This is a genomic window from Geomicrobium sp. JSM 1781026 (assembly GCF_041949955.1).
Taxonomy (GTDB): domain Bacteria; phylum Bacillota; class Bacilli; order Bacillales; family Marinococcaceae; genus Geomicrobium_A.
In genome coordinates, this window is the sequence record NZ_JBHFQF010000010.1 from 115,343 (window position 1) to 159,632 (window position 44,290).

Below are 44,290 nucleotides of genomic sequence, written 5' to 3' on the forward strand. Positions count from 1 at the left end.
TGCTATTGTTTCTTGTCTCTGGCTGTGCGTCTGTTGCCGAGTCAGACGATGAACCAAAATTAATGAGAATTGGGAATGCAACGCCGGATGATCGTTCCTTGAGTCAAGCGATGTTTGCTTTTGCAGATCAAGTAGAAGAAGAAACGAACGGATCGATAAAAGTGGATGTGTTCACGAACAGTCAGCTTGGTGGAGACCGGGAGTTGCTTGAAGGCATGCAATTAAATACGGTCCAAGGGGCGACCATATCAACCGGTCCAATTGCCCAATTCTCCGAGTCATTTCATGTTTTTGATTTGCCATTTTTGTTTGCAGAGGAAGAAAGCGCTTACCGAGTGTTGGATAGTGAAATCGGTGAAAATGTACTCGCTGAATTAGAACAAGAGAACATTATTGGCCTCAATTTTTGGGAGAACGGGTTTCGGATGCTTAGTAACAACGTTCGAGAAGTTGAGACGCTTGAAGACATTCGCGGGTTAGATATCCGGACGTTAGAAAACCGCATTCATATGCAAATATGGACGGAGCTCGGGGCCAACCCGGTACCGATTAATTATGGTGAACTGTATATTGCTATGGAACAAGGGACGGTAAACGGACAGGAAAATCCGGTTGGAAACGTCGTAAATAGCCACTTCTATGAAGTGCAGAATTTTTTAACGGAAACGAATCACATCTATAACGCAAGCCCGTTTATGGTGAGCAAGCCGTTTTGGGATTCGCTAACAGGTGAGGAACGAAATATTATCGCCAATGCTTCTGAAGAAATCATGCATGAGCAGCGAGAGGCAAATCGGCAAGAAGCAGCGGACGGTATAGCGTTTGTTAAAGATCAAGGAATGACGGTTACGGAATTAAGTGATGACGAATTTGAACGGTTAAGAGATGCTGTCGATCCAGTGTATGAACGTTTTCGTGAAACTTATGGAGGCGAAGTACTAGACGCCATAATGGACGCAGCTGAGCAACTAGAGGAGGGCGCATAAAGTGAATGTGATTCGTTGGCTCGACCGCTATTTTGAAGAAATCCTAATGGTCATCATATTTACAGTGATGGTCGCTTCTATATCTGCACAAGTGTTCATGCGTTTCGTGTTTGAGTCCTCGTTTGGTTGGTCAGAAGAATTGGCTCGTTATTGTTTTATTTGGATGATCTTTCTCGGAGTAAGTTATGCCGTGAAAAAGCAACGGCACATTCGGGTAGATGCCCTTCTCCTCGTCTTAAAAGAACGAACGGGTGTGTATTTGAACATATTTACGAATGTCATCTTTTTAGGATTTGCTCTCTTTCTTCTCGTATATGGAGGAAGAATTGTTTCAATAATTTTTGATTTTGGACAGTTGTCTCCGGCTTTAGAGGTAGAAATGGGTTGGGTGTATTTAGCTGTTCCTGTTGGAATGGCTTTGACCGCAGTTCGCATCGTGCAACAGCTTACCGCTCAAATTAAGTACCTCCTTGGTAAAGGTGAGCAAGATGCCGATTCCAACGGCTCATTCTCAGCGAATGAAGAGGATGCGATGAAAGGAGGCAGCCATTCATGACCGCTGTTGTCTTATTTGTTAGCTTTTTCGTGCTTATTTTACTTAGTGTACCGATTGGGGTAGCGCTCGGTGTGTCTTCGCTATTTGCTCTCCTGTTCGCAGGAACGATGCCGCTCGACTTTTTAGCTCAGAATATGGTCACATCGGTAGACTCCTTTCCGATTATGGCTGTGCCCTTCTTTATTCTTGCTGGTGAAATTATGGGCAAGGGAGGTTTATCAAAACGATTATTTGCAGTTGCAGAATCCGTTGTCGGAAATCGTACCGGTGGGTTTGCCATGGCAACGATTATTACATGTTTGCTCTTTTCTGCAATTTCTGGCTCTGGACCGGCGACAGTCGCCGCGATCGGGGGGATGATGATCCCCGCCATGGTTCAGATGGGATATGACAAACGCTTTACGACCGCACTCGTTGCAGCGGCAGGTGCACTCGGTGTCATCTTACCGCCGAGTATTCCAATGATTGTTTATGGGGTCACTGCAGGTGCTTCGGTCGGTGACTTGTTTATTGCCGGTATTATTCCTGGAATTCTCGTCACCATCTCACTCATGCTGTATGCCTACATTTATGCCAAGCGTAAAGGATACAAAGGAAATGGTGAGCCATTTTCATTTAAAAAATTTGGAGCTGCTTTATGGGATGCGAAGTGGGCATTACTCGTCCCGATTATTATACTCGGAGGGATTTATAGCGGTTATTTCACACCGACAGAGGCGGCGGCTGTCGCGGTCATTTACGGGCTGATTGCAGGGGTCGTTCTCTACAGAGAACTAAAAATAAAAGATTTGTATGCCATTTTGCGAAATTCAGCGCTTACGACGGCGTCAATCTTATTCATTATCGGTGCAGCTACAGTATTTGGAACGATTATGACGATCGAACATATTCCGAGTCAGATTGCTAACGCGATGCTGTCGATAACAGAAAACCCAATCCTACTCATTCTCATTATTACGGTTTTGCTCTTAATTGTTGGCTGTTTTATGGATACGACCGCTGCAATTATCATTTTTACACCATTGTTGTTACCGGTTGGAATGGAACTTGGTTATGATCCGATTCACTTCGGAATGATTATCATTTTAAACTTAGCTATCGGATTTATTACGCCGCCAATTGGCGTGAACCTCTTCGTAGCTTCAGGCATTTCGGGTGTGTCGATCGTCTCACTGTCTAAAGCAGTTCTGCCGTTTATCGGCGTCATATTACTCACGTTATTTATCGTAATTTTCGTTCCGGAAATATCACTCTTCTTACTCGGAAGTGACTAAAGGAGGTCGATGGAATGAGAGAAGCACAAATCATCACGATCCAACTTGATGAAAACCAGACAATCTTTGAATTGAGTCATTGTTTGTCACGGTACAAATCCGAAGTGTTTGTTAAGAAACGCGTCGGTGGCGCCCTTTACGATGTAAACCTGAAAAGTGTGCTTGGGCTAATTAACTTGCAGTTGAAAAACGATGACGTTGTCACAGTTTACGCCGTAGGTCATGACAGCAGAGAGGCGGTCGAGGCGGCCGTAGATTTTTTATCATAAGAGGGGAGTGGCTCAAATGAGCTATCAATATTCACTTGCACATCTTACTGCATTGGATTTAGCACCACCTGAGTTGACGTATACAGCGGCACGGGCAGGTTACGACTTCGTTAGTATTCGTCCGATTTATATGGGGCTGCCAAATGAACCGAATTATGATCTAGCAAATAAAAAGGAAATGTTTAGAGATACGAGAAAAGCTTTGCAGGAGACAGGTCTTGGGCTTCTTGATATCGAACTTGCCAAAATTAGCGACGGTACAAATCCAAAAGATTATGAACCCGCTTTTCATGTGGCGGCTGAACTTGGAGCCAAGCATGTATTGAGTAGCATTTGGACAGATGATTCGGCTTTTGCGAAGGAGAGTTTTGCACAGCTGTGTGATTTAGCAAAACCTTACGGGTTGACGGTGGAGCTTGAGTTCGTACCGATTGCTTCTGTATCAACGTTACAAGGAGCTGTCGATGTACTCGAAGCGACAGAGCGAGAGAATGCAGGGCTTATGATCGATGCCCATCATTTCCATCGATCCAAAGACCGAGTTGAAGACCTAGACCGGGTGCCAAAAGAATGGTTCCGATATTTTCATCTATGCGATGCGATTGGTGACATCCCAACAGATCGGGATGAGATGACGAGAATTGTACGTGAAGAGCGACTGTATATTGGTGAGGGTGGCACGAACGTCGGGCAAGTTCTTGAACGGATTCCAAAGATTCCAATGTCACTAGAAATGCCACACCGTAAACGAACCGAAGAGCTCGGGCATGAGGAGTTCGTTCGAAGATGTTTGCAGTCAGCAAAAACATTCATGGCGTCAATTGAAGCGGCAACAGCTCATCATAAATAAAGCGTTTTCAAATTGACACGCCGACCGTCCCGTTTTACAATAAAAGTACCATCAAATGAAATTGTGTTCTATCAAACGGAACTATTGTAAAGGGGCGGTTCTCAATTGGAAAAGAAAGATTCGTTACGTACAGTGCAACGTGCGCTGGATATACTTGATTGTTTTTCAATGCAAAAACAAGAACTTACGCTCACTGAAATTTCTAAAATGATTGATTTGGCTAAATCAACGACGACACGGATGTTATCCACGCTTGAAGCGAACGGTCTCATCGTTAAAAACGAAAGCACGATGAAATACAAGTTGGGTCATAAATTGTATTACATGGGCTCGGTTGCTGCGAAATCATTTGATATTAAAGAAGTTGCTAAACCGGTCATGTCGAAACTACGTGAAGAAACGTCAGAAACGGTAAACCTCTATACGATTGTGAACGATAAGCGAATTTGTATTGAGCAGTTCGAAGGACTTCGCCCGCTGCGCCATCTCGTATCATTAGGCCAGCCATTGCCTCTTTTTGCAGGTGCTGGGGGAAAGGTGCTGCTTGCGCACCAAAGTGAGTCGTTCCAAGCACGCATTTTTAAGCAGATGAACGATCCAGACCGAATTCCAGGGTTGCGTGCAGACCTCGCTCAGATTAAAGAACAAGGATACGCCGTGACGCATGAAGAACGGGAGCAAGGGCTATCGGCAATATCTGCGCCGATCTTTAATCAGGCAGGTGAAGTGCATTATTGCATCTCCATCAGTGGTCTATCGCAACGCTTCACCGATGAAAATGTAACGAAATACTTATCAAGCTTAAAAGAACTTGTAGATCAATTGCTAAGCTAAGAAAGTGGGGATTTGGATGAGTCGTAGCGCATTAGAAGCCTATCGAAACGGTGGCGCATGGTGGGAAACAGAGATTAGTGATATTAAAAAAAATGAAATTATCATTCGTGGCGAACGAGTGGAAGACCTCATCGGAAATGTATCGTATACGCAGATGCTGTATTTCTTACTTTGCGGCCGTCATTTAAGTGATGCACAAGCCAAGCTGTTTGAAAGTGTGCTCGTTGCAGGTTCAGATCATGGACCCCGCGCCCCGTCGATTGCAGCGGCCCGAATGGCAGCGACGTGTGGCGTTTCGTTTAATTCTGCGGTTGCAACGGGTATGAATATGCTTGGAGATGTACATGGGGGCGCAGTGGAAGAGGCGATGGCCATTCTTTATAAAACTGAAGACAACCTCAAACATACTGAAACGGCTGTAGATGATGAATTGACGGAAATCTTCTCACGCAAAGGAAAGTTGCCTGGGTTTGGTCATCAGTTGCACGACGATGATCCACGCGTGAGTCGCCTTTACGAGCTAGCCGGAGAGCTCATTGAGACAGGTGAAATTACAGGAACGTATTTACACATTCTCGCAAACTATCGGGACCGTCTCTCTGAACGTAAAAATCGAAAGATGACAATCAATGTGGATGGCATTTCAGCCGCCATTCAATGTGAACTCGGTGTTCCAGCAGAAGCCGCAAAAGGGATTTTTGCGCTCTCTCGTGGCATGGGGATTGTGGCGCATGCGTACGAAGAGATGATGAGCGGAGTACGCATTAAAGGGCCTTGCCCGAATGAAGAGCACCTTGTTCGTTATACAGGAATTCAAAAGCAGGATGGGGGAGAACGCGCATGAGAAAGTCAAGACCATTCATTGCCGGACAATGGATTGATAAAGAACAAGACGGAATAAACGTCGTAAGCCCATACAGTGGAGAAGTGATTGGACAACAGTGGGAAGCAGATCCAAAAGACGTTGAGAGAGCGCTCTCACAAGCGTTTGCAGGCAAAAAGGTCGTTGCCGGTTTATCTGCTGCAGAACGTGCCCGTATCCTTAAACGATCAGCAGAGCTTTTAACTGAGCGAAAAGAAGAATATGCAAAGCTTATTTCCTTAGAAGTAGGTAAAGCATTAAAAAATACGCGTGATGAAGTGTCCCGCTCAATTGAAACGCTAGAACAATCAGCTGAAGAAGCGAAGCGTTTAATCGGGGAAACCATTCCGGGAAGCGCATCAGAGCGTGGGAAACACTCCATGGCACTAACGTTCCGGGTACCAGCAGGTGTCATTGCTGCGATTACACCGTTTAATGCACCGCTCAACCTCGTTTGTCACAAAGTCGGTCCTGCATTTGCAGCTGGGAACGTCACACTATTAAAACCAGCTCCGCAAACACCGTTGATTGCAGCGGCTTTTGTTGAACTGATGATGGATGCAGGGATGCCGAAAGAAGCGCTTCATATGGTGCTTGGTGGTCGTGAAGTGGGTGAGCAGATCGTTGAGGATGAACGAACGAACATTATTTCTTTTACAGGAGGCGTACCCGCAGGACGTCAAATATCAAAAATTTCAGGGATGAAGAAAGTATTGCTTGAACTCGGTGGAAACTCAGCAACGATTGTTCATCACGATGCAGATATAAATCGTGCTGCATCCCTTGCTGTAAAAACAGGATTTAGCAACTCCGGTCAAAGTTGTATTTCCGTTCAGCGCGTGTATGTACATGAAGATGTGATCGAACGCTTTGTTGAACAGGTGAAGGATAACGTAAGCGAGCTAAAGCAAGGAGACCCACTTGACGAATCAACAGACGTAGGTTGTGTTGTGGATGCGAAAACAGGAGAGAGAATTGCTTCATGGATCGAAGAAGCGGTTTCTGAAGGTGCGGAATTAATTGCAGGAGGTGGCGTCGAAGGCGCAGCTGTCCAGCCGTCTGTGTTATATCGCCCGAAATCGACCAGTCGTGTCGTTTGTCATGAAGTGTTTGGTCCACTCATTAGCATTTTGCCTTATACAGACATGGATGACGTCATTGATGAAGTGAACGATTCGGAGTTTGGTCTACAAGCAGGGATCTTTTCAAATTCAATGGATGTCATCCGAAAAGCTGCAATCGAGTTAGAAATGGGCGGCGTTGTCGTGAACGGAACATCAAACTACCGTCTAGACCATTGGCCATACGGTGGAATCAAAAACAGTGGATTAGGTCGTGAAGGTGCACGTTTCGCCGTTGAAGAGATGTCTGAAATGAAAATGATCGTTTTACAAGACTTCATGTAAAAAGGAGATGAATGTGTAATGAAAAAACAAGTACAGCTCCAAGATTTTCGCAATATTGATCAGCAACGACCGCTCATTTGCACACCGCTTACGGGGGCGGATCGCAATGCGCTTATGACGCAGCTTGAAGTGATTGTGAAAAAGAACCCTGACATTATCGAATGGCGCGTTGACTTCTTCGAAAAGCTTGATGACGTTGAGGCGCTTCGATCAACAGCTGAAGAAATTCGCAATCGATCAGCCCACATTCCAATCCTATTTACCCGCCGATCAATGAGAGAAGGCGGCGAGTCCATCACGATGACAGAAGATGAGGTCTTTGATATGTACGAAGCGATCATTAAGAGCGGAACCATTGACCTCATTGATGTTGAATTAAGTTCAGAACAACAACATATTGACCGAGTAAAGGCACTCGCACAAGAACAGGGCGTGCAACTGCTCATGTCGTACCACAATTTTGATGAAACTCCGAGCGAGCATTTCATCTATGAGAAATTGCAACAAGCAGACGAGCAAGGGGCAGATGTTGGAAAAGTCGCGGTTATGCCGCAATCGGTTGCCGATGTGCTCACGTTACTACAAGCAACAAACAAAGCGTCAGAACACTTATCCATTCCAGTTGTGACGATGTCGATGGGTCGCCTTGGTGCTTTGTCACGTATGATGGGCGGTGCGTGTGGATCGGCGATGACGTTTGCCGTCGGAAGTGAAAGCTCTGCGCCGGGTCAAATGCCAATCGAACAGTTGGAAACCGTGCTTGAAGTGATTGATGATGTAATGGGGGAGTGACGACGTGAGTGAATTGTATATAGCTGAACCGAATTCTTTAGAGCTTAGGGAATCGGCGCCTCTGCACGCGGTAGAGGCAAATGAATTGAAAATTCGAGTCATCTATGGAGGGATTTGTGGGTCTGATCTCTCTGTGTATCGTGGAAAGATTCAGCACGCCACGTATCCAGTTCGACCGGGTCATGAGCTTGTCGGTATTGTTGAGCAAGCAGGCAGTCATGTGTCGATATCCGAAGGAACACGTGTCGTCGTTACGCCTAATACGTTTTGTGGACAATGTGAGTATTGCTTAAACGAACAGGAAAACATTTGCCCGCACAAAAAATCAATTGGCATTAACGCAAGTGGCGGTTTTGCTCATGAATTTATTATAGATTCGAGGTATGTGATTCCGATTCCTGACGACGTTTCAAATGAGCGAGCCGTCCTCATTGAGCCGTTAGCGGTGATCGTTCACGGATTAAAGAAGCTGAACATAAAGAAGGGCGACCGTGTGCTTGTCGTCGGTTGTGGAACGGAAGGCTTGTTAACGGTTGCTCTCGCTGATTACTTAGGGGCTGATGTAACAGCAGTCGACATTAATCATGAAAAACTAGACATGCTAAAGCCTTTTCCACACATTCGAGCGACACACCCAGATGCGATTGAAGAAGACGCATTTGATTACGTAGTAGAAGCTGCAGGTACACCACAGTCGGTACAATCTTGTTTTCGTTGGTTAAAACCAGGGGGTTCTGTGCTTTTAATCGGCATTACGAACGAATCAGAGTTGCCGATTGGACAGATCGTTCGAAAAGAACAGACCATTTATGGAAGCATTATTTACCGTTTTCCAAAAGACTTTGCCGAGAGCATTGAATACTTGTCAGATGAGCGGTTTGATCCGACAGTCTTTATCTCAAAGATTCTACCGTTAGCAGATTTTGAAAAAGCCTATGAACTTGCCCTTTCAGGGAGTTTTGCGAAGATCCTTATTGATTTTCAAAACAAGGAGGAACAATCATGAAGAAACTCATTTCAACCCAGTTGGTCAACTATTTAGAAAACCGGAATGTTGATCATATCTTTGGTTTATGTGGCCATACGAATATTGCCGTTTTATCCGAGCTTGATAAGAGTTCCATTAAATTTATTAATGTGCGTCATGAACAAATTGCGTCTCATGCAGCAGACGGGTATGCCCGTGCGAAGAAAGAAACCGCTGTTGTCCTTAGTCACCTCGGACCTGGTTTAACGAATGCAGCAACAGGTGTAGCCAATGCTGCACTCGACTCGATTCCAATGGTTGTCATTGCCGGAGACGTTCCGAGTCATTATTACGGCAAGCACCCCCACCAAGAAGTGAACCTTCACGCAGATGGCGCTCAATTTGAAATCTATCGTCCATTCGTGAAACGTGCATGGCGCGTAGATCGCCCGGACTTGTTCCCAGAGATTCTGCAAAAAGCGTTTCAACTTGCAGAAAGTGGTCGTCCAGGACCTGTACTCGTCTCTGTTCCAATGGACATTTTCTCTAAAGAAGTAGACACGAGTCTATTTGAAAAGTTAAAGCACCATACACGTGTGATTGATAAACCATCATTAGATGAGGAGACTGCCGAGCGTATGGTTCATGCTCTTGCAGACGCAAAACGTCCCGTCATTTATGCAGGTGGAGGCGTCGTCCTTGCGGATGCTACCGAAGAACTGCAAACGTTTGTTGACCACATGAACATTCCGGTCGCACATTCTTTAATGGGCAAAGGCGTACTGCCTGATGATCATCCGCTAACGCTTGGGATGACTGGATTTTGGGGGACGAAATTCATTAATGATCAGACGAAGAATGCCGACTATCTCTTCGGATTAGGAACGAGTTTCAAAGAAGCAGATAGCAGTTCTTGGTATCCAGGTGTCACGTTTGATATCCCAGCAACAAAACTCATTCAAATTGACATTGATCCAAATGAAATCGGACGAAACTACCCAGTGGAAATCGGTGCAACCGCAGACTTGAAACGCGCACTCATCGCCTTGATTCGCGTGGCTAAACGTCTCTACCCGAACGGCATCGACCGAAATGAAAAACTCAAAGAAGACATTCAAACGTACCGCAAAGAGCTCAGAAGCAGCATTAGTGAAAACGTGAACAGCGATGCGTTCCCGATGAAGCCGGAGCGAATTCTAGCTGATGTTCGTGAAGTTCTCCCACGAGATGCGTACATTACGACAGATGTTGGTTGGAATAAAAACGGTGTTGGGCAGCAGTTCCCAATCTACACGCCAGGATCAATTCTTACCCCTGGAGGGTATGCGACGATGGGATTTGGATCGAGCGCGGCTCTTGGTGCGAAGCTTGCACAGCCGGAAAAGACAGTCGTATCTCTTATTGGTGATGGTGGCTTTGGTCAGAATCCAGCAGTGTTAGCCACAGCGGTTGAAGAGAATATCCCTGTCGTTTGGATCGTAATGAACAACAGTGCATACGGAACGATCGCAGGTCTTGAGATGGCTCACTACGATACGACGTACGGAACACTTTTCAAAAAGGGTGGAGAAACGTATACGCCGAACTTCGCAGCCATCGCCGAAGGTTTTGGTGTGAAAGGGATTAAAGTACAAAGTGCAGAGGAATTCAAAGGGGCTGTGAAAGAAGCGATCGACGCGAATGAGCCGGTTGTCATTGATGTAGCGATGCGTAATGAGCCTGTCCCGACAGACGGTCAGTGGAACATAAACGACATCTATTCACCAAACAGCACGAAATCTCACGTTAGCATACCGTAACGGTTGTGAGTCCAAACGAAAGGGGCAGTTTAGACATGGCAAAAACACCTTTAGAAGGCGTTACCATCTTAGATGTTTCGACAATGATCGCAGCACCTTACGGAACAGTACTTCTTGGAGATTTTGGTGCAGATGTAATTAAAGTAGAGATTCCCGGACGTGGGGACACGTCAAGAAGCGTTGGACCGTTCTCCGAAGACGGAGAGCCGCTTCGGTGGCCAGGTCTTTCTAGAAATAAACGCTCGCTTACGTTAGACCTTCATCAAGAAGAGGGCGTTGAAATTCTAAAGAAACTCGCTCGAAAATCGGATATTCTTGTTGAGAATTTTCGTCCAGGAACCCTTGAGAAATGGGGCGTCGGATATGATGTTCTAAAGGAAGAAAACCCGAACCTCATTATGATCCGTGTATCTGGTTATGGACAGACCGGTCCGTATAAAGAGAAAGCAGGATTTGGTACTCCTGCAACCGCGTTTAGTGGCTATACGTATTTGCAAGGGTTTACGGACCGTCATCCGGTCAGTCCGCCGTTCTCATTAACGGATTATATTTGCGGGATCTATGTGGCATTTGCAGCTGTAACGGCGCTTTACAACCGGGATACATCGGAAGAAGGCAGTGGGCAAATGGTTGACATTGCCCTGTATGAAACGGTCTTTCGTATGATGGAGTTTCTCGTCGCAGAATATGATCAATTGCAAAAAGTACGTGAGCGTGCGCCAGGACTTCATGGACATTCATCACCATCTGGAACGTTTAAGACGAAGGACGGTCATTGGGTCGTACTCGTAACGAGTACGGACACGACGTTCAATCGGTTGGCTAATGCAATGGGACGAGAAGATATGCTTGAAGATCCACGTTACTATACAAACGCCAAACGACTGGAAAACAACGACGACACGAACCAGATTGTTGAAGACTGGATCAAAACGAAAGACCGTAAGGAGCTGCTCGACCACCTCGATGAATACGGTGTACCGGTAAGCCCGGTGATGAGTATCGAAGACATCTTCAATGATGAGCAATATCGAGCCCGTGAAAACATTGTGGAAGTGAAACATCCACGCCTTGGGCAAATCAAAGTGCCAGGTATTGTTCCGAAGTTTGAAAAAACACCGGGCAGTATTCGAACTGTCGCCCCAGATTTAGGCGAAAACAATAGTGAAATTCTATCAGGTATCGGTTTTTCAGAAGATGAGATTGTGCAGTTGAAATCAAAAAACGTGATATAATGAATAAAAGAGGGTCTTCAAAGGCTCTCTTTTGTCGGTTAATTTGAATCAAAGTAGGTGGGAGCGATCTTTTACTTATACGGAATCATCGTCATCTTGTATCTGATTCAAGAAGTGTACACCGTGCCTGGCATTCAGACGGTGATTGGCATACTCGCCTTACTTATTATTGTTCTTAATATTCAAAAAGCCAGCCGACTTTACAAATGGGCTGGTCTTTCTTTCTTTTTGTTAGGCATTATTTTCTATTGGGTGTATGTTCCTAGCGATGTTCAGTTTTTTGATTTGTTCGGATCGATGGTTAGTTTATTGGCGCTCCTGTTCATTTTGCCGTTTATGAGTACGATCATTTCTGTAGGGAAATACGACCGAGCACTCAGTCAAATGATCTCCATGCCCCCAAAACCAGATACCGTTCGCCTCTACCGCAGAACATCGTTAATGTCGTATCTACTCACGCTGTTTCTTAACGTAGCGACCGTTCCTGTCGTCGTTGCGACGGTGAAAAGTAAGCTGGAAAAATTGAGCAATGTCGTCGTCGAACGGTTTTTTGCACATAGTATATTGCGGGCATATGCGCTGCTTCTCTTGTGGAGTCCAACCGAAATACTCGTTGCCTCAACCGTAGATATGACAGGGCAAAGTTATTTAACGCTGTTGCCGACGCTGTTTACGATTAGCCTTATTTTTGTTGCGATTGATTGGTGGATTCATAATCGAAAGCTTAGAGGCGTTGAATTACAAACAACCATCGAAACTCCAGAAGATAGTCGCTCGTTATATAAGAAACTGCTTCATCTCGGAGTTGCGATTACGTGCTTTATCATTACACTGCTCACATTGAATAGCCTCATACCGCAAACATTTTTATTCACCGTTACGATACTTATTATCCCGTTTACGTTCATCTGGTCTGCCTTCATAAAAAAACCGAAGCGATTCCGAGTGATGAGTTGGCGATATTTACGCGGAAACACAACACAGCTTCACGGTCTGTTTTTCTTGTTTTTATCAGCAGGGTTTTTCGTCGAAGTGTTTCCGTATACCGTCCTATTTGATTACATGAATGTAGGGTTTGATTATGTGTATTCGCAAGGTTCGTTATTGTTCTTTTATTTACTGACGGCATTATGTATATTTGGCCTGGCGCTCGTCGGCTTCCATCCCCTCATCTCCATCGCCATTATTTCGCCGTTTTTAACCGAAGCGATCGCAGCGCATCCTTACGGTGTGAGCGTGTTGCTCATCGGGGTTGGTTTAAGTACCGTCATGATTGGACCGTTTAATGTGACGCCAACCGTCCTTGCCATGCAATTACAAGCGAATCCGTACAACATTATCCGAAAAAACTTAGCATTTGCATTCGGTTACTTGTTGTTTATCGTTTTGACCGCATTCGTATTTAGTCTAATTTTGTAGTCTATCGGCCCACTTATTTTTAACGATCGAAACGAGGAGTAGTTGAGGAGATGAACGAATGAAGACAACCATTTATTTCATTCGCCACGCCCACTCGCCGTTCGTTTTTGGCGGGGAGCGTGAGCGGCCCCTATCCGATCAAGGCATTGCAGAAGCAAAGCGGTTAAGACCGGTGCTTAGCCAGATTCGTTTTGATCACGTTTTTTCAAGTCCATACAAACGAGCGATACAAACGATCGAATACGCCCTTCCTCATGCGAGTATTTCAATACACGAATCGTTAAAAGAAAGGCCGATTAAAGGGAATTACAAGTTGGCAACCGATGAACGATTGATCGCTCTAGAACGATCGTTCAAAGATATAGATTTTTGCTTAGAGGGCGGAGAAACGGTGAGAGAGGCACAGGTTCGAGCTTTGCCCGTCATTTTCAACATGATAGCACAGAAGGACTGGTCAAACGTGGCCGTAGGAACTCACGGAAACATCATGACTTCGATTATGAACTACTTCGATCCAGTTGCTTTTGGTTATCGCTATTGGGTCCACACGTCTAAGCCAGACATCATCAAACTAGCATTTCGAGGGTATCATCTTGATGCGGTAGAAAGGCTGCATCATACGTAACTTTTGAAAAGCAGAAGGATGAATAGTAGAATGTTATGAAAATGATGGGGGTAATGTTTTGAAAGTCATTCGCGATCGGAAAAAATCATTTGATTTGGATGCATTTCTACAAAAGCCACAGTTTGCCCATTTAGCAACGGTCACACAAAATGGAGCCCCGAGAGAATCACCGGTTTGGTTTTATTGGGACGGGGCGGCTATTTGGGTGATTGGAAATCCAGCTTCGGACAGTTTTTTGGCGCGTATCACAGATGAACCGCGATGTGCAATAGGGTTTGTCGAAATGGAAAAACGAACAGGAAAAGTATGGCATGCAGGTTTCCGCGGACATGCGACGGTAGAACCGTTTGACCGAGCGGTTGCAAGACAAATTCTTAAGCGCTATCTTGGGGACAACGAAGAAGAGTGGGACCCGAGGTTTCAGAACTTAGACAGTGCAAATCGTCTCCTTCATTTTGTGCCCGAAACCGTTGTCGTTCGTGATCAATCTTTCGAACCTAGCCTTTCGTAAGAGGGGATTATATTGAAAATAGCAGGCATATCATTGATGAGTGCTGCTGTACTGACGCTTATACTTATTCAGATCTGGACAGAAAATGACGGGCTCTCATCGTGGAGTTTATTGCTCGCCGTCGTGTTTATTGCCGGATTCATCATAAGCTTTCTAAGCATAAGTGCTTTAAAGAAGTGGGCAGAAAAGAATTAGAAAGCGTATCCACATTCTGGTGTGTGGATACGCTTTTATTCGTATTTGAATGCGTGTTTTTGTTAAGCTGTTTCGTTTTTTCTGAAAATCTTTCGCTTCAGCAATTTGTAGTAAGGAGTTTGCGCGAATAACGTAAACAAAATGAACAAGGTGAGTACAAGACTAATTGGATTTGTAAAAAAACCGGCAATAAAGTCAGACATCGTGCCGTTCGCGGACATATACGCCCGGCGGAACGAAGTATCGAGTAACGGCCCGAGTATGATGCCAAGCACAAGAGGTGCTACAGAGAAGTTGTTTACTTTCATAAAGAAGCCGATCACACCAAACCCTAGCATCCAATACACGTCGGTTAAGCTGTAGTTCATTGCATACGACCCAATGACGGTAATGACGGCAATAATGGGCAGTAGTATTTGACGTGGAACCGTCACGATGCGTATGAAAATTGATACGACCATGAGGCCAAACACGAGCAAGAACACGTTTGCTAGAACAGATGAACCGACCATTACCCAGAATAAATCACCACTTTGTGTCATGAGCATCGGGCCAGGTTGCAGTCCATGAATAAACAATGCACCAATGAAGATTGCCGTCACCGCGTCCCCAGGGATACCGAGGGTGAGCATGGGGATCATTGCGCCCCCAATCGCGGAGCTATTTCCAGCTTCAGGTGCAATGACACCAGCGTGAGCACCTTCACCAAACGGTCGATTCGGGTTCTTTGTCGAGCGTTTCGCGTGGTCATAAGATAATAAAGCTGCAATCTCACCGCCAGCACCTGGAAGGGCGCCGGTGAGAACACCGAGAATCGAGACACGCATAGATAAAGGGAGAAACTTAAAGATAAACCGTAAAGGTGGAATAACCATTTTCTTAATTTCAAGTGGTTTTCCTTGACGCTTCAACTCTCTCATCTGGTAGAGGATCTCAGACATCCCGAATAGTCCTAGGAGCGCGATAATAAAATCGACTCCGTTCATGAGCTGTAATGAACCGAACGTAAACCGGGAGCCGCCACCGATCGGATCCATTCCGATCAGGCCGATGACAATACCAGCACCTGCAGAGAACAACCCTTTTGCTAAAGTGCCGTTACTCAAATTACCAACGAGCAAAAGACCGAGTAATGCGAGTAAGAAATAATCACGATTCGCAAATTGAACCGCAAATGATGCAACAATCGGTGCCGCGGTTGCGAGCACGATGACACCGACAAGCCCACCTACGAAAGAGAAAATGGTCGTTAGGAATAAGGCAAGGCCCGCTTCCCCTTTCTGCGACATTGGATAGCCGTCTAATGCGGTTGCAACTGAAGCAGGGGACCCTGGAATATTAACGAGAATCGCTGCTCTTGAACCTCCATAAACCCCCCCGTAATATACCCCAAGCATAAGCGCAAGTGCGGGAAGCAAGTCCCAAGAATAAGTAAGAGAAAGAAGTAAAGCAACCGCCATCGTCACCGAAAGCCCAGGAATTGCACCGATAAAAATCCCTGCTAGCGTACCAGCGGCAACGAGGAGGAGAAGTTCCCAATCAAGAAAAGGAATGAGAAATTGTTGGATAATTTCCATAATGCTAGCTCCTTAAGGGAAGACAATGTTAAATAGTTGCGAAAACAAGAAATAGATAATCGTCACTGTGACTACAGAAACAATGATGTTCGTATACCATTTAATCCCTTTTAATAGATAAATGCTTATGATTAAAAACAAAGTCGTACTAATGAAGAACGGTATTAACGATAAAGACAATACGTAAAGAACGATAAAGATAAAATAAGAGAAGATGAGGAGATAATCCCCTTTTGAAAAGGCATTATCAGACGCCTCTGCAGTTGCTTGTTCTTGTTTGTTTTTGCGTAAATCACTGATTATTGTCCAGGCTCCACAGAGCGCTAGAATGATTGCGATAACCCCAGGGAGAAAACCTCCTCCGGCGGGGTTTAGCATTTCTTCTCCTTGAACTAAAAGCGATTGATATAAGATAACAAAACTTACCATCAGCATGATCGCGCCGGGAAGGGTTCGTTTTAATGTAAGCATGTGTACTCGCGTCCTCACTTTGAGATAGGTGTAGAGTGAATCGAAAGTGAGGGTGCACATCTTTGCACCCTCACCGTTTTTACTTAATCAATGTCTTCTACCCTTGGAATATCAAATTCTTCTGGTGAATTCTCGGTGGCGCCTGCGTCATACAATAACCAAGCAGAGACCGCCTGAGTTTGGCGCATCCAATCGACCGCTTCATCACCACTAATGTTAATCGGCTCCGCTCCGAGTGAAGCGAGCAGCTCTTGGAAAGACTCTTCTTCAACGGCTTCATTAAAGGCGGAAACAAGCGTCTCCTTTACATCATCTGGCGTCTCTGGGTGAACAAACGCCCCGTAAAATGGACCCCACGGTAAATACTTATCGAATTCCGGATAAATATCACTCAGAGCAGGAGCGTCCCAAGCCTCAACTTCTTCGTTATGAACAATCGATAACATCCGAATATCACCAGCTTCAACATACTCCTGTGCCCCTGCAACACCAACAACAGTTGCATCAATTTGATCCCCTAGCATTGCTGTAAACAGTGGACCATCCCCGTCGTAAGGAACTTGGTTAAATTCAGTACCAAGCTCTGCAGAAAGCATCGAAGCAACGACATGTGGCAACCCACCTTCACCGCTTGTCCCTAGGGTGAGATCGCCAGGGTTGTCTTGGGCGTGTTCTACGAGGTCTTCCAACGTTTCAAATGGAGAGTCATCCTTCACGACAACTCCCGCAAGACCTTGCCCAATGATATTCACTGGATAGAAGTCTTCAATGTAATCCCTTTCAGAAATACCGAGCACATTGTAAATTAACGGATTTTCTGCACCAAACAAAACGTTATAGCCGTCTGCGGGTTGATCATACACATACTGTGTCGCAATGGCTCCTGTTGCGCCTTCTCGGTTTTGCATTACAAATGAAGCATCTAGTGCATCTTCTGCTTGAATGGCCAAGCTACGAGCGACATTATCTGTTGCGCCACCTTCACCCCATTGAATGATCCCATTAATATCTCGCGTAGGATAATTGCTTTCCCCTGATGTTTCTGATGATTCACATGCACCGAGAACGACAATTGTCATCATTCCCGCCAGTAGTCCAAATTTCTTCATGAATAAGTCCCCCTTTATGTGTAAAAGCGCTTACAAAACGTGGAAAGTTCCACTTGATGGAATTTAATAGTGTAGAATGGAACTAATGATTAAAAGAATTGTAGCACTGTTTCGACAACCTGTCACGTACTTTTTTGTAAACATACGCAAAAGCGGAGGACAGGGCGTAGGTAAGCGTCGTTACAGACTTCAAGGGTTCTGGATAGAATAGAAGAGTACTGGAGGTGAGATGAATGGTTAAAAATTATTGTGGGTGCTCGAGACGCCGCTGTCCAAAACCTCAACGTCCACAGCAAAAGCAATGTTGTGGAAGAATCGTGATCAACAACAACTTGATTAACGGACCTGGAGTTGTAAACCGAGGTCAAGGTCTATAATCGTTTACAAAAGATATTTCTGCTGGTGCAGCCGCATGATCATCATCACAACAATTCCTTCATAAAATAGATACGAAAAAAGAACCGGTCATTGACCGGTTTTTATGCGTGGCGATGAATGAATCTACCTATGTTGAGTTCTAAATCTTCTTTATTTTCACCGTTGGTCGTTGCTGTCCACTGCAGGCGGATGCTTGCACTCCAGAGCACAAGGGCGACATCGGTGGCGAACCCCTGCCACCGTGTCTACTATGCAGTCCAGACTATAAGGGCAACATCGGTGGCCAAAAGACGCCCACCGTGTTTTCTTGACTACTGAGGACCGGATGGGCGGGCCTCCTCGGTCTAACGACGAAAGCGATGAGAATTTGGAAATGGTTGGGCTGACTAGTCTGAACGAGTGGTGCAGAACGTGCTACAATTTTTCGCTGACTTGACGCCTCTACGTAGGAAACCTCGGAGTGGCTCCTGCTTATGGGAGGATTTTTTCCATTTAGGAAGTCGATTTAACTAAAATCATACCATTGTTTGTTCTATGGTGAGATATTCAATTTCTATGGTAGGATTTGCAACACCCGGGTGCGGAAAAGAAGAGAAATCTTACCATAGGAGCCTATATGGTAAGATTTTAGCCCTACACCTTGCTTGGTGCCCAGCATGGAGAAATTGGAAGGCGTATATTCGTACTTTTGCTTGTTGAAAAGTTAAAATCTCTTATCAACGGTTTTATGATGCGATTGGGTACGTTCATAACGGCCAAGTTGCTTGAACCCCCGCGTAGAACGGGAGAACTAGTTCCAAAGTTCACTGATTGGAATCAGATTTACTCATATATGATCGTCTTGCGTCGTTCTGATTCCAATCGCTGGGCATCTGATTCCAAACATCCGTTAATGGAATCAGATTCAGCACTTTAAAGAGAATGGACGGCAGTCTATATAAGTTGAACTAAAGAATTTCTTTAAGAACCAATGGGAAGCTTGGTAAAGTGTGAGCTGTGTTCGAGTTGGGACCGACCTTGTTCTCAAGTTGGAGAAAGTCGTAGGAAAAGCGGTGTATTCTCATAAATTAGGGAACAGAATGAGTGAACTCGGTAACAGATTACTGGGTCACAGATTACTGGGTCACTTGTACATCCCCGCCCTGAAGTACCCACAAGACGTCGACGCGAGCCGCGCCGAACCGAGTGCGGTTTCGTTTCGGCCCCGGAGGGGCCGACGTGTCGTTGGCACTTCAACCTGGAATCTGCGCGCACGTTTGATGAAATAGGCGCTAAAATCGGTCAAAAGCGCAAAATGGCACGCAGCACCGCGTTACCCCTCCAACAGTGCAAATGAAGAAAATGTTACGTTCATTCCATACAGTTCCAAAGTTATGTTCACATTCGTCCTCACAACGCCATGAAGATTGAGTCGCCTGACCTGCCCGCCAAAAACACTACACAGGAATAAACATTCATACAAAAAAGGGAGTACAGATCGGTTTTGATCTGTACTCTCTTTTTATTTTAGAGGCTTTTGAGACAGCCTCATGTCAGTCGTTAGGTGGCCTTATATTTAGAGTTCATCGAAGCCGTTATCGGCGTCGACTTTCTCGTAGCTACGGTTTCTCGCTTCAAAGAAATCGGTTTTTGTTTCATCAAAGTTGTCAACGAATGCTTTGATCCACGGCATGCCGTTTTCTAAAGCATCTTCATAAATTGGATCAATACCAAGGGTTTTAAGCATTTTGTTTGCACGATATTTAATGTACGTGTGCATTTCATCGATATCGATGCCAACAAGCCCATCTAACACTTCATTCGACCATTCAATTTCAGATTCAACCGCATACTTGAACTCTTGCTCAATGAATGAAGTCAATTCTTCGGTGTTTAAGTGTGGGTTCTCCCCAAGCACTGCACGAAGAAGTTCAGACATGAACTTACCGTGAACAAGCTCATCACGGTTAATAAAACTGATGATTTGTGCGGTTGCGTTCATCTTCTGTTGGCGAGCTAAGTTGTAGAAGTAAGCAAAACCCGTATAGAAGAAGATGCCTTCCAGAATGATGGAATAGATAATGACTCGAACGAGTTTGTCCTCTGTAGGCTCTTGCAAGAAATCATCATATGCGGCCATTACCCGTTCGTTACGTGCAATGATCGTCGGGTTTACACGCGCATCATCAAAGATCTGCTTTTGCTCTTCGTAGCTAAAGAGGGAAGAAAGTGCATACGAATAACTTTCGTTATGGACGACCTCTTGCTGAGCAATGACGGCAGCAATTGCATGAACGCTATCATCACTTACATACTCACTTACGCTGTGAATGAGTCGCGCTTGTGGTGTATCTAATGTTGCCAATAGCCCGATCGTCAGCTTATATGCCCGAAGCTCCTCATCAGACAATTCAACAATTGATTTACTGTCTGGACTCATGTTCACTTCTTGAGGAATCCAGAAGTTCGACATGAGCTCACGGTACGTCCGATAAAAAGATGGGTACGCAATGTCATTCCAATTTAAGATTCCGCTAGAGAGACCATTGATAATCCCTGTTGATTTCACCGGGTTTGCCGGTTCCATTATTGCTACTTTCTGCATCATATTATTCACTACCCATCGCCTCCAGCCATTTCTCAATAGTCACAAGATCATTTCTTGCCGGCATCTGTTCAATTTTAAGGACAGGGTAAGCACTCTCGTATACACGCGCGATCTCACGTGCAGCGAAACAATACCTGTCTCCCCATTGTGTGTCTCCGGTACCGAACGCAGCAACGTCAGCATGAGCCAAATCATATTCCTCGAGCAATTCCTCAACCAGTTCAGGAGGCTCATGTGTGTCGTCTGTGTACGTGCCAATCAAGATCTTTTGTTTGTCTTGAATGAGTGCGAGACCTTCCTCTTTTTTGAGGTTTAAGAAGGTTCGGAGCGGCTGAATTGTAACAGCCGCTCCTTTGTCTTCTAACATTTCCGCGATGATGGCAGCCAGTCGGCTCGTGTTGCCACTCAGTGATTCATACAGCACGAGTGTGCGCATGCTAGCTTGCACACCATTCGCATTCTTGAATATCAATTTTACTGCTTCGCACATAATACGTCGTTTTAAGTCCTGCATTCCACGCCGCTAAGTGAAGCTCAAGCAGTGTTTTTGCCTTAATGGAAGCCGGTACGTAAAGGTTAAATGATTGCGATTGATCGACGTGTTTTTGTCGTGCTGCATTGTGTTTGATGCTGGCGAATTGATCTTGTTGAAAGGCTGTTTTCTCATAGTATTTATAATTCTCGCCAGTAATATCAGGAGCAGTGACGGTAATTCTATAGTTTTTCTTCTCTTCCACATAACTTGGACCAAACGTAGGGTCAATGCCTGCGGTACTTCCGGCAATGGTTGCGGTACTACTGTTTGGCGCAACCGCCATTAGATAACCGTTACGGATTCCTGTTTGTTGCACTTGATTGGCGAGCTTTTGCCAGCGCTCGATGCTCGAATACGCTTGGTCGTCATTTTGCTCAAGGTAGCCGTGGCGCTCGAAGTAACGACCGTTTGACCATTCCGAACCGGCATAAGCAGGATAACTGCCTTTTTCTTCAGCGAGGTCTGCACTTGCTTGAATCGTTCTAAATGCGATCTCTTCGTATAGTTCGTCGGCAAGCTTAGCGGCTTCCGGGCTTTCCCAATCCATTTCATTTTGTACGAGCAGGTGGTGCCACCCGAAAGTACCAAGTCCAATCGCACGATACTTCTTGTTCGTAATTTGAGCTTGAAGGACCGGCAGATTGTTAATGTCAATCACGTTATCAAGCATCCGAACTTGGATTGGAATTAAACGTGGCAACACTTCTGAGCGAACCGCACGTCCAAGGTTGATTGAAGAAAGGTTGCAGACGACAAAATCGCCTGGTTTCTTTCTGATGACGATCTCGCCGTTGTCTTCAATTTGTTCAACAACAACGGTCTCAGACATGTTCTGCATAATTTCTGTACATAGATTTGAACTGTATACAATGCCTTCGTGCTTGTTTGCGTTCATACGGTTTACTTCGTCTCGGTAAAACATGTACGGAGTACCTGTTTCAAGCTGGGATTGCATAATTCGTTTCATCACGTCGATTGCTTTTACTTTTCGACGGCTCGTTAATTCTGTCGATTGGACACACATTTCATAACGCTCGCGGAATGTACCGCGGCCTTTTTCCTCATCGTAGCTGTCTTCTAACGACCAGCCAAACACTTTGCGTACTTCATGAGGATCGAACAAGTACCAGTCACCACGTGCTTCTACCGTCTCCATGAAAATATCTGGCAAGTTCACGCCTGTGAAAATATCATGGGCACGTTTGCGCTCATCTCCGTTGTTCAAACGCAGATCAAGAAATTCAAAAATATCGGCATGCCACACATCTAGATAGACTGCAACAGCCCCTGCGCGTGTCCCGAGCTGGTCGACACTCACAGCAGTATTGTTAATTTGACGAATCCAAGGCACAACGCCAGAGGATGTATTTTTATAGCCACGGATATCGGAGTTTGCAGCACGTACTTTACCGATGTAGACGCCCACTCCGCCTCCGTATTTGCTCACGTTTGCAATATCGGTGTTGCTGTCGTAGATGCCTTGTAAGCTGTCGTCGATCGTATCAATAAAGCAGCTCGATAGTTGTCCTGCTTTTTTGCCGGCGTTTGCAAGTGTTGGTGTGGCGACAGTCATGTATAGGTTAGAAAGTGCCCAGTACGCTTCTTTGACAAGCGAAAGACGATTCGCGCGGTCTTCTTGAGACATGAGCGTCATTGCAATCGTAAGCCAGCGTTCTTGAGGAAGCTCGTACACTTCTTTGCCGTCGTAACCTTTCGCCAAGTAGCGATCACTCAACGTGCGTAACCCAGCATAAGTAAAGAAGTGGTCACGATCAGGTTCGATAAACTTAGCCGCTTCTTCGATCTCTTCTTGCGTGTAATCACGCAAAATCGTTACGTCATAAATGCCGAGCTGACCGAGACGTTTTTGTAGGCCGTAAAAACTTCCGTATCGTTGTTTAGCGTCATAGCTACGATTGTATGCCGCTTTCTTGTATAAATCGCGTAGGAAAATCTTCGTAGCGGAATACGTCCATTCTGGAACATCGATATCATTGTTCTCGGCAGCGGTTAAAAGCAAAAGTTGAGTGATGTCTGCTGCTGAATACTCTGGCTTTGCTTCGATGGATTTTGCGACTTTCTCTTTATATTGGTCCACGTATTTTTGGATCCGAATGTCGGTCGTTACTTCATCAATAAATGCAAACAAGCGCTCTTTATCAAAGGGCATTTTGCGAGCGCCGTCATGTTTTGTAATCGTCGTCACTGTGGCCACTTCCAATCTTCTTGTGTTCGTTCTTTTATTTTACCACAATCTGTTGTGTTAGTGATAGATGCTTACCACTATAAATTGTGGTTTGTCGATATTTGAAAATAACATTCCAACGTTCTTGTTCAGTTGATTAAAACGGTGGTATTCGTATGTAAACCTAGTTTACCAAACATACGTTCTCCATACAATGTTGGCAGATGTAATGACGAGTCGTTATCTAAAAATAAGATTTGGCATAAAAAAAGAAAATTCGACATCAATCATTCGCCATCAACCTCCGACCGTTATTATAAGCGAAGAGCGTGTGGATTGTAAGAGGAGATTTTATGAAAAAATAACGACAGATACTTCAAAAAACGGCCCAATACGTACAGCTGTTGCGTTTGGGTGCTACCGTGCATTTTTTTAAAATAACTTGAGCTGTAATTGATGGAAAACAAAAGCAAAGACGGAGAGAATTTTTTGGTCTCTCCGCCTATAGCTAGCGCTTCAATAGGATGATTATGCTTCAATCTCGTATGTGTCAAGCAACTCGTCGAGATATTGTTCAAACTCAGCGAGCACTTCATCGGCTTGCATATAAAGCTCGTCGCGTTCATCAAAGAGTTGTTCGGCATCTTCGCCACTCTCTACAACAGAACTAAACGCGTCCTCGTCTACTTCGACCGCTTGCAAATTGTAAGAGGTTTCCTCAATGAGCAAGTCATTTAGCTGTTCGATTTCATCCGAATCGAACTGTTGGTCAGTGAGGTGGTCTTGCATCAATTCAAACTGGGGGATGAGATCTTCTCGAATAATCTCAAGCACTTCTTCATCCTCGCCATTTGCACCACGCTCATCGTACTCATCATAGATAAGTTCTACTTCCTCGTACATGACTAAAAATTCATCGTAAGGTCCGTTTAAATAGGAGAGCAATTCTTCTTGCGTTTCATCGGAGCTGTTGCAACCTGTTAAGAGAAGTGTTGCCGCCAATGCCCAAACCCATCGCTTCATTGTGTTTCCTCCTGTATGTATGTCACCGCGCTAAACGAGTTGAGATTTATTTTACAACAGATGGGTAAGAAGGGAAAGATAAACGCTTCTGACCATTCGTCAGATGTGAGACCGACAATTGGTGCGATTTTAATATAAGCAGTAGAATAGGGATATACATAGATAGAGGAGTGTTTAATTATGGATCATCAACAACATTTAGAGACAGCCATAGCTTTAGCATGTGAGAACGTAGAAAGCGGAGGCGGTCCATTTGGCGCGATTGTCGTAAAAGACGGACAAATCATCGGTCGTGGTGGGAACCGCGTAACGCCGAACAATGACCCTACCGCTCATGCAGAAATTACAGCCATTCGGGATGCGTGTAACACATTAGGGACATTTCAACTTGAAGGTTGTGTGCTTTATACAAGTTGCGAGCCGTGCCCGATGTGTTTGGGAGCGATCTATTGGGCCCGTCCAGAAGCGGTATTCTATGCGATGAATAAAGACGACGCTGCCACCATTGGATTTGACGATGCGTTTATTTATGATGAGATTTCTAAATCATACACAGAACGGACCATCCCTTTTCACCGGTTAGTGGCCGACGATAAACGCCCATTCCAGCAGTGGGAAACAAAAACAGACCGGGTAAACTATTAAGAAACAAAAAGCTCCTCCAATACTAGACAAAACTCGCTGTTATTAGAGGCGGGGATTTTAAAGTGAAACGAGAATGTAACTCTACGGAGATTGCACCTGTGTTTGAGTTTGGATACACTTTACTATAGGAAAGGGGAGCTCCTAATGAGTGAGGAGAGCATTCCGGTTCATGTTTCAATGCAAACACAAGTAGAACAAGCAGGAGAGCAGAAACGAATTGCTGTGAGTGGTTACGGAGAAGTGGTGCAAAAAACGGAAAGCACATACGTTACATTTACAGAAGAACTCGAAGACATTGGTGACGTGAAAACCATTATAAAGATTCAATCAGGCGGTTTGACAGTGTTACGAAACGGTGCCGTATCCATGCGGCAAGTGTACACAAAAGGCGAAGAGACGGAAGGTTCTTATGAAACTCCATACGCCAAATTCCAGACACTAGCGAAAACAGAGGACGTAAAGGTACAATGGTATGAGAATAGCGATCTGCTAGGCAAGTTAACATTTGTGTATGACTTGGAGCTGCAAGGCCAGCTTGCCGGCCACTACGAAGTGGAGATCAAGATCAAGGAGGAAAAGCAGTAAACGATGAATAGATTGGACCAAGCAAAGGAACAAATGAAAGAGGCATTGCAAGAAGCGGCCGTGACAGCAGGCCTCGTTAGTCCGGAACAGATGCCTACCGTCATACTTGAAACACCGAAAGACAAGAGCCATGGTGATTTTGCGACGAACTTGGCGATGCAGCTAACAAAAATTGCGAAGCGGAACCCGCGTGAAATCGCAACGGCAATTGTTGAGAACTTGGACCGAGAAAAGGCATTCGTAAAAGAGTGTCAAATCGCTGGACCGGGGTTTATTAACTTGTTTTTAGATCTTCGCTTCCTGCGCGACGTGCTCCCTGATGTGCTTCAAGCAGGCTCGAAATATGGGCAGTCAAATACGGGGAATGGTCGGTCCGTGTTACTCGAGTTCGTCTCTGCTAACCCGACAGGCACGCTACATCTCGGGCATGCGAGAGGGGCGGCAATCGGCGACTCGTTGAGCAATATCTTGGCAATGGCAGGATACAACGTGGAGCGAGAGTACTACATTAACGATGCCGGGAATCAAATTGACAACCTTGCAAAATCCGTTGAAGTTCGGTATTTACAAGCAAATGGTTTGGATGCAGAAATTCCAGAAGACGGTTATCAAGGCGCAGATATTGTTCACATTGGCGAGCGCATTAAAGATGAACATGGGAACCGGTTTGTGGACATGGAAGAAGCTGAGCGTCTACGAACGTTCCGTGAGCTAGGACTCTCACAACTTCTTGAGAAACTAAAAGCGGACCTTGCTGACTTCCGGGTTCAATTTAATACGTGGTTTTCAGAAACGTCATTGTATACGTCTGGTAAAGTCGTTGAGACGCTAGAAACGCTCAGAGAGAACGATGAAGTGTATGAGCAAGACGGTGCGACGTGGTTTCGGTCTTCTGCATACGGAGATGATAAGGACCGTGTACTCGTAAAGCAAGACGGCTCGTACACGTATTTGCTTCCAGACATTGCTTATCATAAAGATAAGCTCGATCGCGGGTTTGATCAGCTCGTCGACTTATTTGGGGCCGACCATCACGGATATATTCCGAGAATGGAAGCGGCAATTCAAGCGCTTGGCTATCCGAAAGAAAAGCTGACCTTCCAAATTGGTCAGAACGTAAACCTCATGCGAAGTGGTGAGCGTGTCAAGATGAGCAAGCGTACGGGCAATGCGGTTACGATGCGTGAACTTTGGGAGGAAGTAGGCTTGGATGCGACCCGTTACTTCTTTGCGATGCGAAGCGGTGATACGCATTTGGATTTTGATATGGATTTAGCTGAGCAAGAATCCAATGAGAACCCGGTCTATTACGTACAATACGCGCATGCGAGAATTAGCAGTTTGTTTAAACAAGCAGAAGACAAAGGTGTGGCTTATGTTGGAGACGAGGGTGTTCAGCTACAGCTCATCGATTCGGATAAGGCGTATGAGTTGTTAAAGAAAATCGGTGAATTTCCGGGTGTTGTTGCAGGCGCAGCGGACAATTATGCACAGCACCGAATTCCGAACTACTTGCATGAGCTTGCGTCTACATTCCATAGCTACTACAATGCAGAGAGAATTGTTGATGCGGATCATCCGGAGTTGACACACGTTCGCCTTGCACTCGTCAAGGCAGCACAAATTGTATTAAGAAATGGCATGACACTCATCGGAGTACATGCACCAGAAAAGATGTAACAACGATGCAGCGGGCAAGGAACCTTGGTCGCTGTTTTTTGTACCATCATTAATCAGAATATTCCTATGAGACAGACGAATAGAGGTGGATAAATTGGAACTAGAAACACGCCAACAATCAATGAAAGACCGCATCGTCTCAAAATTGAAAGTCATCGGTCCAGGAGCCATTATCACTGCGTCATTTATTGGACCTGGTACGGTGACGACAGCGACACGAGCTGGGGCATCGTTTGGGTTTACATTACTTTGGACCGTTCTTTTCTCCATTGTCGCCACGATGTTTTTACAAGAAATGGCGGCAAGATTAGGAATTGTTTCAAAGAAAGGTCTTGGGGAAGCATTGCATGACCAGTTTCAGCGACCGCTCTTGAAGTATGGAACGATTGGCCTCGTCTCAATCTCTATTGGCGTCGGTTGTGCCGCTTATATGGCTGGAGACTTAACCGGTGGCGCATTGGGGGTTAGCATGCTCACCGGCGTTGATGCAAATGTGATCGCACCGATCCTTGGAATCATCATTTTGCTGATCGGTCTTTTTGGCTCATACAAAATAGTCGAAAAACTACTTATCGTATTGGTTGCGGTGATGAGTGTGACGTTTATTACGACGATGATTGTCGTCGACACTCCGCTCGGTGAATTGTTCCAAGGAGCCTTCATACCTACTGTACCGTCAGGGTCAATCATTATCGTTGTTGCATTAATCGGAACAACAGTCGTTCCGTACAATTTGTTTTTGCACGCTTCAAGTGTACAAGAACGTTGGCGAGATGCGAGAGATTTAAAATCCGCCCGTTTAGATATCATACTTTCCATCGGTTTAGGCGGTTTAATTACGTCAGCAATACTTATTACTGCAGGGGCTGTTATTCGTGGGGTAGAAGTGGAGAGTGTAAATGAATTAGGGATGGCGCTAGAGCCTTTGTTAGGGCCGTGGGCCGTCATATTCATTAGTATCGGCATGCTTGCCGCAGGGTTTTCATCAGCGGTCGCCGCCCCAATTGGCGCCGCATACACGATCAGCGGGGTAATGAAATGGGGCTCGGGATTTGATAAGAAAGCGTTCAAGATCGTGTTTGGAGTTGTGATCGGGATTGGTATTATTACATCAGCGACCGGCTTTGAGCCTCTATCAATTCTGTTGTTCGCACAAGCATTAAATGGCATTATTTTACCGGTCATTGCGATCTTCTTGCTCGTCGTTCTAAACAACAAAAAGCTGCTCGGAGAGTACGTCAACTCGGTGAAGTTAAACATTATTGGCGGGCTTATCGTGCTCATTTGTACAGGGCTTGGCGTATATAGTTTAGTGACAGCAATTATGGATTTTATCGGCTGAATTCGGGCACCGTAACACGTAAGTGAGGTGCTTGTAATGTATTTATTTTCGACTGAAGATGGAACGATGCTGCACTATGATCGAATAGGGGAGGGTGAACCGGTCTATTTCTTTCATCCCCCGGCACTTGGGGCCGCGGTGTTTACAGAGCAAACACCGTTAGCCGAGTGGTATAAGCTTGTCGCATTAAATGCGCGAGGGCACGCCTTGAGCGAGAGTGGGAGAGAACCGCTCTCGCTCAAACTGTGGGCAGAAGACGCCCGAGCGCTCGCAGATTATGAACAAGACGAGCGGGTCGTGCTCGTTGGTTATTCTTGCGGGGGGCTGGCGGCATTGGAATTCGCATTAAGATTTCCAAAGCGTGTTAGGGGCCTCGTGTTGATCGGTGGGTTCCCTGTCGTTGATACGCTTTTATTGGAGCGAGAGTTTAGGCTAGGCGTTTATGCGGCTGAACACACTTGGCAATCTCTTATGTCTAAAGTGCTTTCACGTTCTCATACGAAGCATAAAGAAGCTCGTGAACGCATGAGAAGAACCGTGCAAAGCGTACAGTCTGACGTTTTGGCGAGTTGGTATCGGGCTGGCGTTGAAGCAGATTATACGAACGCACTCGGGCAATTGACGGCGCCAACGTTGCTCGTGTACGGCATTCACGACCGCTACGTACAAGGATATCAATCCACTTTCTATGAACAGGTGAAAAAGGCGAGAATTGACACCGTTTATATTGACGGGGTTGGGCATCAAGTGCCGACGAGAAGGTCAAAAGAGTTCAACGCTGTATTAAGGTCATTCCTCATGAACAATCCGTGAATGATCCATGTGTACTTCAGAAAAAATAAAATGCGTGACCGTTGTTGCCCACGTGGACATGCGGTTGATCCAAGCTTCTGCATCTTTAAAGCTTGGAAAGTGAAGTTTTAGCATGTAGCACGCACGACCAGCAATTCGGTAACAAAATTCAACGTTCGCTTGTTTTTTAATCATTTCTTGAAACGCGTCGTAATTACGGTTCAATAGTGTGGCTTCCACAATGCATTGAACGGGCTTACCGAGCGCTTCGAAATCCACGTTGACGGTATAATTTTTAATTACACCAAACGATTCGAGCTGTTTCATACGCTCTCGAACAGAAGGTGCAGAAAGTGACACGCATTCACTCAATTCTTTCAAGGATATTCGACTGTTTATACGCAATTGTTTGATGATTTCAGCGTCGTGTTGATCGATTTTCATAATGAACGTTTTCTCCTATATAATCTTTAAAATCAAAAGTTTTTCTGTTGAATTATTTTATTATCGAAAGATTCGTCCCGAACATTCGTTCATGATGTTATGTAGGAGGCGATCATATGACTAGAATACCGTACGCAACAAAAGGTGACACCCCATTTCAACAAGTTCTTGGTACGTGTGAACGTGTGATGTGGAAATGGGTCGACTTAGAAGAAGATCTTATTCATTATGGGCGGTTGTCCGTATCACTGAAAGAACAAGTTCGCCGCACCCTCGCCGAAGTCAATTCCTGTGAATACTGTAAAAGAAAAGGCAAGCCAGATGAGTTGCATATCAATGAACGACAAGTTGTGGCAACAGGCTTCGCAGTTGTTTTTCAACAATTGAATGGGGAAATCCCTGATGCTGTTTTCGCACGGTTACAAGAGACGTTTACAAATGAAGAGGTCGTGGAACTGATTGCGTGGATCACATTTGCAAACGCCTCTCAGCAATTTGGTGCAGCAGTAAAGTTAGGGAGCGAAACGTAAGTTACGCATCTTCGAATATCTTCTCACCCCGGTGCAATCGCCAAGCGATATCCGCAAAGCGCGGCAGCTCCCTCGGCGTCGGGGAATGGGCAGCCACGTAACGGACGAGCGCGACGAGCAACGTGTCCTTTGCCCGTTTCGCAAAGTCATTGTCAAAGGAATTCCAGTTGTCGTATTCAGCAGTAGCGGCCTCATACATTTGCAACGTATGAAATCCAGCGTCCTCACGCAACATTGCTTCGCCAATTGTGGCGAATAATGGTCCGGTATCGGCATGTTTGTCGGAATAACTAAGCGCCCACTGTGCGGCGACTTCTACCGGCTGTTGCGTATCAAAAAGAGCTAAGAAATGATGCAACTCGTCATCGTCAAGTTCGGCTGCAACGGGACGTTTGGCAGCAGGGATGTTCAAGAAAGAATCCAGTGATAAGCTCACGACGGTATGCATCATAGCACGAATGAGGCTCGGATCATGTGACCTTTGTAGTGATGCATGGACGGCGTGGGCGTGCGAGAACGTATGCAATACCGTATTCCAGTCGTCAAAATCATTCTGCGTACTAAAATGGACAATTCTTGTAGCTGCTGCGAGGGTAATGACGCGTGCGATATTCTCAAGGGGCACACCTTGCATGATTACCTGCTTTACGGCTTGGATTGAACTGCCATCTTGAGATTCCAATAAAGCGGTAAGGAGCGCTCCGTCATCATGTGCAGTGGACGGGTCGACACCAGCGGTTTCAATGTCCTTCAGCGCTTCTTCCACGAGCGTGTAGTAATCTACGGGCGCGCGCCAGCGAGATTTCTCTTCGCTCCGTTCAGCGGTCGTGACGATCATCGGCAATGACGCTAAAATATCGGAATGATACGCGTCATCACATAGCTCAATCGCCTCAAACGCTTTGTTCGTAAAATCAAGTACATGCCCATCATTCATATAATAATGTTCGGTGACAGCGCGCATGACGAGCTGTGACAACGCTTCTTTGGAGTACGTGTGCATTGCCGAAAGTAGAATTCGCTCTGCCCCTTGTGCGTCTCGAACATTCGTGCAATCGGTATACCAGTCAACCCATCGTTCTTCCCTATCTGCCCGTGTCGTGAGTGGTGTCAACTTTCGTTTCGGGGCCCGATTTGCCCCGTCACTTGCAACCATAACGAGCGCTTGGTAGAGCGCTTGAACTTGTACACGCAACTGGAGTTTAGGGAGAACATTGACCATCGCCACGAGTGTCGTTACGCCGCGATCAAAACCGGCGTTTTTTGAAGTGGTACCAAAGCGAATGCCGGCGTGCAAAATGTCACGAACATGTTTTGTGTCGATCGTGAGTAAACCGACAACGCCTTTGCCAATGAGTAGGCTAAGGTTTTGTTCCAAACCTTTTTGTAGTTGGTTCATATGATAGGTAGCTCTGTCTCCTGTTGCTCGAGCCATATTTACATAAATTTGCTCATCTTGAATGTCGGTTTCATATTTGATGAGATCATCTGCCCAAGGGTCGAGCGTTCCCCCGCTAGAAAGATCAAACCGTGCGTGATGCCATTGACACGTCAATATGCCATTTTTAAGGCTACCCATATGGAGCGGAAAGCCCATATGCGGGCAGCGGTTATCTATTGCGTATACATGCCCTTCATGAAGAAGAACAACAATGCCACCTTTTATCAGTTTCACTTTTTCCTTTTTTAACTCTTCCATCGAACAAGCTTTTTGCCAGCTCATCGTCGATCCCCTCCTCGGTTGTGTAATTCCATTATCCGGGGAATCGCAGTTACACTCACCGAGCATAAGGCTAGATTATCGATACGAAAAAGGGTTGAGCGAGTAATCAGACATTCGTCGTAGTTGAGTCTACGCCTGAATATCGTTGAACCACTGATTTTTCAGTGCGAGAATCGCCGCTTGCGTACGGTCGTTGACATGAAGTTTTGAAAAGATGTTCGTAAGGTGAGTTTTCACCGTTTTTTCGCTAATAAAAAGGGCAGTAGCAATCTCTTTATTGCTTTTTCCTAATGTCACTTGTCGAAGCGTTTCCGCTTCTCTTGCCGTGAGAAGAGCAAATGCACTGGGTCCATCATCCGTCGCGACGTGTGTCATAAGTTGGCTTGCAACTTGAGGGTGCAACGCATGTTCACGCTCGCCGCTCGCCACGTGCACAATCGTCTCGTACAAATAGTCAGGGTCGATATCCTTCAATTGATAGCCGTCTGCCCCTGCACGGATTGCAGGAATTACGTGTTCCTTCTCTCCTGAGCTCGTCAACATGATGATCTTCGTGTCCGGCAAGTCTTTCTTTAATTGTTCAGTCGTAACGATGCCATTTTGTCCTGGCATGATCACATCCATAACAATCACGTCGGGCCTTACGTCCATCGCAAGTGCATACGCCTCTTTGCCGTCATTCGCCATACCTACAACATGAATATCTGCTTTCGTTTCAAGGAAAAACCGCAGTCCTTTTAAGACGACATTATGGTCATCTACAAGTAGTACCGTCGTTGGCAACGCAAGCTGCCTCCTTTCTTAAGCAAATCGTAATTTTTGTCCCTGCTCTGTGCGGGCTCGTAACCGAGAAGTCAGCACCGATTTGCTCAGCTCTTTCCTGCATGCTCTTCATGCCGAGACGGCCTGGTAATGAGGCTGCGCCGCCAACACCAAGATCCGTAATCTCAAAAACAACATCCTCATCAACGGTGTCAAGAACAATGGTTAACTGATCCGTTTCTGCATGCTTAAATACATTGTAGATCGCTTCCTGGCCGATTTTTATGAATGACTCGTTCACTGTTTCTGTTAAAGATAACGTTCGGCATTGTATGAAAGGGCGTAGACCGAGTCGCAACGCATGTTTTTCCAGCGTATCGGCAAGCGCATCTTCACGATGTTCTGGGCGGAGTTGCCATATAAGACTTTGCATCTCTTGCAAAGCTTCTTGTGAGAGAGTGCCAACGTCTTTAGCAGCATCAGTAATCGCAGGAAGGTCTTTACATAGAGCTTCAATGCCTTTAGATGTTAACGATAAGGCAAAAAGTTTCTGTTTAACCGAGTCGTGCAAGTCTCTAGCGAGCCGGGTCCGCTCATTCGTAATAAGCAGATCGCTTTGTTTATGATAAAGACGAATTCGTTCAACGGTAGCGCCAATTTGGTAGGCAATGGACTCCAATAAAAGCAACTCTTCTTTTTCAAAGTCTCTCATTCCTGGTGTGGCCAAATTTAACAAACCGACTTTGCTACCTCGAACCGTTAGTGGAACACTCGCATGATGCGTGAGACCGTTCGTATCTGCATGTTTGTCGAGCGACAAAGCGTCGCTAAGTCGCGCACACCGAATGGATTGAACCGCTTGTGCAAGTCGGCCTTCACGATAGCGATTTAAACAGTAACAATCCGAACAACCATCTTGTTGTTTCATAATCGCCTGGTCGTTTTTGTTTAACGCTGGCGGGAGTTGGTGGTAGGAGGCAAGTTCGTAATCGTCGTGATGATACAGTAAGAAAATCCAACCTGTTGATAAATTCATCATTTTCAGAAGTTTTTCTAAGCAACTTTGTAACGTTTCAAATATGTCGGTGCTTTCATTTAACGTCTCAGAAATCTCTCGTTGAACGTGTAACAAATAGTCGTAAGAATGTGGTGGGGATTTTTTCATACGATCAACTCCTCTATTTATTTTAGTCCAGGTCGAAAGAATTGAAAAGATGAAAGCTTGGGAAACCGCTGGGATTGCATGTACAATGAAGGAAAAGGGGAGAAGCGCTTATGATTTCACTCAAGGGTGTGAGTTTTGTCCGTGAGAAAACAATTCTTGACCAGATTGATTGGGACGTTCATCAAGGAGAGCACTGGGCGATTTTAGGAATGAACGGGGCTGGGAAGACAGCGATGTTAAATGTCATATGTGGCTATCAGTTTCCGACAAAAGGCAAGGTGCAAGTGCTTGGTCAGACGTTCGGGGAATCCCCCTGGCAAGACGTTCGAAAACGGATCGGCTGGGTAAGTTTTTCGTTTTCAGAAAAAATGCAACACCAGCAACAAAATTTCGGCATTGAAGTCGTGTTGAGTGGCATGCACGCTTCCATTGGCTTGCATATCCATCCGAGCGAGAAAGAGATGCAAAAAGCCGAGAAGTTATTACAGATGCTCGGCGTCGAACATGTGGAGCGTCAGCCGTACGAACAGATGTCACAAGGGGAGAAACAGCGGGTGTTGATTGCGCGGGCGCTCATGGCAGAACCCGACATTCTCATCCTTGATGAACCGTGCAACGGTCTTGATTTTCTCGCTAAAGCGCAGTTGTTAACGCTCATTGAGAAGATTGCTGATCGAGAGAAGACGACGATTTTGTATGTGACACATCAAATAGATGAAATCTTACCTCAATTCACACATACATTACTACTAAAAGAAGGAAAAGTGTTCTCGAAAGGAAAAACAGAGGAACAAATGACTTCGGAAACATTGTCAGCATTTTGCGAGACTTCGGTTGTCATTCGAGAGAATGAAGGTATGTATTCCTTAGAGATTCCAAAAGAGGTTATTAGATAAATCTATTTGGAACCAATAAGAATTAAAAAAGGGTTGCGAAAGAGTTCAATTAGAAAGGGTTGAGACAATGGCTGGATGGACAACAGCGGATATGCCTGATTTGACAGGGAAAACAGCGGTTATTACAGGGGCTAGTGATGGGCTTGGTTTGGAAACAGCCCGGGCACTTGCACTTAAGGGAGCGGATGTCATTTTAGCTGTACGCAGCATGAAAAAAGGTGGCGAAGCCCTCGAACAAATTAAGACAGACGTACCGAATGCGAATGTGAAAATAAAAGAATTGGACCTTTCTGATTTGCAAAGTGTGAACGTCTTCGCTGAATCTATGTGCGATGCTTATGGATCGGTGGATTTGTTAATTAACAATGCTGGAGTGATGATGCCCCCTTACAAAAAGACGACCGACGGTTTTGAACTTCAATTCGGGGTGAACCATCTCGGCCACTTTGCGTTAACAGGGCAGCTAATGCCGATTATTCAGGCTGCCGAAAACCCACGAATCGTGACGCTCAGCAGTTTGGCCGCTCACAAAGCTTCCATTGATTTTGATAACTTAGACGGTGTAACAGGATACCGAGCGTACACGTTTTATGCACAAAGTAAATTGGCGAATCTTTTATTTGCGGTAAAACTACAAAATAAACTAAAAAACGAGGCGGCTCACGTGAAAAGCTTCGTCTGTCACCCAGGATTATCTCAGTCCAATCTTCTATCAAGAGGAGGCGGCGCGAGTGGAAAAGGGTTCTTGCCATTTTTACAAAATCATTTAGCGCAATCGGTTCAGATGGGTGCGCTCCCGACATTATATGCCGCAACAGAGCCGACTTTACGAGGGGGAGAATACGTAGGGCCTGATCATAAAAATCGACGTAAAGGGTACCCGAAGGTCGACCCATCAGTGAAGGACATTTACGATGAAGCAACGGCAGATCGGTTATGGGTGTGCTCAGAAGAGCTGACCGGTGTGAAGTTTTTTGAGGGGAAAACTAGTGCGAGTGTGTAGCTTTTAAAGGGAACTGTACTTCCGTTAACCAATGCCGTTCGTATTCTTGGTTCCAAATGCCGTCGATTACCGCTTCCCTCGGTGGTCCGGCGAGCTCGTAACGGTTGTGTTCAAGCCAGTCATATAAAGCCACATGTGTTTCGCCAATTGTTGAATAAGGCCCACGGTGCAAAAGACAAGCAGCGGTGCCCACTTCCGGCACCTGTTTAAAAACGAGGCCGTTCGCATCGGGCTTCTTTTCCGTTACCGCTTCACAAATCTCAACATCAATGTTTTCTACCCGATGTTCAGGGTCGTGGTACATCTGGAAACAATACAGTAACGGGTCCAAACGACAGCCAGCGGCGCGCATACGCTCCCCCATTTCAGGGACAACTTGAAACAAAGCGTCATAGTTAGCAATCCGAAGTCTCATCGAGGCAACGGTTACAGCGGGTAAGCTTTTAATGAAAATGTCAGGGGTTTGCGCTTTCGAAAGATAATATTCTGTTTGTGCAAGCTGTGCTTTAAGAGCTTCCATCTCACCGAGCAATTGCCCGCGTTTCTCTTCGATTAACTCTGTCGCAGATTGATGTGCCAATGTCTCTTCAATCTCTGCGATCGTAAAACCAATTTGTCGAAGTGCCATAATGTGATGAAGATCCCCAATTTGCGTCGATTTGTAGTAGCGATACCCGGTTGCCGCGTCGACATGAGCCGGCTTTAAGATGCCGACTTTGTCGTAATAACGCAGCGCCTTTACGGTTACGCGGTTCATTTTCGAAAATAATCCGATGCTGTACATGAACTCACTCCCATTTGAACGTTTTTACAGAAATAATTAAACAGATGCCGGTGAGTACAAATAGAATAAGGAAGCTTACGGTATTGAACTCATTTATCGTAGCAATCTCTGTCAGAATTGTAATGCCGTGAGTAAGCGGGAAGATTTGTGCCAACGTTTGCATGAATTCCGGTAGGATCGTAAGCGGGATTGTCGCTCCAGACAATAGAAACATTGGGAAGAATAGAGCGCTGCTAATCGCCCCTGTCGTTTTCTCTCGAGGAGATAAGCTAGCAACGAGCATTCCAATGCTATGAATCGCAATCATAACGAATACATATCCTCCTAAAAATAGCCACACTGAACCAATAATTTCAAGACCAAACCCTAGCCAAGCGACGAGAAAGACGAGCACCATTGAAAGGATGCTTAAAGAGAAACAATGCAACACGTGAGCCGCGAGCAGGTGGGTTGGACTAATCGGAGTCACTTTGTAACGTTTGAGAACTTTCTTCTCCCGGTAGGAAGAGAGCGAGAGCGGTAAACTCATAATTCCCGTAGAAACGAGCCCAATCGTGGCAATTGCCGCAAATGCACGGATTAATTCCAGCTGGGTGTCAGCAAACATCCCCATCAAGCCCATGAGCCCAACTGGCAAAAGAATACCAAAAATAACAGACGACATTTCACGAACGGATAATTTCACTTCTGCCATATAAAGTAGCCGCAATGTTTTCATCGTATACCCTCCTCTACGAGCTTTACAAACGCTTCATCCATATTTTCTGATTCTGTTCGGCTCACAACATCTGTTACCGTACCTCTAATGAGCTCTTTGCCATCCTTAATGACGAGAATTTCATCGCATAATTTCTCCACCTCATCCATGTAGTGAGAAGTTAGAAACAACGTAACGCCGGTCTGTTTCAGGCGAAGCAGTGTTTGCCAAATGTCCCTTCTCGCGACAGGATCGAGGCCCGTCGTTAATTCGTCGAGGAAAATCACCTTCGGTTGGCCCATCATTGCAAGCAAAATGCAAAGCTTTTGCCGCTCCCCACCAGACAAGTCGGAAATGGTCGTTTTTAGCTTGTCGCTCAATCCAAACTCAGCAGCGGTTTGCTGCCAGTCAATCGGATTTTCATATAATGAGTGCGTAATCTCGCAAATCTCTCGCACTTTTAGTCCACTTTGGAATGCACTTTCTTGAAATTGAACACCGACGTGCTGAAAGAGCGAACGCCGATTCGTACGTGGATCGGTGCCTAAGATGCGGATTTCTCCAGCATCCGCTCGCTCTGTGCCGAGCATACAGTCAATCGTTGTCGATTTACCTGCTCCGTTGGAGCCAAGCAAACCAAAAATTGATCCCGCTCGCACAGATATATGAAGGTCTTGGATAGCGATCTTTTGACCAAATCGCTTCGTCAAGCCGTTCACTCGAATTACTTCTTCCATTTGAACTCCCCCTTTTTTAGTGGAACCTCCGTAGTCTATAGGCTCCTCTTAGGGGAGAGTCAAATTGAAAAAACAGCACCCAACCAATTACGGTTGGGTGCTGTCTATCAAACTCATTTATTCATCCACGGGTACGTCAGTGATTCGCCATGAACGGGTTTGTTCAATTTGTCTGTCGGACAAATCATCTAGGAAGCGATAGGGGACGGTCAAGTCGACGGTTACCGTGTCACTCTCTACAGCTGGCCAAACGATTGTTGATGTGTAGTAACCTCCTTCATCGAGTCTCCCAATATCACCTGTGTATCGTTCTGCAAGTGGGACGATGAACTGTTCATCTTCTTCAGCTTGTTCGACCCAATCTTCAGCGGCTGTTCCTTCCAGTGGCGCTAAGTAATAGTCTAGTGGAAAATAGCGCTGATCGCCGTGTATGATGGTTGGGGCATAGGCAGTGAATTGACTTTGACCAACGGAATCATCTACATGCCAACCTCTTGCCCCATATGGCCTGCCAAACCCAAAGTTAAGGGCGTTATAGCTAGAACCTACATCTTCCAAGTATCTAACGGTAATTCTTCCTACGAATAAATCATCGACGCGCTTTATTGATTCAATCTCAATTTCGCCGTCTTCATTCTGAATAGTGCTTGGGTATTCAACTTCGTCCCCTAGAACTTCAGGCATATCAGTTTCAGTCTCTACCTCAATCGTTTCTGCAGGCGGTGTAAAGTGAATGTCAACGCGACGATTTAGAGCTCTTCCTTCTTCAGATTCGTTGTCAGCAATCGGTTCACGGAGAGATTCTCCGCGAAACTCAACGTCAAATGCATCAAGATCAATGCTGTTTTCCAAGTATACTTGAACAGACTCGGCACGATCTTCTGACAATTGTTGGTTGTACTCTTCTGTACCGTCATTATCGGTATGACCGACAATGACCAACTCCCCACCTTCAGCTGACACGAGTACGTCAGCCGCGGCAGCTAGTTCTTCATCTGCTTCTTCCATCAACTGAGCCGAGTCAAAATCGAACAACACATCGCTTGAAATCATGAGCGTTGAATGTTGGATTTCATCAATTCGACTTACAGAACTTACAATACTTTCTTGATAACTTTCGATTGGAAATACTGAAGCTTGAACACGGGCTAGATCTCCGTCGTACTCTGCGCTTATATGCGCTCGGTCGAGTTCTCTTTCAATGATTTCCTCAACGGATGGTATGACGTGGGAAAAGAATGATTCATCGTCTTCGCTAAGCTCTTCTCTTTCTTCTTCAGACAATTCACCAAGTCGCTCATCAATGGTCAAGGCACCAACGTCTTCGCGATCCACAACAGGTATATGTTCAATAACGCCTAGTCTTCGAAACAACACATGGACAGAATCGGTATCTGGAGCAGTAAATACTCCGTAATACCTCGCAGGTTCTGAGTTATCCCCAAAGGTAATCTGAGTGTTGCGACTGCCTTCACCAAAAAACGTATGCATCGCGATGTAGTCATCTTCTTCGAGCAATAAAGCAGCAGAAAGAGATGTGGTCATCTGCTCAGGATCAATGATTCGAATATCTAATCCTTGCTGAGAGGAAGTCCCCTCTCCAGTGAATACACCAGGGTCAAAAAGACCGGTAATCGTCGAACGTACATCATCTTCACTGTCAAGCGTGACCGGGAGAATGGCGTAGTCACCATCACGAATGATCGGTCCAACTTCCCCTTGAATGTTAAAGGTGACGTCATCCCTCAAATGCCACAAATCATGGCTAAACGTGACCCCTTCCCACTCTAAAGGCTCTGTATGATCTTCTGTATCAGGCTCTTCTTCATGTGTTGTTTCTGGCTCTTCATCAGGCTGGGGTTCTTCGGTTACTTCATTGTCACTACAACCAGTTACGATTATAAGAATCAGAATTCCTGAGAAAAGTTTTTTTAGCATCAATGTTCTCCTTGAATTTTTTTATGTTAAATCGTTCTATTATTTAGAATTAATCATCGTTTATTGTACACGAATTGTGAGAAAGGGGAAACAAGAAAGCCGCTCACCAATTGGTGAACGGCTCGTGCCATGTTTAACGTTCGTCTTCGTTGTCACCCCAGCATTCAGTGTTTTTAATCTCGGGGTATTGGGATGCGTAGAAGACAGGGTCTTTGCCGGCTTTTCTTTGCTTCGTATAGTCTTGCAGTAATGTGACCGCTTTTTTCGTAAGCAGCAGAATGACGGTAATGTTTACGATCGCCATCAGTGCCATAAACAGGTCAGCCATTGTCCAGACAAGTTCTACGGTCGCAATACCACCAAGAATACCCATTATGAGGAAAGCGACTCGATAGATCGGCAACCAACGTGCACCATTTTTAAGGAATTCGATATTCGTTTCACCGAAATAGTAGTTTCCGAGAACCGAACTGTATGCGAAGAAGAGAATGGCAATCGCTACAAATGCACTGGCCCATTCGCCGATGTGTTGACTCATCGCAAACTGCGTAATCGTTGCACCTTCCCCTTCAACGTCCATATAACCGGTAGAAAGAAGAATGATAAATGCGGTACTAGAACAAATAATCATCGTATCAAAAAAGACGCCAAGGGATTGAAAGAGACCTTGTTTTGCCGGGTGCGATACGTTTGCGGCAGCGGCAGCATTTGGCACACTCCCCATACCGGCTTCGTTTGAGAATAATCCACGTCTTGCACCTTCCATAATTGCAGCACCAAACCCGCCGCCAATCGCTTGAGATAGACCAAACGCTTCACTAAAAATTAGTGAAATTACACCGGGAATCTGCTCGATGTTCGTTACAATAATATAAAGTGCAACCGCGATGTAAGCGACCGCCATAAATGGAACGATTAGCTGTGTCACTTTTACAATTCGTTTGACCCCACCAAAAATAATGAGTGCCGTTAGCGCGGCAAGGATGAGCGCCAACATGAGACGGTTCGTATCAAAAGCGGTTTGGAACGAATCGGTAATCGTATTTACTTGCAACGCATTAAAAATCATACCGAAACAAAGGACAATAAGAACGACAAACAAAATGCTGAGCCAGCGTAATCCTAATGCTTTGTGTATGTAATAAGCTGGCCCCCCACGGTAACGATCTCCGTCCTTTTCTTTATACAACTGGCCAAGTGTACTCTCGATAAACCCGGTCGCCATCCCGACCGTTGCAATGGCCCACATCCAAAAGACAGCACCAGGCCCTCCGACGGTAATGGCTAGAGCCACCCCTGTGATATTCCCTGTTCCTACCCGTGCGGCAGCACTAATTGTAAACGCTTGGAACGCAGAAACACCCGTATCGTTTTTTCGTTTTTCAGTAATGACACGAAACATCTCCGGAAACATGCGAATCTGGACAAAATTCGTACGAATTGTAAAATAAAGACCGGCAATGATGAGCAAAGCGATAAGTACATACGTCCAAAGCACATCATTCACAGAGCCGACAATGCCTTCTAAAAAAGGAAGCTCTAAAGCAAATCCTTCATCAAACATCTGATCATTCCTTTCTTTTTAAAGTATGGGCTACATTTACCCATTCATTCGTTTCGTTAAACGACAGCAGATTCAATAATATGCAACGTTTTGTTCGTCGCATTCAACCTTGCTCGAACGCCAAGAGGCAGAGTAATTTGAGGAGAGCCGTGCCCCGCTTGTAAATTATAAAGAATCGGCTTTTGGTAAAAACTAAGAATGCGATCACACACGTCTATGACGGTGTCACCGTTAGGGTAATCTTTGGAATCGCAATCTTTACACGTGCCGAGCACAAAGCCGACGGCCTCATCAAGCTTGCCGGCGAGCGACAGTTGTGTGAGCATCCGATCAATCGCATACGGTTCTTCATCCACATCTTCTAAAAAAAGTATTTTTCCTTTCGTGTCAAGCTCAAATGGTGTGCCCATGAGGCTTGCAATGACAGAGAGGTTGCCACCGACGAGCTCCCCTTCAACCGTCCCATGGGAGAGGGTTTTCAGCGGGTAGTTGCTCGGATTAAAGAGTGTGCTCGGAAACCCGTCTGCTTTCATCGCTTGTAACAGTCGATCGGTTGTAAAGCGGTCTGCATCTAACAGGTCAGATGTTGCCATCGGGCTATGCATAGTGACCATGTTCGCCCGTTGCGTGAAGGCGATGTGCAGAGCGGTAATGTCGCTGTAACCAAGAAAGAGTTTCTGGTGCTTTGCGATCAGGTCATAATCGAGAAACGGCAAAAGTGAGGCACTCCCGTATCCGCCACGCAAACAGAGAATTGCATCGACATCAGGATCAACGAATAATGTGTGCAACTCTTCAACCCTTTCACCAATTGAACCGGCAAGATAACCTGGATATTCTTTAAACGGCCGTGAAGTAACGGTCTTGAAACCATAACCTTCAAGCGTTCTCGTCGCTTCTTCGAATTGGTGGCGCTTGGCAGGTCCTGACGGCATGGCGAGGCCGAGCGTGCTATTTGTGCCGATCCCTTTTGCTTTTCGTTTCTTTTTCATATCCATCCCTCCAATTTTTTACCATTATATGATGATTGTGACGAGTAAAACAGTAAAAAATCGGGAAATGTACGAATAGGACAACCATCTGAGGAGGCCAATAGATGACTGAGCTTACAGAGTTAAAAGAACGGATTGATGAAGTACTCACTGAAAATCGCGTCGGCGTATTGTCTACAATCAAAGAGAACCACCCTTACGCCCGCTATATGACGTTTTACCATGAAGGACTCACATTGTACACCCCGACCAATGCCCATGCACACAAAATTGAAGATATTGAAGAAAACCCCCACGTCCACATTTTAATGGGGTATGAAGAACACGAAGACGGCAACCGCTTCGTCGAAATTGAAGCAACCGCCGAAGTCGCCACAGATCCAACAGACAAACAAAAAGTTTGGTCAGAAAAAATTGCCAAAAAATATTCCGGACCTGAAGACGAGAACTTCGTCGTCCTCATTTGCCGACCGACCGTCATTCGTTACCGGTCCGATGAAATTCCTGAGTCTTACCAAGAGTTAAGGATGTAGCCCAAATAAAAGCCGAGTACTTCTTAATGAGAAGTGCTCGGCTTTTTTCTTGTTGGTTATAGGCATACCTTCATTTGATTATTTTTATAGCACCGACAACGATAACAATGATCGATACTACGGAGGTTACGCATAAAACTACTACCCCTGCGATCCCTAGCCCGAAAGAATTTTCAGGTTCTGAAAACAGGATAAAGCTAAAAAATGTCGCGACGCCAAAGAGCAATAAAAGAATCCCGGAAATGATAAGCAAAGTAGGGTTATCCGTTAGGAAAACTAGCAAAAGCACAATGAACGAAATGATAAATGATGCAATGTAAACAAAATGGGAAATATCTTCAAACATGAGTCCTCCTCGTTATTACAGCATATTAGAGAGAATGTTCAATCAATTATACTGAGTTAGAGCGATTACAGCAATAACCACACATGTGACCGTGATCGTAATCGATATGAAGGCAACGTGATTTTTTTCTTTTTTGTTCGTGAAAACGAGTGTTGTTAATATGGCGTTAAGGATACTTGAAAAGATAAAAACAAAAATCAAAGGGATTGCGGAAATGAAAATGAAGTCTTCAAAACTGATCACAGCTACGTAGGGAAGAGTAACAAGTGTAACCACCATCCCAATGCTTAAAAATAACGACGTGTAACTTTTCCAAGAGTAATATCTCAAATGACGATCTCCTTTAGTTTCGACATCATCTATGTGAATCCAGCTCGACAGCGGGGCATCCTTAGACGGAACGAACGGAAACCCCGCCGTGAACTTGTACCGGAGACGGGAGCTGTGCGGAACGAAAAAAGGGAAGCCCCGGATTTTGTGCCGGAGAAGGGCGCTGTGCGGAACGAAAAAGTGTAAGCCCCGGATTTTGTGCCGGAGAAGGGCGCTGTGCGGAACGAAAAAGTCAAGTCCAGATTTATGTGTAAAAGTGTTACAACGAGTAGCCAAGTCATTCATTTAGGTTTGAGGTGTTGCGTTCAAGGGGCCTGCAGGCCCCTTGAAAAATCATTTCTCATCTGAACTTTTTCG

Annotated in this window: 43 protein-coding genes (1 of these 43 only partly in view); 25 read left to right on the forward strand and 18 right to left on the reverse strand. The window is 45.4% G+C overall.

Features of this window, described 5'->3' with window-relative positions:
- The 16 genes from ACE1TF_RS17045 to ACE1TF_RS17120 form a co-directional block, all read left to right on the forward strand.
- Window positions 1–986: the 3' portion of a DctP family TRAP transporter solute-binding subunit gene (locus ACE1TF_RS17045; protein ID WP_375018555.1), read on the forward strand. Its footprint begins 31 nt before the window's first position; 986 of the gene's 1,017 nt are visible here — the last part of the coding sequence; its start codon lies beyond the left edge, outside the window; it ends in the stop codon at window positions 984–986.
- A 1-nt stretch (window position 987) separates the two neighbouring features.
- Window positions 988–1,542, forward strand: coding sequence for a TRAP transporter small permease (locus ACE1TF_RS17050; protein ID WP_375018557.1), 555 nt, complete (start codon window positions 988–990; stop codon window positions 1,540–1,542).
- On the forward strand, window positions 1,539–2,816 hold the full coding sequence (locus ACE1TF_RS17055; protein WP_375018559.1) for a TRAP transporter large permease: 1,278 nt from the start codon (window positions 1,539–1,541) through the stop codon (window positions 2,814–2,816). Before ACE1TF_RS17050 ends, ACE1TF_RS17055 begins: the two co-directional genes overlap by 4 nt.
- A gap of 14 nt (window positions 2,817–2,830) precedes the next feature.
- Window positions 2,831–3,085, forward strand: coding sequence for an HPr family phosphocarrier protein (locus ACE1TF_RS17060; protein ID WP_042399643.1), 255 nt, complete (start codon window positions 2,831–2,833; stop codon window positions 3,083–3,085).
- Window positions 3,086–3,101: 16 nt separating this feature from the next.
- Window positions 3,102–3,935: a sugar phosphate isomerase/epimerase family protein gene (locus tag ACE1TF_RS17065; protein ID WP_375018561.1), complete on the forward strand. Its 834-nt coding sequence runs from the start codon at window positions 3,102–3,104 to the stop codon at window positions 3,933–3,935.
- A 105-nt stretch (window positions 3,936–4,040) separates the two neighbouring features.
- Window positions 4,041–4,769 (forward strand): IclR family transcriptional regulator, encoded by a 729-nt coding sequence (locus tag ACE1TF_RS17070; RefSeq protein WP_042399645.1) that lies wholly within the window; start codon window positions 4,041–4,043, stop codon window positions 4,767–4,769.
- Between the two features lie 16 nt (window positions 4,770–4,785).
- Window positions 4,786–5,613: a citryl-CoA lyase gene (locus tag ACE1TF_RS17075; RefSeq protein ID WP_375018564.1), complete on the forward strand. Its 828-nt coding sequence runs from the start codon at window positions 4,786–4,788 to the stop codon at window positions 5,611–5,613.
- Window positions 5,610–7,037 carry an aldehyde dehydrogenase family protein gene (locus tag ACE1TF_RS17080; protein ID WP_042399647.1) on the forward strand — a complete coding sequence of 476 codons (1,428 nt, stop codon included), beginning with the start codon at window positions 5,610–5,612 and terminating at the stop codon, window positions 7,035–7,037. Before ACE1TF_RS17075 ends, ACE1TF_RS17080 begins: the two co-directional genes overlap by 4 nt.
- An 18-nt stretch (window positions 7,038–7,055) precedes the next feature.
- Complete coding sequence (gene aroD / locus ACE1TF_RS17085; protein WP_375018566.1) at window positions 7,056–7,829, forward strand: type I 3-dehydroquinate dehydratase; 774 nt, start codon at window positions 7,056–7,058, stop codon at window positions 7,827–7,829.
- Between the two features lie 4 nt (window positions 7,830–7,833).
- Entirely contained in the window at window positions 7,834–8,835 is a 1,002-nt protein-coding gene (locus ACE1TF_RS17090; protein ID WP_375018568.1) for a zinc-dependent alcohol dehydrogenase, read from the forward strand.
- Window positions 8,832–10,595 carry a thiamine pyrophosphate-binding protein gene (locus ACE1TF_RS17095; RefSeq protein ID WP_375018570.1) on the forward strand — a complete coding sequence of 588 codons (1,764 nt, stop codon included), beginning with the start codon at window positions 8,832–8,834 and terminating at the stop codon, window positions 10,593–10,595. Before ACE1TF_RS17090 ends, ACE1TF_RS17095 begins: the two co-directional genes overlap by 4 nt.
- Window positions 10,596–10,630: 35 nt before the next feature.
- Window positions 10,631–11,830 carry a CaiB/BaiF CoA transferase family protein gene (locus tag ACE1TF_RS17100; RefSeq protein WP_375018572.1) on the forward strand — a complete coding sequence of 400 codons (1,200 nt, stop codon included), beginning with the start codon at window positions 10,631–10,633 and terminating at the stop codon, window positions 11,828–11,830.
- A gap of 57 nt (window positions 11,831–11,887) precedes the next feature.
- Entirely contained in the window at window positions 11,888–13,249 is a 1,362-nt protein-coding gene (locus tag ACE1TF_RS17105) for a hypothetical protein (RefSeq protein WP_042399653.1), read from the forward strand.
- A 58-nt stretch (window positions 13,250–13,307) separates the two neighbouring features.
- Window positions 13,308–13,874 carry a histidine phosphatase family protein gene (locus ACE1TF_RS17110; protein ID WP_375018574.1) on the forward strand — a complete coding sequence of 189 codons (567 nt, stop codon included), beginning with the start codon at window positions 13,308–13,310 and terminating at the stop codon, window positions 13,872–13,874.
- A gap of 58 nt (window positions 13,875–13,932) precedes the next feature.
- Window positions 13,933–14,385 (forward strand): pyridoxamine 5'-phosphate oxidase family protein, encoded by a 453-nt coding sequence (locus ACE1TF_RS17115; protein ID WP_375018576.1) that lies wholly within the window; start codon window positions 13,933–13,935, stop codon window positions 14,383–14,385.
- Window positions 14,386–14,397: 12 nt separating this feature from the next.
- Window positions 14,398–14,580 (forward strand): hypothetical protein, encoded by a 183-nt coding sequence (locus ACE1TF_RS17120; RefSeq protein WP_375018578.1) that lies wholly within the window; start codon window positions 14,398–14,400, stop codon window positions 14,578–14,580.
- A gap of 62 nt (window positions 14,581–14,642) precedes the next feature.
- Here ACE1TF_RS17120 and ACE1TF_RS17125 read toward each other — a convergent pair whose 3' ends face one another.
- The 7 genes from ACE1TF_RS17125 to ACE1TF_RS17155 all read right to left on the reverse strand — a co-directional run bounded on the left by ACE1TF_RS17125 (window position 14,643) and on the right by ACE1TF_RS17155 (window position 24,445).
- A complete protein-coding gene (locus ACE1TF_RS17125) occupies window positions 14,643–16,157 on the reverse strand; it encodes a tripartite tricarboxylate transporter permease (RefSeq protein WP_375018580.1) in 1,515 nt (504 codons plus the stop codon).
- A gap of 12 nt (window positions 16,158–16,169) precedes the next feature.
- Window positions 16,170–16,628, reverse strand: coding sequence for a tripartite tricarboxylate transporter TctB family protein (locus ACE1TF_RS17130; protein WP_375018582.1), 459 nt, complete (start codon window positions 16,626–16,628; stop codon window positions 16,170–16,172).
- An 83-nt stretch (window positions 16,629–16,711) separates the two neighbouring features.
- Window positions 16,712–17,737 (reverse strand): tripartite tricarboxylate transporter substrate binding protein, encoded by a 1,026-nt coding sequence (locus ACE1TF_RS17135; protein ID WP_052363677.1) that lies wholly within the window; start codon window positions 17,735–17,737, stop codon window positions 16,712–16,714.
- Window positions 17,738–19,670: 1,933 nt separating this feature from the next.
- Window positions 19,671–20,702: a ribonucleotide-diphosphate reductase subunit beta gene (locus ACE1TF_RS17140; RefSeq protein ID WP_375018618.1), complete on the reverse strand. Its 1,032-nt coding sequence runs from the start codon at window positions 20,700–20,702 to the stop codon at window positions 19,671–19,673.
- A gap of 1 nt (window position 20,703) precedes the next feature.
- Entirely contained in the window at window positions 20,704–21,150 is a 447-nt protein-coding gene (locus ACE1TF_RS17145) for a flavodoxin domain-containing protein (RefSeq protein WP_375018585.1), read from the reverse strand.
- On the reverse strand, window positions 21,140–23,407 hold the full coding sequence (locus ACE1TF_RS17150; RefSeq protein WP_042399742.1) for a ribonucleoside-diphosphate reductase subunit alpha: 2,268 nt from the start codon (window positions 23,405–23,407) through the stop codon (window positions 21,140–21,142). Before ACE1TF_RS17150 ends, ACE1TF_RS17145 begins: the two co-directional genes overlap by 11 nt.
- Before the next feature lie 543 nt (window positions 23,408–23,950).
- Complete coding sequence (locus ACE1TF_RS17155) at window positions 23,951–24,445, reverse strand: hypothetical protein (RefSeq protein ID WP_042399661.1); 495 nt, start codon at window positions 24,443–24,445, stop codon at window positions 23,951–23,953.
- A 180-nt stretch (window positions 24,446–24,625) separates the two neighbouring features.
- Here ACE1TF_RS17155 and ACE1TF_RS17160 point away from each other — a divergent pair, with 180 nt between their 5' ends.
- The 5 genes from ACE1TF_RS17160 (at window position 24,626) to ACE1TF_RS17180 (ending at window position 29,510) form a co-directional block, all read left to right on the forward strand.
- A complete protein-coding gene (locus ACE1TF_RS17160; protein WP_375018587.1) occupies window positions 24,626–25,090 on the forward strand; it encodes a nucleoside deaminase in 465 nt (154 codons plus the stop codon).
- A 144-nt stretch (window positions 25,091–25,234) separates the two neighbouring features.
- Entirely contained in the window at window positions 25,235–25,675 is a 441-nt protein-coding gene (locus ACE1TF_RS17165; protein ID WP_042399666.1) for a YwiB family protein, read from the forward strand.
- Between the two features lie 3 nt (window positions 25,676–25,678).
- Window positions 25,679–27,355, forward strand: coding sequence for an arginine--tRNA ligase (gene argS, locus ACE1TF_RS17170; protein WP_375018589.1), 1,677 nt, complete (start codon window positions 25,679–25,681; stop codon window positions 27,353–27,355).
- Window positions 27,356–27,440: 85 nt separating this feature from the next.
- Window positions 27,441–28,697 (forward strand): Nramp family divalent metal transporter, encoded by a 1,257-nt coding sequence (locus ACE1TF_RS17175; RefSeq protein WP_483867168.1) that lies wholly within the window; start codon window positions 27,441–27,443, stop codon window positions 28,695–28,697.
- 36 nt (window positions 28,698–28,733) lie between these two features.
- Entirely contained in the window at window positions 28,734–29,510 is a 777-nt protein-coding gene (locus tag ACE1TF_RS17180) for an alpha/beta fold hydrolase (protein ID WP_042399669.1), read from the forward strand.
- Here ACE1TF_RS17180 and ACE1TF_RS17185 read toward each other — a convergent pair.
- Window positions 29,487–29,933 carry an Lrp/AsnC family transcriptional regulator gene (locus tag ACE1TF_RS17185; RefSeq protein ID WP_375018591.1) on the reverse strand — a complete coding sequence of 149 codons (447 nt, stop codon included), beginning with the start codon at window positions 29,931–29,933 and terminating at the stop codon, window positions 29,487–29,489. The genes ACE1TF_RS17180 and ACE1TF_RS17185 overlap by 24 nt on opposite strands.
- A gap of 116 nt (window positions 29,934–30,049) precedes the next feature.
- Between ACE1TF_RS17185 and ACE1TF_RS17190 the strand changes: the two genes are divergently transcribed.
- The gene (locus ACE1TF_RS17190; RefSeq protein WP_375018593.1) at window positions 30,050–30,463 is read left to right on the forward strand and encodes a carboxymuconolactone decarboxylase family protein; all 414 of its coding nucleotides are present in this window, start codon (window positions 30,050–30,052) and stop codon (window positions 30,461–30,463) included.
- Between the two features lies 1 nt (window position 30,464).
- Here the strand turns inward: ACE1TF_RS17190 and ACE1TF_RS17195 are convergent, their stop codons facing one another.
- The 3 genes from ACE1TF_RS17195 to ACE1TF_RS17205 form a co-directional block, all read right to left on the reverse strand.
- Window positions 30,465–32,186, reverse strand: coding sequence for a Rieske (2Fe-2S) protein (locus ACE1TF_RS17195; RefSeq protein WP_375018595.1), 1,722 nt, complete (start codon window positions 32,184–32,186; stop codon window positions 30,465–30,467).
- 129 nt (window positions 32,187–32,315) lie between these two features.
- Complete coding sequence (locus ACE1TF_RS17200; RefSeq protein WP_375018597.1) at window positions 32,316–32,969, reverse strand: response regulator; 654 nt, start codon at window positions 32,967–32,969, stop codon at window positions 32,316–32,318.
- Entirely contained in the window at window positions 32,941–34,113 is a 1,173-nt protein-coding gene (locus ACE1TF_RS17205) for a GAF domain-containing sensor histidine kinase (protein WP_375018599.1), read from the reverse strand. Before ACE1TF_RS17205 ends, ACE1TF_RS17200 begins: the two co-directional genes overlap by 29 nt.
- 110 nt (window positions 34,114–34,223) lie before the next feature.
- On the opposite strand from ACE1TF_RS17205, the gene ACE1TF_RS17210 reads away from it, so the two are divergent.
- Together ACE1TF_RS17210 and ACE1TF_RS17215 are read left to right on the forward strand one after the other, a co-directional pair.
- Window positions 34,224–35,009, forward strand: a complete 786-nt coding sequence (locus tag ACE1TF_RS17210; RefSeq protein WP_375018601.1) for an ABC transporter ATP-binding protein — start codon at window positions 34,224–34,226, stop codon at window positions 35,007–35,009.
- A 67-nt stretch (window positions 35,010–35,076) separates the two neighbouring features.
- On the forward strand, window positions 35,077–36,012 hold the full coding sequence (locus ACE1TF_RS17215; protein ID WP_375018603.1) for an oxidoreductase: 936 nt from the start codon (window positions 35,077–35,079) through the stop codon (window positions 36,010–36,012).
- Here the strand turns inward: ACE1TF_RS17215 and ACE1TF_RS17220 are convergent.
- The 6 genes from ACE1TF_RS17220 to ACE1TF_RS17245 form a co-directional block, all read right to left on the reverse strand.
- The gene (locus ACE1TF_RS17220) at window positions 35,996–36,796 is read right to left on the reverse strand and encodes a MerR family transcriptional regulator (protein WP_375018605.1); all 801 of its coding nucleotides are present in this window, start codon (window positions 36,794–36,796) and stop codon (window positions 35,996–35,998) included. The genes ACE1TF_RS17215 and ACE1TF_RS17220 overlap by 17 nt on opposite strands.
- A 4-nt stretch (window positions 36,797–36,800) precedes the next feature.
- Entirely contained in the window at window positions 36,801–37,514 is a 714-nt protein-coding gene (locus ACE1TF_RS17225; protein ID WP_375018607.1) for an ABC transporter permease, read from the reverse strand.
- Window positions 37,511–38,230 carry an ABC transporter ATP-binding protein gene (locus ACE1TF_RS17230; protein ID WP_375018609.1) on the reverse strand — a complete coding sequence of 240 codons (720 nt, stop codon included), beginning with the start codon at window positions 38,228–38,230 and terminating at the stop codon, window positions 37,511–37,513. Before ACE1TF_RS17230 ends, ACE1TF_RS17225 begins: the two co-directional genes overlap by 4 nt.
- Window positions 38,231–38,347: 117 nt before the next feature.
- Entirely contained in the window at window positions 38,348–40,168 is a 1,821-nt protein-coding gene (locus ACE1TF_RS17235; protein ID WP_375018611.1) for an OmpA family protein, read from the reverse strand.
- Window positions 40,169–40,301: 133 nt separating this feature from the next.
- Window positions 40,302–41,732, reverse strand: a complete 1,431-nt coding sequence (locus tag ACE1TF_RS17240; RefSeq protein ID WP_375018613.1) for an alanine/glycine:cation symporter family protein — start codon at window positions 41,730–41,732, stop codon at window positions 40,302–40,304.
- A 56-nt stretch (window positions 41,733–41,788) separates the two neighbouring features.
- Window positions 41,789–42,724, reverse strand: a complete 936-nt coding sequence (locus ACE1TF_RS17245; RefSeq protein ID WP_375018615.1) for a S66 peptidase family protein — start codon at window positions 42,722–42,724, stop codon at window positions 41,789–41,791.
- Window positions 42,725–42,828: 104 nt separating this feature from the next.
- On the opposite strand from ACE1TF_RS17245, the gene ACE1TF_RS17250 reads away from it, so the two are divergent.
- Window positions 42,829–43,257, forward strand: coding sequence for a pyridoxamine 5'-phosphate oxidase family protein (locus tag ACE1TF_RS17250; protein WP_042399700.1), 429 nt, complete (start codon window positions 42,829–42,831; stop codon window positions 43,255–43,257).
- 70 nt (window positions 43,258–43,327) lie between these two features.
- Here the strand turns inward: ACE1TF_RS17250 and ACE1TF_RS17255 are convergent, their stop codons facing one another.
- Window positions 43,328–43,603, reverse strand: a complete 276-nt coding sequence (locus ACE1TF_RS17255) for a hypothetical protein (RefSeq protein ID WP_042399703.1) — start codon at window positions 43,601–43,603, stop codon at window positions 43,328–43,330.
- Between the last annotated feature and the right edge of the window lie 687 nt (window positions 43,604–44,290).

Excerpts from the sequence above, each read along its gene's own strand:
- aroD (WP_375018566.1), top strand. The coding sequence starts at position 7,056 with ATGAAAAAACAAGTACAGCTCCAAGATTTTCGCAATATTGATCAGCAA.
- ACE1TF_RS17190 (WP_375018593.1), top strand. The coding sequence starts at position 30,050 with ATGACTAGAATACCGTACGCAACAAAAGGTGACACCCCATTTCAACAA.
- ACE1TF_RS17135 (WP_052363677.1), bottom strand. The coding sequence starts at position 17,737 with ATGAAGAAATTTGGACTACTGGCGGGAATGATGACAATTGTCGTTCTC.
- ACE1TF_RS17150 (WP_042399742.1), bottom strand. The coding sequence starts at position 23,407 with ATGCCCTTTGATAAAGAGCGCTTGTTTGCATTTATTGATGAAGTAACG.
- ACE1TF_RS17230 (WP_375018609.1), bottom strand. The coding sequence starts at position 38,230 with ATGGAAGAAGTAATTCGAGTGAACGGCTTGACGAAGCGATTTGGTCAA.
- ACE1TF_RS17080 (WP_042399647.1), top strand. The coding sequence starts at position 5,610 with ATGAGAAAGTCAAGACCATTCATTGCCGGACAATGGATTGATAAAGAA.
- ACE1TF_RS17185 (WP_375018591.1), bottom strand. The coding sequence starts at position 29,933 with ATGAAAATCGATCAACACGACGCTGAAATCATCAAACAATTGCGTATA.
- ACE1TF_RS17140 (WP_375018618.1), bottom strand. The coding sequence starts at position 20,702 with ATGATGCAGAAAGTAGCAATAATGGAACCGGCAAACCCGGTGAAATCA.
- ACE1TF_RS17075 (WP_375018564.1), top strand. The coding sequence starts at position 4,786 with ATGAGTCGTAGCGCATTAGAAGCCTATCGAAACGGTGGCGCATGGTGG.
- ACE1TF_RS17225 (WP_375018607.1), bottom strand. The coding sequence starts at position 37,514 with ATGAAAACATTGCGGCTACTTTATATGGCAGAAGTGAAATTATCCGTT.
- ACE1TF_RS17110 (WP_375018574.1), top strand. The coding sequence starts at position 13,308 with ATGAAGACAACCATTTATTTCATTCGCCACGCCCACTCGCCGTTCGTT.
- ACE1TF_RS17240 (WP_375018613.1), bottom strand. The coding sequence starts at position 41,732 with ATGTTTGATGAAGGATTTGCTTTAGAGCTTCCTTTTTTAGAAGGCATT.
- ACE1TF_RS17205 (WP_375018599.1), bottom strand. The coding sequence starts at position 34,113 with ATGAAAAAATCCCCACCACATTCTTACGACTATTTGTTACACGTTCAA.
- ACE1TF_RS17060 (WP_042399643.1), top strand. The coding sequence starts at position 2,831 with ATGAGAGAAGCACAAATCATCACGATCCAACTTGATGAAAACCAGACA.
- ACE1TF_RS17235 (WP_375018611.1), bottom strand. The coding sequence starts at position 40,168 with ATGCTAAAAAAACTTTTCTCAGGAATTCTGATTCTTATAATCGTAACT.
- ACE1TF_RS17250 (WP_042399700.1), top strand. The coding sequence starts at position 42,829 with ATGACTGAGCTTACAGAGTTAAAAGAACGGATTGATGAAGTACTCACT.
- ACE1TF_RS17210 (WP_375018601.1), top strand. The coding sequence starts at position 34,224 with ATGATTTCACTCAAGGGTGTGAGTTTTGTCCGTGAGAAAACAATTCTT.
- argS (WP_375018589.1), top strand. The coding sequence starts at position 25,679 with ATGAATAGATTGGACCAAGCAAAGGAACAAATGAAAGAGGCATTGCAA.
- ACE1TF_RS17155 (WP_042399661.1), bottom strand. The coding sequence starts at position 24,445 with ATGAAGCGATGGGTTTGGGCATTGGCGGCAACACTTCTCTTAACAGGT.
- ACE1TF_RS17220 (WP_375018605.1), bottom strand. The coding sequence starts at position 36,796 with ATGTACAGCATCGGATTATTTTCGAAAATGAACCGCGTAACCGTAAAG.
- ACE1TF_RS17245 (WP_375018615.1), bottom strand. The coding sequence starts at position 42,724 with ATGAAAAAGAAACGAAAAGCAAAAGGGATCGGCACAAATAGCACGCTC.
- ACE1TF_RS17160 (WP_375018587.1), top strand. The coding sequence starts at position 24,626 with ATGGATCATCAACAACATTTAGAGACAGCCATAGCTTTAGCATGTGAG.
- ACE1TF_RS17065 (WP_375018561.1), top strand. The coding sequence starts at position 3,102 with ATGAGCTATCAATATTCACTTGCACATCTTACTGCATTGGATTTAGCA.
- ACE1TF_RS17255 (WP_042399703.1), bottom strand. The coding sequence starts at position 43,603 with ATGTTTGAAGATATTTCCCATTTTGTTTACATTGCATCATTTATCATT.
- ACE1TF_RS17055 (WP_375018559.1), top strand. The coding sequence starts at position 1,539 with ATGACCGCTGTTGTCTTATTTGTTAGCTTTTTCGTGCTTATTTTACTT.
- ACE1TF_RS17130 (WP_375018582.1), bottom strand. The coding sequence starts at position 16,628 with ATGCTTACATTAAAACGAACCCTTCCCGGCGCGATCATGCTGATGGTA.
- ACE1TF_RS17215 (WP_375018603.1), top strand. The coding sequence starts at position 35,077 with ATGGCTGGATGGACAACAGCGGATATGCCTGATTTGACAGGGAAAACA.
- ACE1TF_RS17100 (WP_375018572.1), top strand. The coding sequence starts at position 10,631 with ATGGCAAAAACACCTTTAGAAGGCGTTACCATCTTAGATGTTTCGACA.
- ACE1TF_RS17165 (WP_042399666.1), top strand. The coding sequence starts at position 25,235 with ATGAGTGAGGAGAGCATTCCGGTTCATGTTTCAATGCAAACACAAGTA.
- ACE1TF_RS17195 (WP_375018595.1), bottom strand. The coding sequence starts at position 32,186 with ATGAGCTGGCAAAAAGCTTGTTCGATGGAAGAGTTAAAAAAGGAAAAA.
- ACE1TF_RS17125 (WP_375018580.1), bottom strand. The coding sequence starts at position 16,157 with ATGGAAATTATCCAACAATTTCTCATTCCTTTTCTTGATTGGGAACTT.
- ACE1TF_RS17180 (WP_042399669.1), top strand. The coding sequence starts at position 28,734 with ATGTATTTATTTTCGACTGAAGATGGAACGATGCTGCACTATGATCGA.
- ACE1TF_RS17095 (WP_375018570.1), top strand. The coding sequence starts at position 8,832 with ATGAAGAAACTCATTTCAACCCAGTTGGTCAACTATTTAGAAAACCGG.